49 protein-coding genes and 1 riboswitch (2 of these 50 only partly in view) are annotated in these 56,888 nt (G+C 72.3%); of the genes, 21 read left to right on the top strand and 28 right to left on the bottom strand.

What is annotated here, in order from left to right; genetic code table 11:
- Positions 1 to 543, top strand: the 3' portion of a protein-coding gene (locus ABD331_RS39905) for a hypothetical protein (protein ID WP_344487253.1). Its footprint begins 387 nt before the window's first position; the window shows 543 of its 930 coding nt (coding positions 388-930); its start codon lies beyond the left edge, outside the window; its stop codon occupies positions 541 to 543.
- 34 nt (positions 544 to 577) lie between these two features.
- Complete coding sequence (locus tag ABD331_RS39900; RefSeq protein ID WP_344487251.1) at positions 578 to 1,741, top strand: hypothetical protein; 1,164 nt, start codon at positions 578 to 580, stop codon at positions 1,739 to 1,741.
- 208 nt (positions 1,742 to 1,949) lie between these two features.
- Here the strand turns inward: ABD331_RS39900 and ABD331_RS39895 are convergent, their stop codons facing one another.
- The 4 genes from ABD331_RS39895 to ABD331_RS39880 form a co-directional block, all read right to left on the bottom strand.
- Complete coding sequence (locus ABD331_RS39895; RefSeq protein WP_344487249.1) at positions 1,950 to 4,826, bottom strand: AfsR/SARP family transcriptional regulator; 2,877 nt, start codon at positions 4,824 to 4,826, stop codon at positions 1,950 to 1,952.
- An 82-nt stretch (positions 4,827 to 4,908) separates the two neighbouring features.
- Positions 4,909 to 6,189, bottom strand: a complete 1,281-nt coding sequence (locus ABD331_RS39890) for a hemolysin family protein (protein WP_344487247.1) — start codon at positions 6,187 to 6,189, stop codon at positions 4,909 to 4,911.
- Between the two features lie 608 nt (positions 6,190 to 6,797).
- Positions 6,798 to 7,550 (bottom strand): sporulation protein, encoded by a 753-nt coding sequence (locus tag ABD331_RS39885; RefSeq protein WP_344487245.1) that lies wholly within the window; start codon positions 7,548 to 7,550, stop codon positions 6,798 to 6,800.
- A gap of 122 nt (positions 7,551 to 7,672) precedes the next feature.
- Complete coding sequence (locus tag ABD331_RS39880) at positions 7,673 to 8,662, bottom strand: LacI family DNA-binding transcriptional regulator (RefSeq protein WP_344487243.1); 990 nt, start codon at positions 8,660 to 8,662, stop codon at positions 7,673 to 7,675.
- A gap of 283 nt (positions 8,663 to 8,945) precedes the next feature.
- Between ABD331_RS39880 and ABD331_RS39875 the strand changes: the two genes are divergently transcribed.
- Genes ABD331_RS39875 through ABD331_RS39860 form a run of 4 tightly spaced genes read left to right on the top strand, consistent with a single transcriptional unit; the run spans position 8,946 to position 14,093 of the window.
- Entirely contained in the window at positions 8,946 to 11,087 is a 2,142-nt protein-coding gene (locus ABD331_RS39875; RefSeq protein ID WP_344487241.1) for a hypothetical protein, read from the top strand.
- Between the two features lie 5 nt (positions 11,088 to 11,092).
- Positions 11,093 to 12,358, top strand: a complete 1,266-nt coding sequence (locus tag ABD331_RS39870) for an ABC transporter substrate-binding protein (RefSeq protein ID WP_344487239.1) — start codon at positions 11,093 to 11,095, stop codon at positions 12,356 to 12,358.
- On the top strand, positions 12,355 to 13,284 hold the full coding sequence (locus ABD331_RS39865; RefSeq protein ID WP_344487237.1) for a carbohydrate ABC transporter permease: 930 nt from the start codon (positions 12,355 to 12,357) through the stop codon (positions 13,282 to 13,284). Before ABD331_RS39870 ends, ABD331_RS39865 begins: the two co-directional genes overlap by 4 nt.
- The gene (locus ABD331_RS39860) at positions 13,281 to 14,093 is read left to right on the top strand and encodes a carbohydrate ABC transporter permease (protein WP_344487234.1); all 813 of its coding nucleotides are present in this window, start codon (positions 13,281 to 13,283) and stop codon (positions 14,091 to 14,093) included. The genes ABD331_RS39865 and ABD331_RS39860 overlap by 4 nt, the downstream gene beginning before the upstream one ends.
- On the opposite strand, the gene ABD331_RS39855 is transcribed toward ABD331_RS39860, so the two are convergent.
- Complete coding sequence (locus ABD331_RS39855; RefSeq protein ID WP_344487232.1) at positions 14,086 to 14,703, bottom strand: TetR/AcrR family transcriptional regulator; 618 nt, start codon at positions 14,701 to 14,703, stop codon at positions 14,086 to 14,088. The genes ABD331_RS39860 and ABD331_RS39855 overlap by 8 nt on opposite strands.
- Positions 14,704 to 14,794: 91 nt before the next feature.
- Here ABD331_RS39855 and ABD331_RS39850 point away from each other — a divergent pair, with 91 nt between their 5' ends.
- Together ABD331_RS39850 and uidA are read left to right on the top strand one after the other, a co-directional pair.
- Complete coding sequence (locus ABD331_RS39850; RefSeq protein WP_344487230.1) at positions 14,795 to 15,982, top strand: family 1 glycosylhydrolase; 1,188 nt, start codon at positions 14,795 to 14,797, stop codon at positions 15,980 to 15,982.
- A complete protein-coding gene (uidA, locus tag ABD331_RS39845) occupies positions 15,982 to 17,733 on the top strand; it encodes a beta-glucuronidase (protein ID WP_344487228.1) in 1,752 nt (583 codons plus the stop codon). Before ABD331_RS39850 ends, uidA begins: the two co-directional genes overlap by 1 nt.
- Before the next feature lie 10 nt (positions 17,734 to 17,743).
- On the opposite strand, the gene ABD331_RS39840 is transcribed toward uidA, so the two are convergent.
- Genes ABD331_RS39840 through ABD331_RS39830 form a run of 3 tightly spaced genes read right to left on the bottom strand, consistent with a single transcriptional unit; the run spans position 17,744 to position 19,870 of the window.
- Complete coding sequence (locus tag ABD331_RS39840) at positions 17,744 to 18,556, bottom strand: SDR family NAD(P)-dependent oxidoreductase (RefSeq protein WP_344487226.1); 813 nt, start codon at positions 18,554 to 18,556, stop codon at positions 17,744 to 17,746.
- Positions 18,557 to 18,580: 24 nt separating this feature from the next.
- Complete coding sequence (locus ABD331_RS39835; protein WP_344487224.1) at positions 18,581 to 19,180, bottom strand: TetR/AcrR family transcriptional regulator; 600 nt, start codon at positions 19,178 to 19,180, stop codon at positions 18,581 to 18,583.
- 54 nt (positions 19,181 to 19,234) lie between these two features.
- Positions 19,235 to 19,870 carry a TetR/AcrR family transcriptional regulator gene (locus ABD331_RS39830; RefSeq protein WP_344487222.1) on the bottom strand — a complete coding sequence of 212 codons (636 nt, stop codon included), beginning with the start codon at positions 19,868 to 19,870 and terminating at the stop codon, positions 19,235 to 19,237.
- A 90-nt stretch (positions 19,871 to 19,960) separates the two neighbouring features.
- On the opposite strand from ABD331_RS39830, the gene ABD331_RS39825 reads away from it, so the two are divergent.
- From ABD331_RS39825 to ABD331_RS39815, 3 genes are all read left to right on the top strand, one after another.
- Entirely contained in the window at positions 19,961 to 21,259 is a 1,299-nt protein-coding gene (locus ABD331_RS39825; protein ID WP_344487221.1) for an MFS transporter, read from the top strand.
- 16 nt (positions 21,260 to 21,275) lie between these two features.
- On the top strand, positions 21,276 to 23,909 hold the full coding sequence (locus ABD331_RS39820; protein ID WP_344487220.1) for a family 78 glycoside hydrolase catalytic domain: 2,634 nt from the start codon (positions 21,276 to 21,278) through the stop codon (positions 23,907 to 23,909).
- Positions 23,910 to 24,173: 264 nt separating this feature from the next.
- Positions 24,174 to 24,971, top strand: a complete 798-nt coding sequence (locus ABD331_RS39815) for a hypothetical protein (protein WP_344487218.1) — start codon at positions 24,174 to 24,176, stop codon at positions 24,969 to 24,971.
- Here ABD331_RS39815 and ABD331_RS39810 read toward each other — a convergent pair.
- Complete coding sequence (locus ABD331_RS39810; protein ID WP_344487216.1) at positions 24,866 to 25,606, bottom strand: hypothetical protein; 741 nt, start codon at positions 25,604 to 25,606, stop codon at positions 24,866 to 24,868. The genes ABD331_RS39815 and ABD331_RS39810 overlap by 106 nt on opposite strands.
- Positions 25,607 to 25,728: 122 nt before the next feature.
- Positions 25,729 to 26,796, bottom strand: a complete 1,068-nt coding sequence (locus ABD331_RS39805) for a helix-turn-helix transcriptional regulator (protein WP_344487214.1) — start codon at positions 26,794 to 26,796, stop codon at positions 25,729 to 25,731.
- A gap of 168 nt (positions 26,797 to 26,964) precedes the next feature.
- Between ABD331_RS39805 and ABD331_RS39800 the strand changes: the two genes are divergently transcribed.
- Positions 26,965 to 27,687: a cytidylate kinase family protein gene (locus tag ABD331_RS39800; RefSeq protein ID WP_344487212.1), complete on the top strand. Its 723-nt coding sequence runs from the start codon at positions 26,965 to 26,967 to the stop codon at positions 27,685 to 27,687.
- Here the strand turns inward: ABD331_RS39800 and ABD331_RS39795 are convergent.
- From ABD331_RS39795 to ABD331_RS39765, 7 genes are read right to left on the bottom strand one after another with little or no spacing between them, the layout of a single operon-like run.
- The gene (locus tag ABD331_RS39795; protein WP_344487211.1) at positions 27,684 to 28,916 is read right to left on the bottom strand and encodes an amidohydrolase; all 1,233 of its coding nucleotides are present in this window, start codon (positions 28,914 to 28,916) and stop codon (positions 27,684 to 27,686) included. The two genes, ABD331_RS39800 and ABD331_RS39795, sit on opposite strands and share 4 nt — an antisense overlap.
- Positions 28,913 to 31,000 carry a hydantoinase B/oxoprolinase family protein gene (locus ABD331_RS39790; RefSeq protein WP_344487209.1) on the bottom strand — a complete coding sequence of 696 codons (2,088 nt, stop codon included), beginning with the start codon at positions 30,998 to 31,000 and terminating at the stop codon, positions 28,913 to 28,915. The genes ABD331_RS39795 and ABD331_RS39790 overlap by 4 nt, the downstream gene beginning before the upstream one ends.
- 2 nt (positions 31,001 to 31,002) lie before the next feature.
- Entirely contained in the window at positions 31,003 to 33,276 is a 2,274-nt protein-coding gene (locus ABD331_RS39785; RefSeq protein ID WP_344487207.1) for a hydantoinase/oxoprolinase family protein, read from the bottom strand.
- Entirely contained in the window at positions 33,273 to 34,073 is an 801-nt protein-coding gene (locus ABD331_RS39780; RefSeq protein WP_344487205.1) for an ABC transporter permease, read from the bottom strand. Before ABD331_RS39780 ends, ABD331_RS39785 begins: the two co-directional genes overlap by 4 nt.
- A complete protein-coding gene (locus ABD331_RS39775) occupies positions 34,066 to 34,953 on the bottom strand; it encodes an ABC transporter permease (RefSeq protein WP_344487203.1) in 888 nt (295 codons plus the stop codon). Before ABD331_RS39775 ends, ABD331_RS39780 begins: the two co-directional genes overlap by 8 nt.
- A complete protein-coding gene (locus ABD331_RS39770) occupies positions 34,950 to 36,116 on the bottom strand; it encodes an ABC transporter ATP-binding protein (RefSeq protein ID WP_344487201.1) in 1,167 nt (388 codons plus the stop codon). Before ABD331_RS39770 ends, ABD331_RS39775 begins: the two co-directional genes overlap by 4 nt.
- The gene (locus ABD331_RS39765) at positions 36,095 to 37,213 is read right to left on the bottom strand and encodes an ABC transporter substrate-binding protein (RefSeq protein ID WP_344487199.1); all 1,119 of its coding nucleotides are present in this window, start codon (positions 37,211 to 37,213) and stop codon (positions 36,095 to 36,097) included. Before ABD331_RS39765 ends, ABD331_RS39770 begins: the two co-directional genes overlap by 22 nt.
- Before the next feature lie 56 nt (positions 37,214 to 37,269).
- Positions 37,270 to 37,390: riboswitch (SAM riboswitch) on the bottom strand.
- A 230-nt stretch (positions 37,391 to 37,620) separates the two neighbouring features.
- Here ABD331_RS39765 and ABD331_RS39760 point away from each other — a divergent pair.
- Complete coding sequence (locus tag ABD331_RS39760) at positions 37,621 to 39,609, top strand: SpoIIE family protein phosphatase (protein ID WP_344487197.1); 1,989 nt, start codon at positions 37,621 to 37,623, stop codon at positions 39,607 to 39,609.
- A 5-nt stretch (positions 39,610 to 39,614) separates the two neighbouring features.
- On the opposite strand, the gene ABD331_RS39755 is transcribed toward ABD331_RS39760, so the two are convergent.
- Positions 39,615 to 40,259 carry a TetR/AcrR family transcriptional regulator gene (locus tag ABD331_RS39755; RefSeq protein WP_344487195.1) on the bottom strand — a complete coding sequence of 215 codons (645 nt, stop codon included), beginning with the start codon at positions 40,257 to 40,259 and terminating at the stop codon, positions 39,615 to 39,617.
- Between the two features lie 170 nt (positions 40,260 to 40,429).
- On the opposite strand from ABD331_RS39755, the gene ABD331_RS39750 reads away from it, so the two are divergent.
- The 4 genes from ABD331_RS39750 to ABD331_RS39735 are packed head-to-tail and all read left to right on the top strand — an operon-like array spanning position 40,430 to position 43,904.
- Positions 40,430 to 41,170 carry an acetoacetate decarboxylase family protein gene (locus ABD331_RS39750; RefSeq protein WP_344487193.1) on the top strand — a complete coding sequence of 247 codons (741 nt, stop codon included), beginning with the start codon at positions 40,430 to 40,432 and terminating at the stop codon, positions 41,168 to 41,170.
- A gap of 33 nt (positions 41,171 to 41,203) precedes the next feature.
- Positions 41,204 to 42,088 carry an ABC transporter substrate-binding protein gene (locus ABD331_RS39745; RefSeq protein WP_344487191.1) on the top strand — a complete coding sequence of 295 codons (885 nt, stop codon included), beginning with the start codon at positions 41,204 to 41,206 and terminating at the stop codon, positions 42,086 to 42,088.
- Positions 42,073 to 43,161 (top strand): amino acid ABC transporter permease, encoded by a 1,089-nt coding sequence (locus tag ABD331_RS39740; protein ID WP_344487189.1) that lies wholly within the window; start codon positions 42,073 to 42,075, stop codon positions 43,159 to 43,161. Before ABD331_RS39745 ends, ABD331_RS39740 begins: the two co-directional genes overlap by 16 nt.
- The gene (locus ABD331_RS39735; protein WP_344487187.1) at positions 43,158 to 43,904 is read left to right on the top strand and encodes an amino acid ABC transporter ATP-binding protein; all 747 of its coding nucleotides are present in this window, start codon (positions 43,158 to 43,160) and stop codon (positions 43,902 to 43,904) included. Before ABD331_RS39740 ends, ABD331_RS39735 begins: the two co-directional genes overlap by 4 nt.
- Before the next feature lie 37 nt (positions 43,905 to 43,941).
- Here the strand turns inward: ABD331_RS39735 and ABD331_RS39730 are convergent, their stop codons facing one another.
- Positions 43,942 to 44,271: a hypothetical protein gene (locus ABD331_RS39730; RefSeq protein WP_344487185.1), complete on the bottom strand. Its 330-nt coding sequence runs from the start codon at positions 44,269 to 44,271 to the stop codon at positions 43,942 to 43,944.
- A gap of 99 nt (positions 44,272 to 44,370) precedes the next feature.
- Complete coding sequence (locus ABD331_RS39725) at positions 44,371 to 45,717, bottom strand: alpha/beta hydrolase family protein (RefSeq protein ID WP_344487183.1); 1,347 nt, start codon at positions 45,715 to 45,717, stop codon at positions 44,371 to 44,373.
- 221 nt (positions 45,718 to 45,938) lie between these two features.
- Between ABD331_RS39725 and ABD331_RS39720 the strand changes: the two genes are divergently transcribed.
- Complete coding sequence (locus ABD331_RS39720; protein WP_344487181.1) at positions 45,939 to 46,694, top strand: hypothetical protein; 756 nt, start codon at positions 45,939 to 45,941, stop codon at positions 46,692 to 46,694.
- 24 nt (positions 46,695 to 46,718) lie between these two features.
- Here ABD331_RS39720 and ABD331_RS39715 read toward each other — a convergent pair whose 3' ends face one another.
- Genes ABD331_RS39715 through ABD331_RS39690 form a run of 6 tightly spaced genes read right to left on the bottom strand, consistent with a single transcriptional unit; the run spans position 46,719 to position 53,269 of the window.
- Entirely contained in the window at positions 46,719 to 48,116 is a 1,398-nt protein-coding gene (locus tag ABD331_RS39715) for a M24 family metallopeptidase (RefSeq protein ID WP_344487179.1), read from the bottom strand.
- Entirely contained in the window at positions 48,113 to 49,024 is a 912-nt protein-coding gene (locus ABD331_RS39710) for an ABC transporter ATP-binding protein (RefSeq protein ID WP_344487177.1), read from the bottom strand. Before ABD331_RS39710 ends, ABD331_RS39715 begins: the two co-directional genes overlap by 4 nt.
- Positions 49,024 to 49,797 (bottom strand): ABC transporter ATP-binding protein, encoded by a 774-nt coding sequence (locus ABD331_RS39705; RefSeq protein WP_344487175.1) that lies wholly within the window; start codon positions 49,795 to 49,797, stop codon positions 49,024 to 49,026. Before ABD331_RS39705 ends, ABD331_RS39710 begins: the two co-directional genes overlap by 1 nt.
- Positions 49,794 to 50,654, bottom strand: a complete 861-nt coding sequence (locus tag ABD331_RS39700; RefSeq protein WP_344487173.1) for an ABC transporter permease — start codon at positions 50,652 to 50,654, stop codon at positions 49,794 to 49,796. The genes ABD331_RS39705 and ABD331_RS39700 overlap by 4 nt, the downstream gene beginning before the upstream one ends.
- Complete coding sequence (locus ABD331_RS39695; RefSeq protein WP_344487171.1) at positions 50,651 to 51,673, bottom strand: ABC transporter permease; 1,023 nt, start codon at positions 51,671 to 51,673, stop codon at positions 50,651 to 50,653. The genes ABD331_RS39700 and ABD331_RS39695 overlap by 4 nt, the downstream gene beginning before the upstream one ends.
- A gap of 12 nt (positions 51,674 to 51,685) precedes the next feature.
- Complete coding sequence (locus ABD331_RS39690) at positions 51,686 to 53,269, bottom strand: ABC transporter substrate-binding protein (RefSeq protein WP_344487169.1); 1,584 nt, start codon at positions 53,267 to 53,269, stop codon at positions 51,686 to 51,688.
- Between the two features lie 110 nt (positions 53,270 to 53,379).
- Between ABD331_RS39690 and ABD331_RS39685 the strand changes: the two genes are divergently transcribed.
- Positions 53,380 to 54,027, top strand: coding sequence for an Lrp/AsnC family transcriptional regulator (locus ABD331_RS39685; protein WP_344487167.1), 648 nt, complete (start codon positions 53,380 to 53,382; stop codon positions 54,025 to 54,027).
- Positions 54,028 to 54,034: 7 nt separating this feature from the next.
- Here ABD331_RS39685 and ABD331_RS39680 read toward each other — a convergent pair whose 3' ends face one another.
- Complete coding sequence (locus ABD331_RS39680; protein ID WP_344487165.1) at positions 54,035 to 54,370, bottom strand: avidin-fold protein; 336 nt, start codon at positions 54,368 to 54,370, stop codon at positions 54,035 to 54,037.
- A gap of 364 nt (positions 54,371 to 54,734) precedes the next feature.
- Positions 54,735 to 55,745 (bottom strand): helix-turn-helix transcriptional regulator, encoded by a 1,011-nt coding sequence (locus ABD331_RS39675; RefSeq protein WP_344487163.1) that lies wholly within the window; start codon positions 55,743 to 55,745, stop codon positions 54,735 to 54,737.
- Positions 55,746 to 55,807: 62 nt separating this feature from the next.
- Between ABD331_RS39675 and ABD331_RS39670 the strand changes: the two genes are divergently transcribed.
- Together ABD331_RS39670 and ABD331_RS39665 are read left to right on the top strand one after the other, a co-directional pair.
- Positions 55,808 to 56,794 (top strand): zinc-binding dehydrogenase, encoded by a 987-nt coding sequence (locus ABD331_RS39670; protein WP_344487161.1) that lies wholly within the window; start codon positions 55,808 to 55,810, stop codon positions 56,792 to 56,794.
- On the top strand, positions 56,791 to 56,888 hold the 5' portion of the coding sequence (locus ABD331_RS39665) for a winged helix DNA-binding domain-containing protein (protein WP_344487159.1). 961 nt of this gene lie beyond the right edge of the window; only the first 98 of its 1,059 coding nucleotides appear in the window; its start codon is at positions 56,791 to 56,793; its stop codon lies off the right edge, out of view. The genes ABD331_RS39670 and ABD331_RS39665 overlap by 4 nt, the downstream gene beginning before the upstream one ends.

Below are 56,888 nucleotides of genomic sequence, written 5' to 3'. Positions count from 1 at the left end.
ATCGTCAACGACCAGTACCCCGAGTACGACATCTCCGGCGAGTTCTCCGTCGAGCCCGGCGTGGGCGTCTGGCCCGCCTTCTGGACCACCGGCGTCAGCGCCTGGCCACCGGAGACCGACATCCTGGAGTACGTGGGGCTCTCCTCCGACGAAGGGCCCGTCAACCTCTGCAACACCTGGAACAGCACCGAAACCGAGCAGCCGGGAGAGAGGAAGGACGGCGCCAACTGGGTCACGCGGACGCAGGTGCCCGTCTCCGACCCCGCCGAGTTCCGCAGATACCGGGTCTGGATGACCAAGCAGGGCAACGACGTCCTGCTCGACTACTACGTCGGTGACGGTGAGGACGGCTGGGTGGCGTCCCACAAGGCCGTGGGCTGGGTCGGCAAGCCCATGTACCTCATTCTCAACCTGCAGATGGGCTCCTACGCCAGCGGCCTGAGCGAGGAAGGAGACCCTGGATGGGAGGACCAGTTGCCCGCGCCCATGGGCGACACCCGCTTCCGCGCGCGCAACGTGTGGTTCGGCCGCACCGTCGTCTGATCGGCACGACCATCGCTCGGGGAGCCCAACGAGAATGTCCTTCCAGCACTTGTTCCGGCCACGCCGCTCGCCGGTGAGCCGCCTGATCAGATGGGGCGGCGTCTGCGCCGCCGCCGTCCTCGCCACCTCGATCCTGGCCGCCGGGCCAGGCACCCGGACGGGCCAGGCCGCCGCCGCCGACGCGGCTCCCGTCTCGGCCATTGACGCGCGGCCCAACGACGGCTCCGGCTACTGGCCGGACTTCTCCAACACCGGCTACGCCAACACCCCCGCCAACGCGGGCGGCCTCGGGCTGGGCGCCTACCCGGGGCAGCTCACCGACTATGAGGCCGGCATGAGCCCGGACAAGCCGCTACGCGTCGAGTTCCCGGACAACAGCGTGATCGCCTTCACCCGCTTCACCGCCCTGAAGACGATCATCTACGGCGACAACCTCACCTTCGTGGGCTGCCTGTTCGAGGGCACGAACCCCAACGACAACCTGGTGCAGATCTACTCGGACACGAACGTCAAGTTCCTGTACTCGACGTTCAAGCCCAGCTCGTACGAGCTGCCGCCCGGCAACGACGGCACGGTGTCGTCCTCGCCCACCGAGCCGGGCACGCCGTTCGAGGACTCCTGGCAGCTCGTGACGACGATGAAGGAAGCCGTCGCCGTCATGGACCACAACGACATCTGGGGCAACGCCGGGATGATCATGGTGACGGGGTTCCCCGATCGCCCCTCGACCTGGACGAACAACTACATCCACGACATGGCCGACACCGCACACGACGTCTATCACCACGACGGCATCGGGCCGCAGAGCGAGGGCGACGGCGGCAACATGATCGTGCACCACAACACCCTGGCCTCCCTGGGCAACACCAACGCGCTCGCCCTGCAAGGACCGGGCGTCTACAGGAACGTCTCCATCACGGACAACTACGTCTCCGGCTGGGGCTACGCCCTGCACGTCGGCGACCTCGACAACGCCGAGAACATCACCGTGACAGGGAACGTGTTCTCGGCCGAGCTCCGCCAGCTCTACGGCTTCCTGTACGGCAACCTCTGGGGCGGCAGCGCTCGCGGCTCCACCTGGCGGGGCAACCTGATCCAGGCGCGGGCCGGCGACGGCAACACCGCCTTTTCGACGGCCGACCACGGCAAGTACCTGTGGCCGTCCGGCACCACCCACACCACCGACTACACCGGCTGACCCACCCCTGCGTCCGGCGCCCGACTCACCGCTGCGTCCGGCGCCCCACCCACCGCTGCGTCCGGCGCCCGACCCGCCGACGGGGACGGCGCCGGACTCCATCGCGCCACCCGCGCCCAGGCCTCCACGGACCTGTGCAAGGAGCACCAGCGGCATGGGCAGTACGACGCTTCTACGCGCACCCGGGGTGCGGGGACCGGATCCCGGCTCACAGGACGTTGAGGATCGGGGCGGGCGTGTCGGGCACGGTCTGGGCCAGGTGCTGGTCCACCTGCTCCCGGGTGAGCAGCCCGACGTCGTGCAGGAGGTCGAGCGACCGCCGCCACCACGTCCACGCCTCGTCCTGACGCCCCAGGTCGTGGCAGGTCTGGCCGAGCCCCCATGCGGAGGTGGCCACCCCGAAGTGATGGCCGCTCTCCTGCTGGAGCGTGATGGCCTGCCGGTAGGCCGACTCCGCCTCGCCGAGCTGCCCCGCGCTGCGATGGGCGTGGGCCAGCGTGTCGTAGGCGAGCCCCTTCCTGGCCGGGTTGTCGAGCTCCTGCCAGATGGCCAGGCTGGCTCGCGCGGTCGCGATCGCCTCGTCCAGCCGGCCCAGCTTGTCGTAGATCACCGCGCGGTTGCTGAGGAAGATGGCTCGCAGGTCCGGGAGCGCGCCGGCTTCGGCGAGGGCCTGGCCGTTCTCCATGGCGGCGAGGGCGTCGTCGTATCGGCGCAACTGGGCGTAGGTGATGCCGAGGCCATTGTACGTCGACATCATGCGCCGTGGCCGGTCGGCCTGTTTCCAGCAGACCAGGGCCTGCTCCAGGTGTTCGGCCGAGACGGAGAAGCGGCCCATCGCCTGGTTGCGGTCGCCGAGGAGGTGGTGCTCCAGCCCTTGGGCGGCGAGGTCGCCGCTCGCCACGGCGATCTCCAGAGTACGGGTGTGCAGGTCGATCAGTTCCCGGTGCAGGCACCTGCGGACGAAGGGCCAGTACAGAGCGCAGGCGAGACCGATCGCGGTCCGGGGGTCGTCCTGGATGGAGGCGGCCTGGTAGGCGGCGGCGAGCAGGTTGTCGCTCTCCTGCTCCGTCCACAGGTCGGCCTCCTGCGCCGTGGCGAGCGCCACGCCGGGACGGTCGCCGTCGTAGTCGGCCAGGGCGTGGGCCGAGGAGGGGTCGAGCAGCAGGCTGGCGCTCTTGGCGCCGGCCAGGTAGTGGTGGAACGCCCGGCGGACGGCGGCGCGGCGTTCGGGCTCGGGGTGGTCGAGGACGGCCTGCTCGCGGGCGTAGAGGCGGATGAGGTCGTGCATCCGGTAGCGGTCGAGGCCGGCCGGTTCCAGGAGGCGGGCGTCCAGCAGCCGGTCCAGGGCCGCCTCCGCCCGGTGGGCGGGCCAGTCGGTCAGGGCGGCGGTGGCCGCCGTGGTGTGGGTGGGCGTGTCCAGCAGCCCGAGGAGCGTGAACAGCCGGGAGGCGTCCTGTCCGGCGGGCTCCTCCCGCAGGTGGTGGTGGCTGACGGCGATGGCGGTGCGGACCGCCAGGTCGGCGTGGCTCAGGACGTCCAGGCGGCCGGTGGCGTCCGCGAGCCGTCCGGCGAGGTAGGACAGGGTCCAGTCGGGGCGTGCGGCCAGCCGGGCGGCGGAGATGCGCAGGGCGAGCGGCAGGCCGCCGCAGAGGGCGGCGATCCGGTCGGCGTCCGCCGGTTCTGCCTGGACGCGCCGGCCGCCGGTGATGCGGGCCAGCAGCGCGGTGGCGTCGTGGTCGTCGAGGCCGGTCAGGTGGAGGTGTTCCGCGCCGTCCAGGGAGGCCAGGCGCCGGCGGCTGGTGACGATGACGGCGCAGCCGGGGCCGGCGGGGACGAGGGGGCGGACCTGGCTCGCATCCAGGGCGTTGTCGAGCAGGACCAGCACTTTCCTGGTGGCGGTGATGGAGCGGTAGTTGGCGGTCGCCTCCTCCATGGTGGAGGGGACGGCGGCGGCGTCGACGCCCAGCGACCGCAGCAGCCGTCCGAGTACCTGGAGCGGGTCCGCCGGGGGCAGGCCTGCCGTGGCGCCGTGCAGGTCTACGTAGAGCGCGCCGTCGGGGAAGCGGTCCACGGCGGCGTGCGCGGCGTGGATCGCCAGGGCGGACTTCCCGATGCCGCCTGGACCGTCGATCGCGGCGATCGCCACGGAGCCGGGCGCTGCGCCGGAAACAGGCGCGGCGTCGGAGAGGGCCCGGGAGCCGGGCGTGACGCCGGTGAGCACCTTGTCGAGCCAGGTGATCTCGGCCGTCCGCGCGGTGAAGGCGGGCGTGTCAGCGGGAAGCTCAGCAGGGACGACGCGTACGTCAGCGGGTCTGCGGCCGGAATCGGAGCCGGGGCCGAGATCGGGGGCCAGGTCGAGCGCCGGGTCCCCGGCCAGCACCGCCCGCTGCAACCGGCGCAGCTCGGCCCCCGGCTCGATGCCCAGTTCGTCGGCCATGGCCCGGCGCGTCTCCTGGTAGAGCGCCAGCGCCTCGGCGGGCCTGGCCGCCCGGTACAGCGCCAGCATGAGCTGCGCCCGGGGACGTTCACGTAAGGGATGGGCCTCCACGTGCACGGTCAGCTCGCTCAGCACGGCGTGGTGATCACCGGTGGACAGGCGCAGGTCCACGCAGTCCTCCAGAACCGTGAGCCGTTCCTGCTCCAGCCGCGCCGCCTCGATCCGCGCCCACACCTCGCCCATGCCGTGCAGCGCCTCGCCGCGCCACAGCGCCAGCGCCCGCTCGTACAGGCCGATCGCGGTGGGGGCGTCCCGGGTGGCGCGGGCGCGCCGGGTGAGCTGGGAGAAGCGGTGCACGTCCAGGCTCTCCGGCGGCAGGTCCAGCCGGTACCCGCCCGGCACGGTGGCGATGACGTGGCCCGGCAGCGCCTCACGCAGTTTGGAGATGACGATGTGCAGCTGCTTGCCCACGGTGGACACGGGGCTGCCGTCCCACACGTCGGCCGCCATCCGTTCGGAGGAGACCACCTGCCCGGCGCTCAGTGCCAGCCGGGCCAGCACCCCCACCCGCCGCGCCCCGGCCAGCCGCACCGGGGCGCCGTCCACCGTGACCTCCAGCGGCCCGAGCAGGTTGATCTCCACGCTCATGCGGAGTTGTCCCATTCCGTCGTCCTGCGAAGGGGCAGGAGTCTAACGGCCCCGTCGCCGAATGATCCAAGCGGCTGGATGATCAAAGCGTCGATGCGGCCTGCTGGATCCGGACCTGGGTGATGGCGTGGCGGTCGACCTGCACCACGCCGAAGCGCCACTCCCCCGCCGTGACGCTCTCGCCTGGGGCGGTGGGCACGTGGCCGAGCAGGGCCAGGACGAGGCCGGCGACGGTGGTGTAGTCGCCGTCGGGGCGGCTCTCCAGGTGGACGTCGAGGTCGGGCAGGTCGTGGACGGGGAAGCCGCCGGGCACGAGGATGCTGCCGTCCGCGTCGCGGGTCAGGTCGATGACGTCGCGGTCGGTCTCGTCGTAGATCTCGCCGACGACCTCTTCGAGCAGGTCCTCCAGGGTGACGATGCCGTCGGTGACGCCGTGCTCGTCGATGACGAGGGCGAACTGCTGGCGTTCGCTCTTGAAGCGGCGCAGCGCGGCGGCGACGGGCAGGCTGTCGGGCAGCAGGAGCGGCGGGCGGGCGACGTCGGCGGCGGTGACGGCGCTCGCGTCGGTGAGCAGGTCGCGCAGGTTGGCGATGCCGACGGTGTCGTCCAGCGCGTTGTCGCGGATCACCGGCGCCCTGGAGTGGCCGGAGGCGGCCAGGGCCTGGCGGGCCTGCTCGACGGGGGTGGCGGCGTCCAGGGTGAACACGTCCCTGCGGGAGACCAGCACCTCGCGCAGGACGCGCTCGCTGATCTCGACCGCGCCGGAGATGATCAGGCGCTGCTCGGCGATGAAGCCGCGGTGGGCGGCGACCAGGTCGCGGATCTCCTCGGCGCTCACCTCCTCGCGGTGCTGGTCGGGGTTGCCGCCCATGAGGCGGACGGCCAGGTCGGTGGACTTGGCCAGCGCCCACACGACGGGGCGGGAGACGGTGGCGACGAAGCTCAGCGGGCGGGCGACCAGCAGCGCCCAGGTCTCGGCGCGCTGCATGGCCACCCGCTTGGGCGCGAGCTCGCCGAAGACGAGGGTGAGGAACGTCAGCACGATGGTGACCAGCACGATCGCCACGGGGCCCGCGGCGTCGCCGAGGAAGCCGAGCAGGGGCACCAGCGGCTCGGACAGGGTGACCGCGGCCGTGGCCGAGGCCAGGAACCCGGACAGGGTGATGACGAGCTGGATGGTGGCCAGGAACTGGTTGGGGTCGCGCGCCAGGCGCGCCAGGACCTTCCCTCCTGCGCTCTGCTGCTCCAGCCGGCGTAGCTGGCCCTCCCGCAACGAGATCAGCGCCAGCTCGCTACCGGCGAAGACGGCGTTGAGTACGACGAGGATGACGACGAGGGCGAGCTGAAACCAGTAGCCGTCCACGGCAGAAGAGCTCCTTGGAACGATCCGGCCGGGCGGCCGGTGAAAGGGGAAGGGCGAGAGGACGTCGCGGGATCCCGATCGAGCCGCCGGGGGCGGATGCGCGCGCGGGCGGCTCGTGGACGTCCGGACACGTGTTGCGGGCGGTGCGCCGGGCCGGGGCCCGGCCTGGTACTGCACTCCTCCACGGGGTCCAGCACTCCGTTCTACTCCCACAACAGGTCTTATGGCGACAACGTGGGAACCTTCCCTCGCGTTCCCGAACCGCGTCACGAGTTCCTGGCCGCGGCAACGCGCTCAGGCACAGGCGGCCGAACCAGTGCCGCGGCTCAGGCGCGGACGGCCGACCCGTGTGGCGGCTCAGGCGCAGGCATCCGGCCCGTGTGGCGGCTCAGGCGCAGGCATCCGGCCCGTGTCGCGGCGCGTTCCAGGCATCGCGGGCCGGGCTGGGCGGCGGGCGCGGGGGAAAGCAGGCGCGCCGCTGTGGGAGGATCTTTTTCGCCGCACTGGTCAGCGGCGAACGGATCGCCGACGACCCCTTGGGCCGCCCGCTGATCGAGTGCTGCGGCTCGGTCAGCGGGCCCTCGGCCCCCGGTGACGCGTCCGGCCCGTCAGGAGTCGCCGCAGGTGAGGCCCGCCAGCCAGCGGTCGATCTCACCGGGCCAGTCGGTACGCAGCGCCTCGTCATGCCCGGCCGAAAAACGGCCCGCGCGCTTGCCCGCCTCCACGACGACCTCGATCCCGTAGGGCCCGGCGACGAAGGAGAGCCAGACCGCGCCGTGGCCCCGGGCGAGCTCGATCGCCTGGTGGAACGGCAGGTCCTGGCGCACCCCGTCCAGGTGGCCGGCCTGCAGATCGGCGGTCGTGAAGTGGAAGCCGAGCTGCGGGAACGCCTGAAGCACCCGTAGCTGGGACGGCAGCGGCACCACCGCGACCAGGTCAGGCTCGCCCCTGTGGACGGCGTCGGCGGCGGCCACCTCGGTGCGGACGCCGAGGGCCATGCCGGGCAGGTGCCGGCCGAAGATCTCGCTGATCGGCGTCTCCCAGGGCACCGGGATCGAGAACAGCACGCTGCGGTTCTCGCCCCGCCTGAGCACGAAAGGCCCGGCGACCTGCGTGCGGGAGAACTCCCCCGCCCCGGCGCCGCGCTCGATCTCCACCTGGGCGACCAGCTCCAGGGCGATGTGCTGGATCTCGGCGTCGAAGTCGCCGCCGGCCAGGCGCACCTCGCCGCTCAGCGTGCCGCCCGGCTGGATCCGGGGGGTGGTCAGGACGGTGTCCGCCGCAGGGCCGCCCGCGCCGAAGCCGCCCAGCATGCGTTTGAAGACCACGACGTCGTTCTCCCTGCCGAAGGTGGATGGCATGTGTCAGCCGCACCCTCGAACGATCATCGTCGGGGTCTGGTTCCGCAGGTCAGGGAATGCTGTCCGGCAGGTAGCAGGATTGATCAGCGGGGGTCGCGCCGCTCGGCCGCGAGCGTGCCGCCTCACGGGTGGGGAGCGGCGGTGGAGCCGCGGACGACCAGGCTGGGGATGACCGAGAAGTGCACGGCCGAGGTGCGGCCCGCGATGCGCTCCAGCAGCAGCCGCCCCGCCGTGCGGCCCATGACGACGCCGTCCTGGTTGACGGTGGTCAGTGCGATGCGGGGGTGGGCGGCCAGCTTGGTGTTGTCGTAACCGGCCACGGAGACGTCGCCGGGGACGGACAGCCCGGCCTCGTGCAGCGCGGCCAGGACGCCGAGTGCCGCCTCGTCGGCGCCGGCGAAGATGGCGGTGGGGCGCGGTGACCGGCTGAGCAGCTCCTGGGCGCCGCGGTAGCCGCCCTCCTCGGTGTAGGAGGTCGCGACGACGGCGACGTCGCCGTCCAGCCCGTGGTCGCGCATCACCCGCTCGTAGGTCTCGGCCCTGATGCGCGGCGTGCGGTCGGCGGCCTGGCCGTGCTCCTTGTCGAAGGTGATGTGCCCGATGCGCCGGTGGCCGAGGCCGATCAGGTGCTCCATGACGAGCTCGGAGCCGACCCTGTCGTCGTCCACGATCGAGTCGTAGGCCGGGGACCTGTCGTGCCTGCCGAGCACCAGGGTGGGGATCTCGCGGGCCACCTGCTCCAGGTGGCTGCGCCCGGCCAGGGGGGCGATCAGCAGGATGCCGTCCACCTGCCGGTCGATGAGGGCGTCGATGGCGCGTTTCTCGGTCTTGTCGCGCGTGCCGCCCTGGATCATGATCGCCTGGTAGTCGGACTCGGCGAGCTCGTCCACCAGGCCGGTCACTATCTCGGCGTAGAACGGGATGCCGATGTGCTGCATGAGCACGCCGATGGTGTACGCCCGCCCGCGCAGCGCCCGCGCGGCGGACTGGGGCCGGTAGTCCAGCTCGGTGATGGCCCGCTGGACGCGGTCGCGCATGGCGTCGCTGACCCCGTAGTCGTTCCTGATCACCTTGGAGACCGCCGCCTTGGAGACCCCGGCGTGTTTCGCCACGTCGGAAATGGTCACTCTTCGTCGCCGCTCAGGCGCGACCATGGGCATCCCCTTCTCAAGCCGAGTTCTGCCGATCCTACGCCGCCGAGATCACTCCCGCGTGTAGACCGGTCTATGGAGGATAGCCATACGTCCACAAAGCAGCCGCGTTGGCTAGTAGTAGCGTCGTAGACCGGTACACGTTTTTCCTTGACCTGCGTGCTGTGTGACGGCTACGTTAACTCGCACTCGGAGCCGCCCGCCTGGTCGGGACGCCCGCGCGAGAGCAAGAGGAAAGACGAGGATGCCCCCAGCAATCGACCGCCGACGGCTCGTACGACGACACAACCCCGTGCTGACCTCGGCGCACCCCACCGGCGTCCTCACGGTCGGCAACGGCGACATCGCGCTCACGGTCGACGTGTCAGGACTGCAGACGTTCCCGTCCTTCCACGAGCTGGTCCCCGACCCGCACCGGGTCGCCCGCGACGGGCTGTCCGGCCTGCCCGAGCAGCGCCCGCGCGACTTCGACGCCGACGACTTCCAGATCCCCCTGCGCACCCAGTCGAGCTGGGGCTGGTACGAGACGCGCCCCGACCGGGAGCTCCGGATCGAGGACACGGCCACCCTGTACGAGACGTCCCGCGGCCCGGTGCCCTACCTCGACCGCATGGGCCTGCAACGGGCCGGCGACCCGATCGCCGGGGAGTTCGTCCCTGGCGCCTGGTACCACTTCAACCCCCGCCGCGCCCACCTCGGCCGCCTGGCCCTGGTCCGCCCCGACGGGACGGAGCTGGGCGATCCAGCCGCGCTGTCGGACGTCCGCACCGAGCTGGACCTGTGGTCGGGAACGATCCACGCCACGTACGTGCTGGACGGCGAGCGGGTCAGCGTCACCACCGTCGCCGACCCGCACGAGCACCGCTTCGCGGTGCGGGTCGAGTCAGGGCTGCTGCCGCGCGGGTGGGGTGTGGCCTGGGTGTTCGACGAGCAGCCGGACGACCTGGCCGCCTTCGAGCTGCCGCTCGCGAACAAGACGGTCTGGGACGAGCGGACGCCCGGCCACTGGATCGCCCGGCGCACGGTGGAGGCGCTGGCCTACAGCGTCGGCGTCCGGACGACCGGCGGCCTGCGCGAGGAAGGGGAGTCCGCCGTCGCCCGCGCGGACGGCGCCGTCGTCGAGGTCGTGGTGACGCTGACGCCGGACCATCACGGGCCGCACGGCCAGGCCGGGTTCTCCGCCGTCCTGGAGGCCGCGCGGACCTGGTGGGCCGGGTACTGGAGCGGCGGCGGCGCCGTCAGCCTCGACGGCAGCACCGACGAGCGGGCCGCGGAGCTGGAACGGCGGCTCGTCCTGTCGCAGTACCTCACGGCCGTCAACAGCGCAGGGGCCACCCCGCCCGCGGAGTCGGGCCTGACCTACAACACCTGGTCGGGCAAGTTCCACCTGGAGATGCACTGGTGGCACGCGGCGCACTTCCCGATGTGGGGGCGGGGGCGGCTGCTGGAGCGCAGCCTGCGCTGGTACCACCGGGCGCTGGAGGCGGCGCGGGCGACCGCCCGGCGGCAGGGGTATCGCGGGGCGCGCTGGCCGAAGCAGACCGATCCGTCCGCGCGCGAGTCGCCGAGCCACATCGGCGTCTTCCTGCTGTGGCAGCAGCCGCACGTCATCCACCTGCTGGAGCTGCTGCGCGGCGAAGGACACGGGCGCGGGGAGTCGTTCCTGCGGGAGCACTACCCGCTCGTCGAGGCGACCGCCGACTTCATGGCCGACTTCGCCGAGGAGCGCGACGGCTCGTTCACGCTCCCGCCCCCGCTCATCCCCGCCCAGGAGAGCTACCTCCTCGACCGGGCGACGAACAGCGATCCCACGTTCGAGCTGGCGTACTGGTCGTGGGCGCTGGGCGTGGCGAACGAGTGGCGGGCCAGGCTCGGTCTCGAACCGGACGGGGAGTGGGACCGGGTGGCGCGGAACCTGCGCCGGCCCGCCGTGCTGCCCGACGGCACCTACGCCGCGCTCGCGACCCCGCCGCTGCTGATCCGCAAGGATCACCCGTCCATGCTCATGGCGCTGGGCTGGCTGCCCGACACGTACCTGGTGGACCCGGACACGATGTCGGCGACGCTCGACTCCGTGTGGGAGCGCTGGGACCTGCAGTCGAGCTGGGGCTGGGACTACCCCGTCATGGCGATGACCGCGGCGCGGCTCGGCGACGCCGGTCGCGCGCTCGGCGCGCTCCTGCTGCCCTCCCCCAAGAACGTCTTCCTCCCCAACGGACACAATCCGCAAATGCCGGGCTTCCTCACCATCTATCTCCCGGCCAATGGAGGACTGCTCGCCGCGATGGCGCATCTCGCCGCGGTGGTGGAGCGGGGGGCGGAGCTTCCCGGCGGCTGGGTGATCACGTCAGAAGGGCTTACCACATTGAAGGCTTCCCAGAGGTGAGGACCATGCGTACGAAACTCGCAGTACAGGCGGCATCGTTGGCGGTCGCCGGGGCTCTCGCCCTGGCGGGCTGCTCGTCGCCCGACGAATCCGCCACCGGAGGCGTCGAGCTGACGTTCATGAACCAGTCGCGCGGGCAGGAGGCCGCGCTGACGCAGCTCGCGCAGCAGTACTCCCAGAAGACCGGCGTCAAGATCACCGTCGAGACGCCTGGCCCGGTCGACTACCTGCCCAAGCTGCAGGCGAAGGCGCAGTCCAGGTCCATGCCGGACGTCTACTCGTCCTTCGACGCGACGCAGATGGCGCCGTTCTACAAGGCCGGCTGGGCGATGGACCTGTCAGCCGAGCTGAACGCCGGGTGGAGCAAGAACTTCAGCCCGGCCGTGCTCAGGATGTCGGCCTTCCAGGAGGGCAACAACCTGGGCGTCAAGCCCGGCACGTACTCGGTGCACTGGGAGACGCAGACGTACGGCTTCCTCGTCAACCCGGCGCTGACCGGCATCACGGCGGACGAGCCGCCCGCGACGACGACCGAATTCGTCGAGGCGCTGGCCGCAAAGGGCGCGAAGCTCTCCATCGCGGCCTCCCAGACGCCGACCGTCGTGCAGGGCCTGGCCTCGAACTGGCTGACGGACGCCGAGATCGAGGCCACCCTCAGCGGCAAGGCGAGCTGGAAGCAGGACGGCTGGCGCAACGCCTTGCAGTTCCTGCTCGACCTGAAGAAGGCCGGGGTGCTGGCCGACGACTCCATCCCGGGCGGGCAGGACGACCACCCGAACGTGGAGTCGGCCTTCTTCACCAAGAAGCTGGGCGCCATCTTCGACGCCGCTCCCGGCATCGCGGTCGGCCTGCGGACGAACCCGGAGTTCGACGACTACTTCTCCACCGGGCTGCCCAAGGCGCCCGGCGGCGTCCACGACCCGCGCTCGCCCGGCATCCCCGGCAAGGGCGCGGTGATCAACCCGAGGGGTGAGCACGCCAAGGAGGCGCTGGCGTTCGTGAAGTGGCTGACCGAGCCGGAGCAGCAGGCGGTGTTCGCCAAGACCGCCCGCATCCTGCCCACCAACCCGGAGCTGCTCGCCGGTGCGGACATCCCGGGGCAGCTCGCGGGCTTCGCCGCCGGGGTGAAGTCCATGCAGGTGATGTCCACGACGTTCACCCCTGACGTGCACACCGCGATCAAGGCGGAGTCGCAGCGCCTGGTGCTGGGCGAGACGACGGTGGACGAGGCGCTGGCCACGATCCAGGCGGCGCAGGACCGCACGTCATGACGACGCGGCAGCTCGCGGTTCCCGCGCGGCGCCTGTCCCGGGCGCCGCGCGGGAGGCGCACCCTCCACCGCAACCTGATCGGCTGGCTGTTCCTGGCCCCGGCCGTCGCGCTCGTCGGGATCTTCACGATCACCCCGTTCGCGCAGGCCATCCTGCTGAGCTTCCAGTCCTGGGACGGCGTCAGCCCCGACACCCCGTGGGTGGGGCTGGACAACTACGCCTTCGTCGCCTCCGACCCGATCTTCTGGGCGTCCATGCGCAACGTGCTGTTCTTCGGCGTCGTCGGGTTCGTCGCCGGCAACGGCGTCGCGCTGGGCATGGCGCTGGCCGTCAACAGCGTCGTCCGTGGCAGGACGTTCTTCCGCACCGTCTTCTACCTGCCGGGCGTGCTGTCGGTGGTCGTGGTCGGCCTGCTGTTCTCCTTCATCCTGGCCCCCGGCTCCGGCGTGCTCAACCGGCTGCTCGGCCTGGTGGGCGTGGACGGGCAGAACTGGCTGGGCGACCCGGCCGTCGCGCTGCCCGTCGTGGCGGCGGTGTTCGTCTGGTTCCACTGGGGGTTCGGCTTCCTGCTCTTCCTGGCCGGGCTGCAGGACGTGCCGAAGGAGCTGTACGAGGCCGCCGACCTGGACGGCGCGAACCGCTGGTCGAAGTTCCGCTACATCACCTGGCCGCAACTGGCCCCCGTCACCTCGATCGTCAGCCTGCTCACATTGCTGGCCGCGCTCCAGATCTTCGGCACCGTGCAGGTGCTGACCAACGGCGGCCCCGGCCACCACACGATGGTGCCGACCCTCGCCATCTACAACGAGGCGTTCGTCAACTGGCGCTACGGCAGCGCCGCGGCCATGTCGGTCGTCTTCGGCGGCGCGCTCGTGCTGCTGTCCGTGCTCCAGCTCACCATCGCCAGGCGGAGGTCCCGCGCATGAGGATGAAGGTCGGCCTGTACGGGCTGCTCGGCGTCGCCGCGCTGATCGCGCTGTTCCCCCTGCTGTGGATGCTGTCCGGGTCGTTGCAGAGCCTCACGGAGCTGCTGTCCAACGACAGCCTCCTGCCCGCCGACCCGCAGTGGCACAACTACGTGACCGCGTGGGTGCAGGGCGAGCTCGGCGTCTACCTGCGCAACAGCGTCCTCTACACCGGGTCGGCGGTGGCCGGCATCCTGCTGGTGTCCAGCCTCGCCGGGTACGCGCTCGCGCGGCTCGACTTCGCGGGCAAGGGCGCGTTCACGTTCGTCATCCTGGCCGTGATGATCATCCCGGCGCCCGCCATGTTCCTCGCCCAGTACAAGCTGCTCATCTCCCTGAACCTGACGAACAACCCGGCCGGCTACGTGCTGATCCTGATCACCTCGGGCGTCCCGATGTCGACGCTCATCATGCGCGGCTTCTTCGCCGCCCAGCCGCGCGCCCTGGAGGAGGCGGCCGCGCTGGACGGCGCCGGCCCGCTGCGCACCTTCTGGAGCGTGATCCTGCCGCTGGCGCGGCCCGGCCTCGCCGCCGTGGGGGTCATCCAGGGGCTCGGCGCGTGGAACGAGTACCTCATGGCGCTCGTCCTGTTCGAGGACAACTCCCTCATGCCGATCCAGCGCGGCCTGACCGCCTTCACCTCCGCCGAGACGCCGCAGCAGCAGATCCTCCTGGCCGCCACCACCATCTCCATCGTGCCGGTGGTGATCTTCTATCTGATGGCGCAGCGGCACATCGTGAAGGGCATCGGCGCGGGCGCGATCAAGTAGGCAGGCCGGGGATCACCGCGCGGAAGAACTGGCGGATCGCGGTCTCGACCCGCACCGTGTCGCGGTCGAACAGCCACTGCGCCTGCAGCCCGTTGATCAGCGAGACGGTCATGGTGGCCAGGATCGGCGGGTCGATCGACGGGGGCAGCCCCCGCTCGGCGAGCGCGGCGAACGTCTCGGCGTAGAAGCGGCGCAGGTTGCGGTACCGGTCGGCGTAGTACGCGTGCGCGGGGTGGTCGGCCGAGGTCGCCTCGCCGGACACGACGCAGTGCAGCTCCATGAGGCCGGGCCGCAGCTCGTTGTCCACGATGACGGCGATCATGCCGTTGAGTGTCTCGACGGGGTCGGCGGCCGGGTCCAGGACCTTGGCCGACTGCAGGAACTCGGTGCCGCGCTCGTCGCGCAGCGCCAGCACGCCGAGCAGCAGGTCCTCCTTGCGCGGGAAGTGGTGCAGCAGGCCGGTGTGGCTGATGCCGGCGCGCCTGGCGAGGTCCTTCATGGTGGCGCCGTAGAAGCCGGTCTCGCCGAAGGCGTCCACGCACGCCTCGAGGACGCGGCGCCGTACCGCCGCGGTCTTCGCGTACGGGCCGCGGTTGCCGGATGCCGTCATGGACGCCCCTTCAAATTAGTATCGCGATTCGGTTTTCATGCTAGCGTGTCGCCACGCGTCACCCCCATGGTCTCGAGCAAGGAACTCCACCATGCCCAAAGCCCCCTCCGGTTTCCTCTGGGGCGCGGCGACCGCCCCGCACCAGATCGAAGGCAACAACGTCAGCAGCGACTGGTGGGCACTCGAACAGGCGATGCCCGGCATGCAGCGCAGCGGCGACGCCATCGACAGCTACCACCGCTACGCCGAGGACATGCGCCTGCTGGCCGAGGCAGGCCTGAACGCCTACCGCTTCGGCATCGAGTGGGCGCGCGTCGAGCCGATCCCCGGCGCGTTCTCGCGGGCCGAGCTGGCCCACTACCGCCGCATGATCGACACCGCCTTCGGTCTCGGGCTCACCCCCGTCGTCACCCTGCACCACTTCACCAACCCGCGCTGGTTCGACTGGCTCGCCGACGACGCCGTCCAGCGCTTCCAGAGCTACGTGCGGCAGGCCGCGAGCATCCTGGGCGGCGTCCCGTGGGTGTGCACGATCAACGAGCCCAACATGCTCGCCCTCATGATCGGCATGGCCCGCGACGCGCGGGCCCAGCGCTCCACCGAGGAGTGGATGAGCCCCACCGTCGAGGGCGCGGCCCGGCCGGTGCTGCCCGACCCCGACCCGGAGATCGGCGACCGGCTGGCCGAGGCGCACCACGCCGCCCGCGAGGTGCTGAAGGAGCGCACGGGGGCGGCCGTCGGCTGGACGGTGGCCTGCCAGGCGCTCACCGCCACCCCCGGCAACGAGGCCAGGCTGCGCGAGGTGCGCCGGATCCGCGAGGACCTCTACCTGGAGGCCGCCCGCGACGACGACTTCATCGGCGTGCAGTCCTACTCCAGCCAGGCCGTGGACGGCAACGGCGTGGTCCCGCACCCCCAGCACCCGGACAACACGATGACCGGCAACGCCTACCGGCCCGACGCGATCGGCATCGCCGTCCGCCACGCCTGGGAGGCGACCGGCCACACGCCGATCCTCGTCACCGAGAACGGCATCGCCACCCCCGACGACACGCGCCGCGTCGCCTACACGCAAGAGGCGCTCGGCCACCTGTTCGACTGCCTGGACGAGGGCATCGACGTGCGGGGCTACCTGCACTGGAGCGCGCTGGACAACTTCGAGTGGGGCCACTGGGAGCCCACCTTCGGCCTCATCGCGGTGGACCGGGAGACGTTCGAACGGCAGCCGAAGCCCAGCCTGGCCTGGCTCGGCGAGGTCGCCAGGCGCGGGGAGGTCTGATGCTGAAGCCCCGCCCCACCCCCACCCGCGAGCTGGTCAGCCTCGACGGCCTGTGGCGCTTCGCCCTGGAGGGCGGCCCCGGCCCGCTGGACACCGCCCTGGAGGCCGCCGTCCCGGCCAGCTACAACGACCTGTTCACCGACCCCGCCGTCCGCGACCACGTCGGCTGGGTGTGGTACCAGCGCCAGGTCCGCGTGCCGCGCGGCTGGGCGGGCGAGCGGATCGTGCTGCGCCTCGACGCCGCCACGCACCACGGCCGGGTGTACGTGGGCGACGTGCTGGTGGCCGAGCACACCGGCGGCTACACGCCGTTCGAGGCCGACATCACCGAGCACGTACGCGCCGGGCAGGAGTTCCGGCTCACCGTCGCGGTCGGCAACGAGCTGACCGGCGTCACGATCCCGCCGGGCACGATCACCGTCTCCGCCGACGGCCGCAGGAGACAGACGTACCTGCACGACTTCTACAACTACGCCGGGCTGGCCCGCTCGGTCTGGCTCTGCAGCCGCCCGCCCGTGCACATCCAGGACATCACCCTCGTCACCGGCCTCGACGGGACGGTGCGGTACACGGTGGAGACCAGCGAGCCCACGCCGGTCCGGGTCCGCGTGCTCGACGCCGCCGGCACGCAGGTCGCGGTGGGCGAGGGCGCCACCGGGACCGTGCGCATCGAGGACGTCACCCTGTGGCGGCCGGGCGCGCCGTACCTGTACGAGCTGGTCGCCGAGATCGACGGCGACTCCTACCCGCAGCCGTTCGGCGTGCGGACCGTGGAGGTGCGCGGCACCGAGTTCCTCATCAACGGCGAGCCGTTCTACTTCACCGGCTTCGGCAGGCACGAGGACACGCCCGTGCGCGGCAAGGGTCACGACGACGCCTACCTCGTCCACGACTTCCAGCTCATGGACTGGACCGGCGCCAACTCCTTCCGCACCTCGCACTACCCTTACGCGGAAGAGGTCATGGACTTCGCCGACCGGCACGGCATCGTCGTCATCGACGAGACCGCCGCCGTCGGGCTCAACCTGGCCGTCGCCTCCGGGCTCTTCGGCGCGCCGCCGCGTCCCACGTTCTCGCCGGAGACGTACGGCGAGGCCACCCGCGACGCGCACGCGCAGGCCATCCGCGAGCTGGTGGCCCGCGACAAGAACCACCCCAGCGTCGTCATGTGGTGCCTCGCCAACGAGCCGGCCTCCAACGAGGAGGGCGCGCGCGAGTACTTCGAACCGCTGGTCGAGCTCACCCGCGAGCTCGACCCGACCCGCCCGGTCACCTACTCCGCCGTCATGTTCGCCACGCACGACAACGACCGCATCGCGGACCTGTTCGACGTGGTGTGCGTCAACCGCTACTACGGCTGGTACATCGCCACCGGCGACCTGGCCACGGCGGAGGCGTACCTGGAGCGCGACCTGCGCGGCTGGGCGGAGAGGTTCGGCAAACCGGTCATGATGAGCGAGTACGGCGCCGACACCCAGCCCGGCCTGCACTCGGTGTGGGACACGCCGTGGACAGAGGAGTACCAGCAGGCCTACCTGGAGATGCACCACCGCGTCTTCGACCGGATCGAGGCGTTCGTCGGCGAGCACGTGTGGAACTTCGCCGACTTCCAGACCGCGCACGGCATCCACCGGGTGGACGGCAACAAGAAGGGCGTCTTCACCCGTGACCGCCGGCCCAAGGCCGCCGCGCATGCGCTGCGGACGCGCTGGAAGGGGCTCGCCGGGCGCAAACCCGCGAACCCCCGGTAGCGCGCCCTGGTCAGGCGGTGTCGCCGCCGTCGGCCAGCAGGGTGCTGCCGGTCATGAACGCCGACAGGTCCGAAGCGCAGAACAGGGCGACCCGCGCGATGTCGTCGGGGGTGCCCACCCGCCCGATCGGGCTGTTCAGCATGAGGTCGGTCGGCAGGTCGGCCAGGTTCACGCCCGCGGCGGCGGCCATCGCCAGGTTGCCCTCCGTGGGGACGAAGCTCGGCGCGACCCCGAGCACGCGGATGCCCATGGGGGCGAGTTCGAGCGCCAGCTCGCGGGTCAGGCCGCGGGCGGCGTGCTTGGACCCGACGTAGGCGGCCAGGCCGGGAGCGCTGCCGCGGAAGCCGGCGGTGGAGACGATGTTCACGATGACGCCGCCCGCGCCGCCCGCCGACATGCGGCGGGCGGCCTCGCGCGCGCCCACGAACACGCCGCGCGCGTTCACGGCGAACACCTGGTCCCACGTCTGCTCGGTCATCTCCAGCAGCGGGACGGCCGGGAAGATGCCCGCGTTGTTCACCCACACCTCCAGACCGCCCAGCTCGGCGACCGCGCGGTCGGCGGCGGCGGAGACGGCCGCCGCGTCGGTGACGTCCATGGCGGCGCCGATCGCGCGCACCCCGTGGCTCGCGGCGATCTCCTTGGCCGCCGCCACGGCCAGCCCTTCGTCGAGGTCGCCGATCAGCAGGTCGGCCCCGGCCTCGGCCAGGCGTGCGGCGATGGCCTTGCCCAGGCCGCGACCCCCTCCTGTGACGACCGCGCGCCGCCCCTTCAGCGAGACCAGCTCGGCGAGGGACTTGCCCGACACATCAGCAGTGGACATGAGACATCTCCTTGGATTGAGAAATCAGCTCCGGCTCGCGCTGACGCGGTACTGCGCGTTCAGCAGCGGCCAGGTCAGCTCGGCCATCTCGGCGGCGGGCCGGGAGCAGCCGCGTTCCAGCCAGTCCGTGGCCACCCCGAGCAGCGCGCCGGCGGTGAACGCCGCCGTCACGTCGTGCGGGACGCGCTCCGGCCACGCGCCGGCCTCGGCCTGCCGCAGCCGCTCGTGGATGACGGCGGCGACGCGGCGGCGGATGTGCCCGGCGACGCGCGCGCTGCCCTGCGAGCCGAGCAGCGCGCGGTACAGGCCGGCGTGCCCGGCCAGGCTGTCGAAGAACGCCGTCAGCGACGCGATCGCCTCCCGCACCAGGTCCGCCGAGTCGAGGGCGGGGCCGGGCAGAGACTCGATCAGGTCGTCGACCATGGCGGTGCAGGCGTGTTCGGCCAGCTCGTGGACGTCGCGGTAGTGGTCGTAGAAGGCCGAGCGGCTCACCCCCGCGCCCTCGGCCACGTCCGAGACGCTGATCCGGGACAGATCCCGCTCCTCGGCCAGCTCGATCAGAGCCGCGGCCAGGGCGGATCGGGTGCGGCGCACGCGCCTGTCGGTGTTCTCCCTGCCTGCCACGGCGCACCCCGTCCGTCGAAAAACTACACCTGCAAGTTTTCTTGCATGTGTAGCTTAACGCGCCTCCGGAGGGTCCTCGCCTTCCGGGCTGACGACCAGCCTCATGAAGACCTCAAGCAGGCCCAGCGGCTCGCGGGACGGGTCGAGCAGGGCCTGGATGCGCAGGCCGTCCACCATGGCCAGCACCAGCGTGACCTTCTCGTCGGCCGACAGGTACGCGCTGTCCCGCGAGGTGGGCAGCGGGCTGCTGTTGAAGCGGGTGCGCATGCGCTCGCGCCGGGTGACGAAGAACGCGTGCGCGGGATGCGCGGGGTCGGTCGCCGCGATCGACAGCGCCAGCCAGTTGCGCTGGTAGCCGGGGTTCTCGAACTCCTCGCGCAGCACCGCGCTCAGCACGCTGCCGCCCGCCAGCCCCGACTCGATGATCTGCGCGGCCAGCTTCTCCTCGTCGGCCTCCCGCTGGGCCAGGGCGGTCAGGAGCAGCTCGTCCTTGCCGGAGAAGTGCCGCAGCAGCGCCGCGTGCGTCACGCCCGCGCGGGCGGCGATGTCCCGCAGCGACGACCGCTCGTAGCCGTGCTGGGCGAAGCTCTCCAGCGCCGCCCGGACGATCTGCGCGCGCCGGGCCGGGGTGGCGGCGTTCGGGCCGCGCCGGCGTCTCGCGGGTTCCTTGGGCTGTTCTGGAGCGGTCATGAGTGCAGATTCTAGTATTGCTAAAAAGTTTCCACTGTGGTTACTTTTGCGATGTGCGGGGGCACCCACCCCAACTCCAGAGGAGCCCCAGTGACCGAAGAACGACCTGACAGCGCTGTGGAGGCCGCCGAGCCGGAAGGCCTCGCGGCGCCGCCGCTGCAGCACATCGGCGCGGGCTATCTCGCGCTGCTGATGATCGCCGCCTTTGGGGCGTCGATCGCGCTCATGGTGCCGCTGACGTACGCGCTGGCCGTGCGCATCTCCGAGATCGCGCCGGGCCGCGAGGAGACGCTCGGCTATGTCACCGGCACCGCGCAGCTCGTCTACCTGGTGCTCAGCCCGCTGATCGGCATGTGGAGCGACCGCACCAGGTCGCGGTACGGGCGGCGGGCGCCCTTCCTGGTGGCCGGGGCGCTGCTGGGCCTGGCCGCGCTGGCCGTCGTGGCCGCCGCGCCGACCGTCCCGCTGATCGGCCTGGGCTGGGTGTTCGGGATGATCGGCTGGTCGGTGGCGGGTGGAGCGATCCAGACGCTGCAGGCCGACCACGTGCCCGAGGATCAGCGCGGCCGGGTGTCGGCCCTGACCGGCCTCATGACGCAGATCGCGCCGGTGATCGGCATCGGCGTCGCCTACGCGGTCTCGTCGAGCACGTTCCTGGTGTTCATGGTGCCGGGGCTGATCGGCTTCGTGCTGGTCGTGCTGCTGCCGCTGCTCAGGCCGGAGGGCAGCTCGTACGAGCTCGTCCGCTCCGCCCGGGTCAGCACGAAGGAACTGTTCGCCAGCTTCGTCTTCAATCCCCGGAAATATCCGGACTTCGGGTGGAACTGGCTCGGCCGCTTCGTCTTCTTCATGGGCCTGTACTTCAACACCACCTTCGGCACCTTCTTCTACGCCCAGCGCCTCGACCTGCCCGTCAAGGAGGTCGCCGGGGTCGTGGCCTCCATCGGGATCCTGGGCGTCGTGGCGGCGTCCGCGGGCGCCCTGGCCGGCGGGTTCCTGTCCGACAAGCTGCGGAGGCGCAAGCTGTTCACGTTCATCGGCTCGCTGCTGTTCGTCGCCGGGGCGTGCGTGGACGCGTTCGCGTACTCGCTGCCGCCGCTGATCGCGGGCGCGGTGCTGATGCAGCTCGCCATCGCCGTGTTCGCCGCCGTGGACCAGGCGATCGTCTTCGCGGTGCTGCCCGACCGGGCGCAGGCGGGCCGGTACATGGCGGTGGTGGCGTTCGCGCAGAAGATCCCCAGCGCGATCGCCCCGCTCGTCGCCCCGTTCATCATCACCGCCGGCATGACCGGCGCCGACCGGAACTACACCCTGCTCTACCTCACCGGAGCCGTGCTCGCCCTGGCCGGGGGCCTGATCGTGCTCCTCAAGGTCAAGTCCGTCCGATAGCTCGAGAAATGTGGAAATGATCAGCCCATCGCCTTACGACCTGCGGATCGACAGCGGCGGGGACCAGTTCCCCGTCTCCGGCCCCGCGCCCAGGCTGTCGTGGAAGCTGCCCCGCGAGTGGAGCGGCCAGGACGGCTACGACCTGCACCTGCGCGTGGACGGCACCGACCGGAGCGTGGAGCGCGTCACGTCGGCGCGGCACCTGTTCGTGGACTGGCCGCTGCCGCCGTTGCGCAGCCGACAGCACGTCGCCTGGCGGGTCCGCACCCACCTGGACGGCGCGTCGTCGCCGTGGTCGCCATGGCACACGTTCGAGTCGGGCCTGTTCGACGCGGACTGGTCGGCGCGCTGGATCTCCCCCCGCGAGAACTCACCGTCTGTGCTCTCCGGCAGCGTTGAGCTGCGGGACGACATCGCCGAGGCCCGGCTCTACGCCACCGCCCTCGGCCTCTACGAGGCCTTCGTCAACGGGACGCGGGCCGGCACGGCCGAGCTGACCCCGGGCTGGACCTCGTACGACGAAACGCTGTACGCCCAGGTCATGGACGTCACGGCGCTGCTGCGCGACGGCGTCAACCACCTGGAGATCGTGCTGTCGGACGGCTGGTACCGGGGCGCCGTCGGCACCTGGCGCAAGCGCGACTCCTGGGGCACGCTCACGGCGGCGCGGCTCCAGCTCCACGTCCGCCACGCCGACGGCACCGAGACGGTGGCGGTCACGGACGGAAGCTGGACCTCCCGCCGCGGCCCCGTCGTCGCGGCCGACCTCATGGACGGCCAGACCACCGACCTCACCGCCGCTCCGGGCGAGAGCCGCCCCGTCCTGGTGGACGCGGTCACCGCGCCGCCCATCGGCTGGTCGCCCGCGCCGCCCGTGCGCCGTGTCGAACGGCTCGCCCCGCGTTCGGTGACCCCGCTGGACGGCGGCGGCTGCGTCGTGGACTTCGGCCAGAACGCCGCCGGCTGGATCACCCTCGCCGACCTCGGCCCGTCAGGCACCCGCACCGTCATCGACCACGGCGAGCACCTGTCCCCCACCGGCGACCTGACCACCTCCCACCTGGACAGCGTGCGGCCGGGCGAGCAGCCCGTCCCGTTCGTCCAGCGCGACGAGGTCGTCTCCGCGGGCAGGCCGGGCGAGGTGTTCGAGCCCCGGCACACCGTGCACGGCTTCCGCTACGCCCGCCTGTCCCGCGCCGTGGACCCGGCGAGCGTCTCGATGCGGGTCGTCCACACCGACCTGCGCCCCACGGCCACCTTCACCTGCGGCGACGACGACCTCAACCGCCTGCACGAGGCCGCCCGCTGGAGCTTCCGCGGCAACGCCGTGGACCTCCCCACCGACTGCCCCACCCGCGAGCGCCTCGGCTGGACCGGCGACTACCAGATCTTCGTCCCCACCGCCGTCCGCCTGTTCGACGTGTCCGGCTTCAGCCGCAAGTGGCTGCGCTCCGTCCGCGACGACCAGCTCGCCGACGGCCGCGTGGTCAACTCCTCCCCCGACCCCAACCGGCTCAGGACCCGCGCCGACCCGATGGCGGAGGCGATCACCGGCTCCGCGGGCTGGGGCGACGCCATCGTGCACGTCCCCTGGGTGCTGTACGAGACCTACGGCGACACCGCCGTCCTCGCCGAGAACTGGCCCGCCATGCGCCGCTGGACCGACTGGGCGCTCACCACCGCCCGCACCGCCCACCACCCCTCCCGCACCGGCGCGCTCCCCCACGAGGCGCACCTGTGGGACGGCTCCTTCCACTGGGGCGAATGGGCCGAACCCAAGCGGCGGGCCGCCGACGGCTCCCTCATCGACCCCGTGACCAGCGACCCCGTCGCCTGGTACACCGCCGACAAGGGCGAGGTCGGCACCGCCTACCTCTACCGCACCACCCGCACCCTCGCCGCCGTCGCGGACGTGCTCGGCCACCCCGCCGACGCCGCCCGCTACCACGACACGGCCGAGCGGGTGCGGCACGCCTGGCAGACCGAATTCCTCGACGCCGACGGCCGCACCAGGGCGGGCACCCAGGCGAGCCACGTCCGCGCCCTCGCCTTCGACCTCGTCCCCCCGGACCTGCGCGACCAGACCGCCCGCCACCTCGTGGACCTCGTGGACGCCGCCGGCGGCCACCTCACCACCGGCTTCCTGTCCACCGCCGACCTGCTGCCCGTCCTCGCCGACACCGGCCACGCCGACGTCGCCTACCGGCTGCTGTACCAGCGCACCTCGCCGTCCTGGCTGGGCATGCTCGACCGGGGGGCCACCGCCGTCTGGGAGGACTGGGACGGCGTCTCCCCGGACGGCACCGCCACCGCCTCGCTCAACCACTACAGCAAGGGCGCGGTGGTCCGCTTCCTGCACACCCACACCCTCGGCCTGTCGCAGGCTCCCGGCTCCGTGGCCTGGGAGTCGTTCGTCGTCGAGCCGCTGCCGCACGAGTCGGTGACGTGGGCGGAGGGCACCTTCGACAGCCCGCAGGGGAGGATCGAGGTGGGGTGGCGTGTGCGGGATGGCCTGCTGAGCATCTCGGCCGAGGTTCCCGGAGGGTGCCGGGGGGAGGTGCGCTTCCCCGGCGGCGTCACCTACCGGATCGGGCCCGGCCGCTTCTCCCGGCAGCACCCTTCTCCAGCGGGGGCCGCGGCTACGGCTTGACCTCGCTGAGCCGCCCTGTCCTGACGTCGTACACGAAGCCCCTGATCGCGTCCTTGTGCGGGATGAACGGGTCCGCCCTGATCCGCCGCACGGACTGGAGCACGTCCTCCTCCAGTTCGGCGAAGGCCTCGGCGCCAGGCTGCGGCGCTCGCCCGCCGTGATGACGCCGCCCGCGTCGCGGATGACGTGGGCGGCGCCCTCCCGCAGGCCGAGCGCAACCGGCCCGTGTTCCTGACGTGATCGGAGCGCGGCATGATCACCATCATGAGGAGGCTGATCACGACTCTGGTGGCCTGCGGCGCTCTGCTGGCGGGCACCGCCTTCGCGCAAGCAGAGATCAAGGATCCGGTCCAGGCGCTGAAGGCCGTGCTGGCGTCCGGGAACGGGGTGCGCTTCACCGAGACGACCACCCTTCTGGACGGCGCCGACGAACGGGCGGAACGCCGGCGTACCGGGACCTTCGAGTTCGACGCCGGAGGCCACGTCAAGGCGCTGGACGTCACCACCACCGGCGGCGAGTACGGGCGCGAACGGGTCATCGGCTTCAACCACGACATCGGTGGCACCGCCTACCGTTCCGGCGGTCTCCTGACGCAGTGGCTGCGGAAGGGCAAGACCTGGTGGAAGGACTCTCACCAGATGCACCTCTGGCACACCGAGCTGCTCGGCTACGACGAGCAGCTCGTCAATCCGGCCGAGCCCGCGACCCTGGCCGCCCTGATGAAGAACGGCCGGCGGAGCGGGGACACCGTCACCGGCGCGATCACGTTCGAGAAGCTTGAGCAGGTCTCCCGCTGGGCGGAGCACGCGACCCATATCGGATGGGAAGAGGACGCCAGGCTCGACTACACCGTCACGCTGAGCCCGTCAGGCCTGGTCAGCAGGGTGCAGAGCACGTTCACGTTCGCCGACGCCCTCGACGAGCTGACGGGGAAGACCGTCCACGTGGAGACCCGCTACCAGCAGTGGGGCGGCAAGGTGTCGATCAAGGCGCCGGATCCTCGCCGGACGACCAGCGAGCTCTGCATCGAGGGCCGCTGCAATTGGCGCCTTCCCGGCTGACGCGCCCCGTCAGGAGCACTGCAGGCTGACGTCGTCCAGGCGGACGAACTGCTTGGCTCCGTCGTCCTTGCCGAAGATCGCCTGGATGTAGACCGTGTCCAGCCGGCGCAGGTCGATCCGGCTGGTCCTGATGCGCTGGTAGCCGGAGCCCGGGAGAAAGGCGCCGTGCTGGTCAGCTTGTGCCAGCCGTTGGGGTCCCAGATCTCGAGGGCGACCTGAGCGCCTCCGCCGCCCACCGGTTGCGCGTAGATCTCCGCCACGCAGCTCGACCGCTCCGGCCAGTCGCCGACCGGTACCGCGATGCGTTCGGCCGCCCACCCCTGACCGGCGTACAGCCAGCCGTTGTCGGCGCCGGACCTGGCGAGGCCTTGGGCGAGGTCGAAGCCGGCCCTGCCGTCCCCGCTGGTCAGCGGCTCCCAGCGCTGCGCGGGGTTGCCCTCGAAGCCGTCGGAGAACCGGGGCGCGGCGGCTTGCGCGATGGCGGTGGGCAGGCCGGTGAACACCAGCCCGACGACCGCCGTCAGGGTGAGGAACTTCTTCGCGCCCCGCTTCGAGGTCCTCCGCCGGACGCGAGGGGAGCGGCGGCGGCCGAGCAGTCCTACGAGGGAGGCCGGGCGATCTGGCTTGTTGATCATGGGGGTTCTCCTCCATGGATCGGGGGTGCCTTCGTGGTCTGCTCCGACTGTGCCGTCCGGCGGCGGGGCGGCGACATCGCTGATGTCAGGGATTGACAGCGCGGGTCACGCCGTGCAGGGGCTCAGCCCATGAGGGCGGCGGTCAGCTCCTCGCGCCCGGTCGTGGCGGTCTTGCGGTACACCGCCTTGAGGTGGGCGTTGACCGTGTGAAGTGAGACGTCCATCCGGCGGGCGATCTGGCGGAGTGCCGCGCCGGTGCACAAATGGTCGACGACCTCGCGTTCCCGGGCGGTGATGGCGTACCAGGCCGCCAGCGTCGGCAGCAGCAGGCGTGGGGGCGGGGCCTGGACCACCACCGTCACGTCGCCGGCGCCGTCCGGGCCGGTGAGCTGGGCCTGGGTGGCGACCCACCGCCCGCAGAAGGCCGACGGCACGCAGGTCAGCGCGTGCCCGCCAGGAGCGCCGCCAGGAGCGCCGCCAGGAGCGCCGCCAGGAGCGCCGCCAGGAGCGCCGGCGGCGCGGGCGGCCAGCGCGGCTTCCTGGACGAGCGCGTGCGCCGCCCAGTCAGGCGGCCGGCCGGACCTCGCGTACAGCTCCGTCAGCCAGGCGCGCGCCTGTGCGGAGATGCCGCGCACGGTGTTGTCGGCTCCGACGACGATGACTCCGGGTGGCAGGGCGGGGCGGGGTGGCTGCAGCCGTCCTGTCTGTACGTACGCGCGCAGCACGCCGATCAGGGCCGGTGTCAGACGCAGCAGCCGTTCGCCGTCCTCGGCGTCGAACGGGCGACCGCCCTCCTCGCGCAGCAGCCCGACCAGGCCCCAGGCGCCGCCCGCGTCGCGCAGCAGGATGCGCAGGTCGCTGCCCACGCCGTGGCGGACCAGGATCTCGCCCGCCTGGAGGGCCGCCCCTGCCTTTCCCTGGCCCAGCACGCCCATCGGCACCGGGCGACGGGTCAGGGAGGCCGCGCCGTGCGGGTCGTCGCCGAGGTGGATGTTGTGCACCTGCGCCCACAGCAGGTCGAGAGGATAGCGGTGGGAGAAGCCGAAGGAGCCGAGGCCGGTGGCGGGGTCGAGCCCTGCCACGCGGAAGGCGTCATGGCCCACCCAGGGTGTGAGGGTTCGTGAGAGCGCCGTGCCCAGTTCCGCCTCGGTGAGCCGCTCGCAGGACAGGCCGCGAAGCCGTCTGATCACCGATTCCATATGAGTCATCACGATGAGTAATGCTGGCGTATGGGCAGCTTCTCTCACGGCGTTTTGCCGCTGGAGGCCTGCCAGAGTGGAGGTGACCGTCCTGGAAAGGGCCTGTCAGGTCTCGGACGAACCGGCGCTCGGCAACCGGCAGCGATGGAGCAGGCAGCGATGGAGCAGGCAGGGATGGAGCAGGGCACCCGTGGCGAGCTGGTCACCCGGCTGGCCGAGACGATCAAGGCCGTCACGGCCGCGCACCCGCTGCGGGTCGCCATCGACGGCCCGCCCGCCGCAGGCAAGACCACGCTGGCCGACGAGCTCGCCGCCGTCCTGCGCGCGCAGGGCCGCGACGTCGTCCGCGCGACCATCGACGACTTCCTCGTCCCCCGCGCCCAGCGCTACCGGCGCGGCCGGTACTCGGCCGAGGGCTGCTACTTCGACGCGCACGACCGCGCCGCGCTGTGCCGGGTCCTGCTCGATCCGCTGGGCCCTGGCGGGGACCGGAGGTTCCAGGTCTCGGTGTACGACGCGGAGAGCGACACCCGGTCGTCCCCGCCGGCCGCGACCGCGTCCGCGGACGCGGTGCTGCTCTTCGACGGTGTATTTCTGCTGCGCCCTGAGCTGATCGATCGGTGGGACCTGCGGATCTTCGTGTCCGTCCCCTTCGAGCGGACGATCGAGCGGGCGCAGGTACGGGGCGCGGCGGCCCTGGACGGGTCCGCCGCCGACATCGAGCGGTCCTGGCGCGACCGCTACATCCCCGCCCAGCGGCTCTACTTCGCCACGGCCCGCCCGGCCGAGCACGCCGACGTCGTCGTGGACAACGAGCAGTTGCGGCGGCCGGCGTGGGAGGTCCGGCCGCCTGAGGGCTCACCGGGTGACCCTGATCGTTAGCCCTCCGGCGCGAGCCAGGCCAGGGCCGCCGCGACCAGGGCCTCGACCCCGGTGGGCAGGGTGGGGAAGATCACCGGGGCGAAGGCGGGTGAGTGGTTGCCCGGCATATCCTCCGCCAGGCGCCCCTCCCGCTCCGCCCGCTCGTACCGGTCCGGGTCGGCCGATCCAAGGCCCCAGAAGACGGACGGGACGCCGGCGGCCGAGCCGAACACGCCGAAGTCCTCGCTGCCCATCAGCGGCGCCATGTCGCTCACCCGGCCGGCGCCGAGGCGGGCGGTCAGGGCGCGCCGGACGCGGGCGGTGGCGTCCGGGTCGTTGGTGGTGAGCGGGAAGGAGTGCAGGGTGCGCAGCTCGGGCGGGCGCGGCGCGCCGGACGCCTGGGCCTCGGCCCGCACCACGCGCTCCACCCCGTCCAGCAGCGTGCGCCGCACCTGCGGGGAGAACGAGCGCAGGTTGATCGTGATGCGCGCCTCGTCGGCGATGACGTTCTCCTTGTGGCCGGCGTTGATCTGGGCCACGGTCAGCACCGCCCGCTCGAACGGCGACACCTCGCGCGACACGACGGTCTGCAGCCGCATGACGGTGGCGGCGGCCAGCACCACCGGGTCCACGGTGCGTTCGGGCTGGGAGCCGTGACCGCCCCGGCCGAACAGGCGGACCTCGATGCTGTCGGCGGCGGCCAGCACCTCGCCGGGGCTGATGAGCACCTGGCCGGCCGGGTTCGGGAAGACGTGCTGGCCGAGCACGACGTCCGGGCGGTCGAACAGGTCGAGCAGCCCGTCGTCCACCATGGCCCGCGCGCCGCCCGCGATCTCCTCGGCCGGCTGGAAGAGCGCCACCAGCGTCCCCCGCCATCCCTCGCGGCCGGCGGCCAGCTCCGCGGCGGCGCCCGCCAGGCAGGTGACGTGCATGTCGTGGCCGCAGGCGTGCATGACCGGCAGCTCGCGGCCCTGGTCGTCGCGGGCGGTGGCGGTGCTGGCGTACGGCAGGCCGGTCGCCTCGGCCACCGGCAGCGCGTCCATGTCGGCGCGCAGCGCCACGGTCGGGCCGTCGCCGTTGCGCAGGACGCCTGCCACGCCCGTGCCGCCGATCCCGGTGTGCACCTCGAACCCGGCCGCGCGCAGCCGGTCGGCGGCCAGGCCCGCCGTCCGCGTCTCCTGAAAGGGCAGCTCAGGGTGACGGTGCAGGTCGCGGTAGAGGTCGGCGAGGTCTTCTGTACCAGTGGTCATGAGGGTGCCCGTTCCAGTGCGGTGATCTCTGCGGCGAGTGTACGGCGAGCGGTCTCGGCCTGCTCGGACGTGGGGGCCGTGCGCGGGAAACCCGTGGGCAGGTGGGCGAGCACGGACGCGTAGAGCGCTCTGCGGCGTGGGGTCCTGGCCGGGAACGGGAGCTTGAACAGGGCGGCCACCAGGCGGTCCACGGCGGCGGTGCCGAAGACCGACTCCCACGCCTGCCGTTCAGGGCCGACGCCCGTCTCGCTGTCGTTTCGGGTGGCGCGGGCCGCCCGCGTGGCCGCCTCATCGACGACCAGCGTCTCCCCGTGCGCGATCCGGTCGCCGACCTGGGCCCCGCCCGCGCTCTGGTCGCCGACCGGGGGCTCGCCCGCGATCTGGTCGCTGGCCTGGGGCTCGCTCGCGACGAGCACCACGCCGTACGCGCGGGCCGCCGCCTCCACCGTCACCACGCCGCGTTCCACGTCGCGCAGCACCGCGTCGGGATCCCGGGTGAACGGGTCGCCGTAGCCGCCCGCGCCCGAGGTCAGCAGCGTGACGACGTCGCCCGGCTCCAGCGGCAGCACGTCGATCTTGTCGTGGCGGCGCTCACGCGGCGTGCCCGCGTTGACGATCAGCTCGGTGGGCGCGCCAGGCCCGCCGCCGCGTACGCCCCAGGGCCGGAAGCACATCCGTTCCAGCCCTCTGGCCAGCAGCTTCGAGCCCGAGCCGCGCACCATGAAGGTGAGTTCGAGCCCGCAGCCGCCCCGCCAGCGGCCCGCGCCGCCCGAGTCGGGGCGCAGGGCGTAGGTGAGGATCTCGACCCCGATCTCGGTCTCCACGGTCTCGACCGGGTTGTTCGACAGGTTCGAGATGCCGCTGTCGCGGCCGTCCACGCCGTCCGCCCCCTCGCGGGCGCCCGTCCCGCCCACCATCGGCTCCAGCACCTGGACGTTCTGGCGCACGCCGTTCTGCTCGGCGAGCACGACCGGCACCACCAGGCCGCTGGAGGCGGCCGGCAGGACGTGCGGGGCGGCCAGCCCGAGCGCGCCGCCGACGGCGTCGTTGACCCGGTTGGCCGAGGCGTGCCGCACGCCCACCGCCGCCGGTGGAACGGGGTTGACCAGCGAACCCTCCGGCGTGGTGACGCTGATCGGCGCCACCAGCCCGGCGTTCAGCGCGATGCCGGGGTCGAGGGTGCAGATGAGCGCGAGCACGCGGGTGGTGATCCAGGCGTGCGGCCGGCCCAGGGTGGCGATGTTGAACGCCGCCGCCACCTGCGGGTCCGTACCCGTGAAGTCCAGATGCAGGTCGCCACCGGACAGGGTCGCGGTGACGGACAGCCGGACGGGGAGGCCGGTGACCGCGTCGTCGTCCAGGTAGTCCACGAAGCGGTGGGTGCCGTCGCCCAGGCTCGCCAGCGCCGCCCGCGCCTTGCCCGCCGTGTAGGCGACGAGGTCGCGCTGCGCGGACAGCACCGTCCGCACGCCGTGCTGGGCGATCACCCCCGCCAGCCGCTCCCCGCCGGTACGCAGGGCGGCGCGCATGGCCCGGATGTCGCCCAGATTGGCCTCAGGGGTGCGGCTGTTCGCGCTGATCAGCGCCTCCACGTCGCGGGCGGTCTCGCCCGCGCGGACCAGCTTCACCGGCGGGATCTGCAGGCCCTCCTGGAAGATCTCCTCGTTGACCGGCGACAGGCTGCTCGGCACCCGGCCGCCGATGTCGGAGCAGTGGATGAACGCCCAGCCGTAGCCGATCAGCTCGCCCTCGTGGAAGTACGGCTCGATGAGCTGGATGTCGGTCAGGTGCGTGGCCAGGCCGCCCGACCGGTACGGGTCGTTGGTGATGATCACGTCGCCCGGCTCCAGCGGCCCGGCGGCCTCGACGGCGGCCAGCACGTTCAGCCCGACGAACCCGCTGACGCCGATGCCGCGCGGGTAGGCGGCGAAACCGCCGTCGAGGCCGGCGAAGGCGCAGCAGAAGTCCGCGGTCTCCTTGACGTACAGGGACCGGCTCGTGCGCTGCAGGGTCAGGCACATCTCCTCGGTCATGGCCGTCAGCCGGTTGCCGACGATCTCCAAGGTGACAGGGTCCAGCCGCACGGTCAGGCCTTTCTGAGGTGGAGGTTGCCGGCCTGGTCTACCTCGCCGGACCAGCCGGGGGGCACGACCACGGTGGTGTCGTCCTGCTCGACGATCGCCGGGCCGGTGAGCGTGTCGCCGACGCCGAGCCTCGCGCGCTGGTGGACGGCGGCGTCGTGCCAGGCGCCCGCCAGCAGGACGCGGCGGCTTCCGTCCGGGGTGGGTGTGCCCGTGCCTGGGGGGACGGAGGCGGGCGGCAGCTCGGTCACCGGGCCTACGACGCCGAGGCGGGCGGTGCCCAGTTCGATGGGGGCCTGCTGGTCGCGGAAGCCGTACAGGCGCTCGTGCTCGGCGTGGAACGCCTCGGCGACGGTGGCGGCGTCCAGGTGGTCCGGGGAGAGGGGGACGCGCAGTTCGTACGCCTGGCCCGCGTAACGCATGTCGGCCGCCGCCGACAGCCGCGGCTCGCGGGCGGCGTCCGGCGACCGCGGCTCCGCAGGCTGCTGAGGCGTCTGGGTCTGCGCCGACCGCTGAAGCTTCAGGCCGTCCGCAGGCGGCGGCGGGGCCGCGTGGTGCTGGGCGGTGAGCCAGGCGCGGGCCTGGTCCGCCAGCTCGGCCACCACCTCCGACAGGCGGGACGCGCTGGAGTCGTCCAGGGTGCGGCGCAGGCTGCGGGCGAAGTCGCGCCGCAGGTCCGCGCCCGCCGCGCCCAGGGCACAGAACGTGGCCGCCGTCGGGGGCACCACGATGTGCGTGATGCCGACCTCCCCGGCCAGCATGGCGGCGTGGGTGGGACCGGCGCCGCCGAACGGGACGAGCGTGAAGCGCCGCGGGTCGAGGCCGCGCTGCGCCATGATCTTCTGCAGCTCGGTCGCCATCCCGGCGGTCGCCACCCGCAGCGCACCCGCGGCCACCTCCTCGGCGCCGTGACCGGAACGCGAGCTCGCACGCGAGCCGGCACCATCGCCTGGGCCTGCTTGATCGCCCGGCCCGCGCAGGGCGATCGCCGACAGCGCCTTGGCCGCGGCGTCCGCGTCCAGCCGCATCCGGCCGCCCAGGAACGTCGCCGGGTCGATCAGCCCCGTCACCAGGTAGCAGTCGGTGACGGTGGGCCGCTCCCCGCCCCGCCCGTACGCCACCGGCCCCGGATCCGCGCCCGCGCTGGCAGGCCCGACCTTGAGCACCCCCTGCCCGTCGGCCCACACGACCGATCCCCCGCCCGCGCCGATCGCGTTCACCGCGACGACGGGCAGGATGAGGGGCAGCCCGCCCACGGTCGTGTGGGTGGCCAGCTCGGGCGCGCCGCCGACGGTCACCGCGATGTCACTGCTGGTGCCGCCCATGTCGAAGGTCACGATGCCCCCGCCGCCACCGACGTCAGAGAGGCCACCGACGCCAGTCATGTCCCCGACGCCAGAGAAGCCGCCGACGCCGGAGACGCCACTGGCGCCACCGACGCCTGGCTCGCGGGCCAGCCGGGCCGCCGCCGCCACCCCGGCCGCGGGCCCCGACAGCACGGTCTCGATGGGCCGGTCGGCCGCCGACCGCAGGCTCATCGACCCGCCGTTGGACGCGCTGATGAAGATCGGCGCAGTGACGCCGAGCGCCCGCACCCGCTGCTCCAGCCGGGCGAAGTAGGCGTCCATGAGCGGCTGGATGTAGGCGTTGAGGCAGGCCACGAGGGCGCGCTCGTACTCGCGCACCTCCGGCCAGACGGTGGCCGAGGCGGTCACGGGCAGGCCGGGCAGCCGCTCGCGAAGGCGCGCGGCGACGCTCTCCTCGAAGGCCGGGCTGGTGTAGCCGTGCAGGATGACGACGGCGGCGGCGTCCGCGCCGATGGCGCGCAGCCGCGCGGCGACGCCGTCGAGGGCGGCGTCGTCCGGCTCGGTGACGGGCTCGCCGCGGGGGCCGAGCCTGGCCGGGATCTCGACGATGCGGTTGCGGGGGACGAGCGGCTCCTCCTTGCCCGCGTACAGGTCGAAGGAGGACGGCATGCGGCTGCGGCCGATCTCCAGCAGGTCCCGGTAGCCCTCGGTCACGATGAGCGCGATGCGGGCGCCGCGGCGCTGGATGATGGCGTTCAGGCCGATGGTGGTGCCGTGTGTGACGCCCGCGAGGTCGGCGGGGGCGAGGCGGGCCTGGCCGAGGATGGCCGCCAGCCCGTCGGCGACCGCGAGGGAGGGGTCGGCGGGGGTGCTGGGCTCCTTGTGGTGGACGACGAGGCCGCGTTCCGGCACGACGGCGACGAGGTCGGTGAACGTGCCTCCCACGTCGATGCCGATCCTGGCGGTTCTCACAATGCCTCCGAGATGCGGGCGAAGCGGTCGGCCACCACCATGACGACCACGCTGGCGGCCATGAGCAGGGTGGAGACCGCGGCCATGGACGGGTCGAGCTGGTACTGCACGGCCGAGAAGATGCGCAGCGGCACGGTCGTGGTGTTGGCGCCCGCGACGAGCGCCGTCACGGCCACCTCTCCCAGGGACGTGACGGCGGCGAGGATCGCGCCGGCCAGGATGCCGGGCCGCAGCAGCGGCAGCGTCACGGTGCAGAACACCCTGGCCCGGCCGGCGCCGAGGCTGGTGGCCGCCCGTTCGAGCACCGGGTCGAGCTGGGCCGCGCTCACCGTGACCGCGCGCACCACGAACGGCAGCGCCACGAGTGAGTGCGCCAGCCACAGGCCGGGCAGCGAGTTGATCAGGCCGACGCCGTGGAAGTAGTACAGCAGGCCGAGCGCGATGATGATCTCCGGGACCATCAGCGGCGACAGCGCCAGCCCGGTGAGCAGCTTGCGGCCGGGGAAGGAGCCCTGCGTCAGGCCGTACGCGGCGAGCGTCCCGATCACCACGGTCGTCGGCACGACCAGGAGCACCAGCAGCCCGCTCAGCCGGAACGAGACCTGCCAGTCGGGCGAGCCGAGCACCTCGGCGTACCAGCGCAGGGAGAACCCCGACGGCGGGAACGCCATCGACCCCGACGGGCTGAACGAGCTGACCACCAGCACCACGAGCGGCGCGATCAGGAACAGGAAGACGAGGGCCGCCAGCGCGACGCCGATCAGGCGCACGGTCCTGTCGTAAGCACGCTCACCCATGCAGCCGCCTCTCCCAGATCCGGAACACGCCCGCCAGCAGCCCCGTGGACACGACGGTCAGGGCGAGCAGCGCGAAGCTCAGCGCCGCGGCCACCGGGTAGTCGAACACCGTCGACACCTGCTCGTAGACGCGGATGCCGGTGAGCGGCTGGGTCACCCCGCCGACCAGCAGCGGCGTGATGTAGATGCCCATGGCCAGCGCGAACACGATCAGCGCGCCGGTCACCACGCCGGGCAGGCTCAGCGGAACGGTGACCCGCAGGAACGTCCTGACGGGGCCGGCGCCGAGCGTCTGTGAGGCGCGGTGCAGGTTGCGGTCCATGCCGCCGAGCGCCGTCGTGAGCGGGATGATCGCGAACGGCAGCAGCACGTGCGTGACCGCGACCACCACCGCCGGGTAGCTGGTGAGGAGCTGGGCCGGCTGGTCCCGCAGCCCGGCCGCGATCAGCGCCTTGTTGACCACGCCGTTGCCCGACAGCAGCACGACCCAGCCGTACGTGCGCACGACCACGCTGGTCAGCAGCGGCGAGATGACGATGACGAACAGCAGCGTCCGCAGCACTCCGGCGCGCCGCCGGGCTAGCGCGTACGCGGCCGGGTAGGCCAGCAGCACGCACAGCGCGGCGACCAGCAGCGCGGTGGCCGCGGTCTGGAGGAGGGAGCCGTAGAAGTACGGCTCGGTGAGGACGCGGCCGTACTGGGAAAGGGTCCAGCCGGGCAGCGCGGCGCCGAAACCGTCCACCGGGCTGAAGCTCAGGCGGAGCAGGCGGACGAGGGGCACCAGGAACAGGGCCGCCAGGAACACGGCCAGCGGCAGGACGTACACCCAGCCGCGCCTGACCCGCCGACGGGCGGACGCCCCGGTGACGGCGGACGTCATCGCGCCTCCGTCCGCTCGCCGGACCCCGTACGCTCGCCGGACTCCGGCCGCTCGCCGTGCTCAGGCTCGGCCGGCGCGGCGCCCGTCTCCAGGACGATCACGTCGGCCGGGTCCCAGGCCGCCACGACCGGCGTGCCAGCTCCCGGCGGGTCGGCCGAGCCCACGCCGGTGTCGGCGATCTGGACGCTCAGCGTACGACCGTCCGCCAGGCGCACCTCGACGTGCCAGGCGTCACCGGCGAAGGCCCGGTACCCCACGGTTCCCGCCAGGCCGGCCCCGCCGGCGGCGAGCCGGATCCGTTCGGGACGGATCGCGACCACCGCCCGCTCACCCTCGGGCAGGTCAGGCAGACCGCCGGCGAGCAGGCCGTCGCCGAGGCGGAGCCCGCCCGCGCCGTCCGCCGTGCCCTCCAGCACGTTGGCCGCGCCGATGAACTGCGCCACGAACCGCGTCGCCGGCCGCCGGTACACCTCGTCGGGCGTCCCGAGCTGCTCGATCCGCCCGCCGTTCATCACGGCGATCCGGTCGGACAGCGCCAGCGCCTCCTCCTGGTCGTGGGTGACGAACACCATCGTGGTCCCGATGCGCCGCTGGATGGCGCGCAGCTCGACCCGCATCTCCCGCCGAAGCTTGGCGTCCAGGTTGGACAGGGGTTCGTCGAGCAGCAGCACGGCGGGCCTAATGGCCAGGGCGCGGGCCAGCGCGACGCGCTGCTGCTGCCCGCCGGACAGTTGTCCGGGCCGCCGTTCCGCGTAGCCCTCCAGGCCGACGAGGCGCAGCGCCTCGGCGACCCGCTCCGCCCGCTCGGCCTTGCCCAGCCGCCGCACGCGCAGCCCGTACGCCACGTTCGCGGCGACCGTCAGGTGCGGGAACAGCGCGTAGTTCTGGAACACCATGCCCAGCCCGCGCCGGTACGGCGGCCGGCCGGTGACGTCGTCGCCGTCGATCACGATGCGTCCCGCCGAGGGCCGGACGAAGCCCGCGACGGAGTTGAGCAGCGTCGTCTTGCCGCAGCCGCTGGGCCCCAGGATGGACAGGAACTCGCCCTTGCGGATGGACAGCCGGTCGAGGTCGAGCACCCGGTGGCCGTCGTAGCCAGCGGCCAGGCCCTCGATCTCGACGTGCCCGCCCGCCTCGTGGCTCAGCCGAAGATCTGGTTCCATCGCTGCTGCCATTCGTTGAGCTTGGGGGTGGCGACCGCGTAGTCGACCCACGTGAACTTCTCGAAGACCTCGGCCCCGTGCTCCACCTTCTGCTCGAAGGGCTCGCTGTAGTCGATGGAGTCGTTGCCGGCCGCGTACCAGGTGCCCTCGGCGAACGGCTTCTGGTTCTGCGCGGCCGTCAGGTAGTCGAGGAACTTGGTGGCCAGCTCGCCGTTCTGGCTGCCGCTGGCGACGAAGTACGAGGTCAGCGCCCCCACCGGGCCCGACTTGGGGTACGTGAACCCGATCGGGGAGCCCGCCTCGGCCAGGGCGAAGGCGCGGCCGTCCCAGAAGGGCATGATCCAGGCGTCGCCGTTCTCGATGACGGTGGCGGCGTTGCCGGCGTTGGCGGGGAAGGCCGACACGCAGCCCTTGAGCGTCTCCAGCTTGGCGAACGCCTTGTCCACGGCGGCCGGGTCGGACAGCTTGCCGCCCTCGCTGGTGACCAGGGCGGAGAAGAACTCCAGGCCGGGGTTGTAGGTCAGCGGGGGCAGGGCGACGTGGCCGCAGTACTCCTTGTCGAAGAGATCCGACCAGTCCTGCGGGGCGGTCTTGATGTGGTCGGTGCGGTAGAGCAGGCCGGTGGAGCCGGTGGTCAGCGGCACCCCGTACTGCTTGCCGTCGTAGGCGGACTTGCCGCTGAGCACGGGGTCCAGCTCTTTCCAGTGCGTCAGCTTGGCCGTGTCGAGGGGCTGGAGCAGGCCGGCGGAGGCGGCGGGCAGCGAGGCGTCGGGGGTGAAGGCGATGACGTCGAACGGCGGGTTCTCGCCGCCGGCGGCGCGCAGCTTGGTCAGCCACTCGGCGTTGGCGCCGTAGACGAGGTTGACCTTGGCGCCGGTGTCGCGCTCGAACGGCTCCACGAACGACTTCTTGAACAGCTCGCCCCACGCGCCCGCGAACGCGGTCACCGTGATCTGCTGCTGCGCGGCCGATCCGCCGCCAGTGCTGGTGCCGGCGTCGGTGCCCGCCTGGCCGCCCGTGTCCACGCCGCCGCAGGCCGTGAGCGCCAGCATCAGGGCCGCGCCGGCTCCCGTCAGGCGAGTGAGTCCGCCCTTCATCATTTCCTTCCCATCGGAGACAGCCGGTCAAGGGCGCGGGGCAGGGCACAGCCGGCAGGCCGCGCTTGCCGCCGGAGCACCGTTGAGCTCGACGACCATGTCATCACCCGGGGCACCCCGCCGCGGTAGGGAGGGTTGCCGTCCAGCAAGCCGGGGCTTAGCACTGAACTCGTGACAAAAGCGACTATACCAGTAGGGTTTGTCTGAAGGGAAATTTGGGGCTGTTTGCGCCTCTAGTCCGAATATACGGGCGGGCTCTCCCTCCTCCTGACAGCGTGGCCCGCGACGGCAAAAAGGCCCCAAGCGGCTGGCAAAATCAGCCCCCACCCGGCTGGACGCCCCTCTTGACCTCGTGTGATGCTGGGGATGATCTCCGGTCGTGACGTGAACCGATGGAGAGGCAGGCCATGGCTGCAGCGGACGACTCCCTTGCCGGCCTCGCGCTCGTCCTGCGTCGGTGCGACCTGCGAGAGGCGCCGCCCGAGTTGCTCGGCGGCCTGCTGCTCTCCCCTGACAGCGACCGGGCGGTGGTGCTCACGGCCGAGGAGGCCCGGGAGGTCGAGGAGCGGCTGAAGGAGGCCCTCGCCAGGGGCGAGGCGCTCGCCGGTGGGCGATTGGCGCTGCACCGGCGGCAGTGCCCCGGCCAGGAGTGGGAGATCTCCGTGTCGGCTCTGGAGCGGGCCGGCGGACGGCCGGCGGCCGTGCTGATCGACCTGGCCGAGCGGAAGCCCGCGCGCCGGCGGCTGGACCTGCTCTACCGGGCGGCGGCGAACATCGGCGCCTCCCTGGACATCACGCGCACGGCGCAGGATCTCGTGGACGTGGTCGTCCCGGCGTTCGCCGACTACGCGACCGTGAACCTCTCCGACGCGGTGATGGCCGGCGACGAGCCGCAGCCGGCCGTCCGCGCGGACTACCGGCGGGTCGCGGTCAGCGAACCGTGGCCGGCCGGGCTGATGCAGGTGGGTCACCTGCTCCCGTTGCCGTCCGACCACCCGTCGAAACGCGTTCTCGAACGCGGTGAGCCGCTGCTCATGACGAGCCGCGACCAGATCCTCCAGGGGCTGGCCGGTCACACGCGGCTCATGGTGCCCGCGGACGCCCAATCGCTGCTGGTCGCGCCGCTGTCCGCGCGCGGCCTGCTGCTCGGCGCGGTCGAGGCGTGGCGCACCGGCCGGTCGGAGGCCTTCGACGCCGAGGACGTCCGGTTCCTCCAGGAGATCGTCTCCCGCGCGGCCCTGAGCGTGGACAACGCCCGCCGCTACACGCGCGAGCACACCGCGGCCGTGACCCTGCAGCGCAGCCTCCTCCCGCAGGCGCCGGTGGATCTCACCGCCGCGCAGACGGCCGGGATGTACCAGCCCGCCGGCGACCGCGCCGAGGTGGGCGGCGACTGGTTCGACGTCATCCCGCTGTCGTCGCTGCGCGTGGCGTTCGTCGTCGGCGACGTCACCGGGCACGGCCTCCAGGCCACCGCCACGATGGGCCGGATGCGCACCGCCATCCAGACCCTCGCCGACCTGGACCTGCCGCCGGACGAGCTGCTGACGCATCTGGACGATCTCGTGCTGCGGCTGGCCGAGGAGTCCGGCGGGTCCGGGGACGGCATCGGGGCGACCTGCCTGTACGTGACCTACGACCCGGTGACGCGCCGGTGCGTCATGGCCAGCGCGGGCCATCCGCCCCCGGCCCTGGTGCGGCCGGGCTCCGCCGCCGCCTTCGTGGACCTCTCCCCCGGCCCGCCGCTCGGGGTGGGGAACATGCCGTTCGAGCCGGTCGAGATCGTCCTGCCGGAGGGCAGCGTCCTCGCCCTCTACACCGACGGGCTGGTGGAGCGGGACGACCGCGACCTCGCCGACGGCATGGACCGGCTGCGCCGGCGCCTGGACGTCCTGTGCCGCCCCGGCCGCGCGCTGCCCGAGATCGGCCGCCAGTTGGTGGCGGAGCTGCCCGCCACGCCGCCGGTCGACGACATCGCCCTGCTGCTGGCCCGTACCTTCGCCATGCCCGCGACCGACACCGTCGAGTGGGAGTTCCCCGCCGACCCGGCCGTCGTCGGCGACGCGCGCAAGCTGACCAGCGGCCAGCTCGCCGCCTGGCGGCTGGAGGAGATGGCCCTGGTGACCGAGCTGGTGGTCAGCGAGCTGGTGACCAACGCGATCCGCTACGGCGGCGCGCCCGTGGGGCTTCGGCTCATCCGCGACCGCCACGTGCTCATCTGCGAGGTGTCCGACTCCAGCAGCACCCAGCCCCGGCTGCGCCGGGCTCGCGAGACCGACGAGGGCGGGCGGGGCCTGTTCCTGGTCGCCCAGCTCACCAGCCGCTGGGGCAGCCGGTACACGCAGGCGGGCAAGACCATCTGGACCGAGCAGCCCATCGGGGGCCTCGCCGCGTAAGGGACTCAGGGGCGGTCGGGGCCGCCGAGGAAGGTCCGGCAGTAGCTGCGCATGGCGATCTTGACCTCGGCGATCATCTCGGCGCGGGCGGGCTCCGCCTCGTCCTCGACCAGGCGCAGAAGCTGGTCGCCGATGCTGTTGGTGATGCGGGCGCCCATCGGGGTCAGCCTCAGCGTGCCGCCCGAGGTGCGTTCCAGCAGGTCGGTGATGGTGCGGTAGATGTAGTCGTTGACCTCGCGGCCGGCCTCCTTGGCCACGGCGGTCAGCCGGTTGTTCAGCCACAGCTCGCGCACGGACGGGCGGCCGTAGAAGCCGGCGTAGGTGTCGACGACGGCGTCCACCACCGATTCCCAGCCGGGGTAGGAGCGGCTCGCCAGGGCGTCGACCAGCTCCCCCGCGCTCTCGAAGTAACGCAGCCCGAGGGCCTCCAGGACCGCTTCGCCGCCTTCGAAGTAGTGGTAGAAGACGCCGACCGTGACGCCCGCGCGCTCGACGATCGGCCACGGGGTGGCCACGAGCGTGTCGTACCCGAGCTCGCCGAGCAGCTCGTCGGCGGCGTCCAGGATGGCGCGGACCTTGGCCTTGCTGCGCTCCTGGGTCGGGGCGCGGCGCATCGCCGACGCCAGGTCGATCAAGGGGCTGCGGGTCACGTCTTGTCCTCCGAGGTCCGGACCACCTTAGCGGTCGGGATGGCGGGCCGGGCACGTCGCGATCTTGGGTGTCGGGTCACCTGCGAAGACGACTCTTGACGGCCGGAGCGGTCATGCCACAGACTAGCCGAAATCAAAATAGAGTCCATTTCGATTTCGGAGTCGTTTCCATGTCCGCACCCACCGCCATCACCATCCCCGACTGGTCGACGCCGCTCTACCATCCGGCGCCCCACCACTTCCGCGACTGCACCCGCGTGATGCTGCTCTGCGGTGTGGACGAGGGCGTCACCCGGCGCCTGCTGCCCGAGCCGCTGGAGCCCATCGGCGACTTCGTCGTGGTGAGCTGGCTGCTCATCGGCGACGTGGACGGCTACCAGGGCTCCCACAACGTCGCGTTCAACGTGCCGTGCCGCTTCGAGGAGCACGTCGGCAAGTTCTGCTCGCTGGAGTACATCGACATCGACATGGGCCTGGCAGCCGGGCGCGAGATGTGGCCGTGGCCCAAGAAGGGCGGCGAGTTCACCTGGGAGCAGACCCCCGGCGGCCTCAGCCTCGCCTGCCGCCGCCACGGCGACGTCCTCGTCCGCTCGGAGATCACCGTGACCGGCGAGCCGGCCGGCGCCTGGCCCGCCGAGCTGAACGTCCCAGACATGGGCCAGTGCAACCTCCAGGTGCGGCTCCTGGCCCGGGACCACGCCTCCGAGCCGGAGATCGCCCAGGTCATCCGGGTCGACTACCCCAACAGCGTGCTGCACGCCAGCGTCCGCGCCGAAGGCACCCTCACGCTCACGGACGGCCCCCGCGACCCCTTCGGCCCGCTCGGCGACATCCGCGTGCTCGCCGCCCGTCTGGACACCCAGGAGTTCGACTTCGACCTCGGCCAGGTCGTCGGCTCCCGGCGGATCTGAACCCCTCCCCCCCTCAGCCACAGGAGAACAACCATGCCGGCCATCACCTCCCGGGCCGCGGGCCTGCTCGGCGTCACGGCCCTGGGCCTCGGCCTGCTCACCGCGTGCGGCGGCTCGGACGGCGGGACGGCCGCCGACGGCTCGCCGTCCTACGGCGAGTGCAAGGTCAGCGGCGCCTACGGCGCCCACAAGCTGACGACCGTCGAATCCGGCGTCCTCACCATCCAGGCCGCGCTGCCCGCCCCGGGCGACTACAACGGCGACACCCCGCAGAACGTCCGGAGCGGCTACTCCTACTGCCTGGCCGCCGAGATCGCCCACCGGGCCGGCATCCCGCGGCTGGAGCTGACGAACGTCTCGTTCGACGCCCTGGTCAGCGGCCGGACCAAGGACTACGACCTGACGATCTACCAGCTCTACAGGACGCCCGAGCGCGAGAAGGTCGCCGACTTCACCGACCCGTACCTCAACGTCAAGAGCGGCGTGCTCGTGCGGTCCGACAGCACCCTGGACGCCACCACGATCAAGGACGCCAGGATCGGCATCCTGCTCGGCTCCGTCCAGGACAAATTCGTCAGCGAGCAGCTCAAACCAGCCCAGCAGGCCAAGCAGTACCAGTCGATCAACGACATGATCACCGCGCTGCGGGCCCGCCAGATCGACGCCGTCATCCTCGACACCACCCTGGTCATGCTGAACGCCCGGCAGATCGGCGACGCGGTCAAGGTGATCGGCCAGTACCCCGTCGGCGGTGACGCGGCGATCATGCTGCCCAAGGGCTCGGCGAACACCGCCGGGGTCAACACGATCGTCGGCGAGATGAAGGCCGACGGCACCCTGGACCGGGTCTTCAAGGAGCAGTTCCAGTCGTTCCTCGGCGGGGACCCCGACGACCTGCCCGAGTGGCCGGTGTCGTGACCGCCGCCGTCGAGGCGCCGACCGGCGCCAGGAAGCCCGTGCCGCCACCGCGCTCACGGCCGCTGAACGTCGCGGCCTGGACCGGCGTGGCACTGACGGTCGCGGTCACGGCCGCGGTGGTGGCCAACGCCGTCCACCGGTTGCCCGCCGGATCCGTGATCGTCCTGGCGGTCGCCGTGGTGGCGGCCGTCCTCGTCGGGATCCCCGCCTGGAAGGGGCTGCGCGGCTCCGCCGCGTCCGCCCGGGCGCTCTCGCGCGGGGCGATCACCGACGCGCGCCGCGACGCCGCGGCCTCCCGCGAGTCGTCCTGGACGGCGCTGGGCGTCGCCGGGTTCTGCCTGTGTCTCATGGCGCTGGTCTTCTTCCTCACCGTCAGCGACGGGATCGTCCGCGAGACGTTCCTGCGCTGGGACCTGATGAGGACGAGCTTCGCCGAGACCGGCAAGGCGCTGTGGCACAACGTGCTCATCGCCCTCGTCACCCAGGCGCTGGTGCTGGTCATCGGCCTGCTGCTGGCGCTCGCCCGGCTCGCGCCCGGCCGGGGCGGGCGCCCGCTGCGCCTGCTGGCCATCGCCTACATCGACCTGTTCCGCGGCCTGCCCGCCATCGTGGTGATCTACCTCGTCGGCTTCGGCGTCCCGCTGGCCGGCATCCCGGTGATCAGCGACGCTCCCCCGGTCGTCTACGCCGTCGTGGCGCTGACCCTCACCTACAGCGCCTACAACGCCGAGCTGTACCGCTCGGCGATCGAGTCGATCCACCCCAGCCAGGAGTCGGCCGCGCTGTCGCTCGGCCTGTCCCGCGCGCACACCCTGCGGTACGTGATCCTGCCGCAGGCGGTGCGGCGGATCGTCCCGCCGCTGCTCGGCGCGTTCGTCGCGCTGCAGAAGGACACCGCCCTGGTGAACGTCGTCGGCATCATCGACGCGTTCGCCCAGGCCAAGATCTACTCCGCCAACTACTACAACCTGTCCTCGGTCACCGTCGTCTGCCTGCTGTTCGTGGTCATCACCGTCCCGCAGACCCGGCTCGTGGACTACCTGCTGGCCCGCGGCGAGAGGAAGCCCTCATGAGCCCGTTCATCGAGCTGCGCGGCGTCACCAAGTCCTATGGCGACCACCCGGTGCTGCGCGGCATCGACCTGGACGTCGCGGCGCACGAGGTGATCAGCCTGATCGGCGCGTCCGGATGCGGCAAGTCCACGCTGCTGCGGTGCGTCAACGGCCTGGAGCGCATCGACGGCGGCGAGATCGCCGTGGACGGCGACGTGGTGTCCGGGCCCGGCGTCGACCTCGTGCGGCTGCGGCGGCAGGTCGGCATGGTCTTCCAGTCCTACAACCTCTTCCCGCACATGACCGTCCTGCAGAACGCCGTCCTCGCGCCGGTGAAGACCGGTCTGTGCAGCAAGGAAGAGGCCGAGGAGCGGGCCATGGCCATGCTCGGCAGGGTCGGGCTGGCCGGCAAGGCCGGCTCCTACCCTGACCAGATGTCCGGCGGCCAGCAGCAGCGTGCGGCGATCGCCCGCACGATGCTGATGAGCCCCCGCATCCTCCTGCTGGACGAGATCACCTCCGCGCTCGACCCCGAGCTGGTCATCGAGGTGCTCAACATCGTCCAGGACCTCGCGGAGAGCGGGATGACCATGCTGCTCACCACCCACGAGATGGGGTTCGCCCGCGAGATCTCCGGGCGGGTGTGCTTCCTGCACGGCGGGGGCATCCTGGAGCAGGGGCCGCCGGCCCAGATCTTCGACGACCCCGCCGAAGAGCGCACCCGCGACTTCCTGCGCAAGGTGTCGCAAGCCGGACGCCTGTGACGACTCGAAGCCGGAGCCTGGGAGTCGTGCGGGGAACCTACCCTCGCTTGGTGAACAGCCCCCGTACCCACAGGTAGCCGACCGCCGAGAGCGCCGCGCACCCGGCGATCGCCATGATGACAGGGCCCGCCGACGGCGGGCCGGTCAGCAGGCCGCGCAGGGTCTCGATGAGCGGGGTGAGCGACTGGTTCCGCGTCAGCTGCCGCACCTCCGGGCCCTTCCGGCCCGCCGGCACGAGCCCGACGACGAGGCCGATGGCGAACAGGCTGCCGAGCAGGACGTTGAACTGGGCCAGCGCGCTCCGCATCGGGTGGCGGAGGTCGATGCCTTCCAGGACGATCTCGTCCGCGATCACTGGTCCGTTCATGGTCGTTACGATCGCGGACCGCTCTGATGCCCGGCCCATGCCGGGCTGACGCGGCCACTGACACGGCCACTGACACGGCCGCGGGCCTCCGGGATCCGGCTAGTCGATGAAGTCGATGTCCGGGTGCCGCGGGGACTCGCCGTCGAACAGGTGCCGGTCCCGGCCGCGCAGGTGCAGGTCGAAGAACGCGCCCAGGTAGTCCCGCTGCGCGGCCAGTGAGCGGCGGGGGTCGATGGTGCCGATGAGCGCCGCACGCTTGTCCGCCGCCACGCGCGCGCCGAGTTGCGGCACGATGATCTGCAGGTCGCTGTAGGCCAGGTGGGTGCTGCCGCCGCGCAGGAACAGATCCCGCTTCCAGCCTCGCTGGACGGCCCAGAAGTCCGCCCAGCTACGGTCGAACGCGGGATAGCGGTGCGTGTGTTCGAGCGGTTGCCCGTTCTCGTCCACGGCTTCGGCGCCCATCAGGAGGAACGGCCTGTCCAGGCCGCGTTTCGTGACCTCGCCCGGGACGTAGGGGGTGCCCGGCGGGTAGCCGATCGCGGTCGCCATCGCGCCGTCCAGGTTGACCCCGGCGTCGATGCGGCGGTCGTGCACCATCGTCTCGCCCGCGGTGAACCCGCCGTAAGAGTGCCCGTAGGCGCCCACCCTGGACAGGTCGAGCGAACGGCCGAGCCCGCGGGGCAGCGGGCGCTGCTCCGCGTCCGGGTTCTCTCCCCTGGTCAGCTTCGTGAGCTCGTCGAGGACGAACCGGGTGTCGGCGACCCGGGCGTCGAGCGCCTTCACCAGTTCGGGGCCTTCGGACACCGGGAGTTCGAGCCGCCCGCCGGGGAACTCGACCGCCGCGCTCTCGTAGGTGTGCGAGAGCGAGACGACCACGTAGCCGTGGCTCGCCAGGTCGTCGATGATCGCCGTGTACGTCTCGCGTGGGAAGCCGAAGCCGGGAGAGAAGAGCGCGACCGGCTTCGGCGCGCCGTGCGCCACGGGGACGCCGGCCTCGGCCCTGCGCTTCGCCGACGCCCAGTCGATGGAGCCGGGCGGGAGGGCGAGGTAGTCGTCGCCGGCCAGCGCCTGGTCGACGACGGTGGCCAGGCCTGGTGTGAGCCACGGCGCCCGAGGGCCTTGCGCGGACCGGCCGGCCGGGTAGGTGACGGTGACCATGAGTTCCCTGCGCCGTTCCGGTTTCCATGGGTCGGGGCGGGATCGGTCGATGAGGTGGAGGTCGGTGGTGCCGACGTCGTACTGGCCGGTCAGGGGTGGCGCGGTGAGCTTGGCCTGATCCGCCGCCACGGCGGTGCGAGTGTGCTCGGCCCGCTCCGCCGCCACGGCGGAGGCGGTCGCGGCGGAGGCGGTCGCGGCGGAGGCGGTCGCGGTGAGCCCGCTTGCGAGCGCGAGCCCCGCGATCACCGCCGACCCCCGCACCACCACCCTGCTGTGTCTCGATGACACTGCTGGAGTCCTTCCGGATCGGGGCGGTCCGGCGACCGCCTGCCCCCGAATCTGACAGCGGCCCGCCACCGCGCGCATCACCCTCCGGTTGGAGCCGCGCACTCGTCCTTGAGGGGTACGGCAGGCCGCGAGGTGATCAGCCGCGCTCCGGGGAGGGTTGCGGCCCGGGCGGCAGGAAGGGGACGATGTCGCCACGCCCCCGCCCCACCCCGGAGCCCACGATGCCTCCTCTGCCCGGTACGCGCCCCCGGCCGGCGTCGCGCCGGAGCGGGACAGCCGCCGTCCTGGTGGCGGTGGCCGGGGTCACGGCCGTCCTGGTCGCCGGCGTGGCCGCCCTGGCCCTCGTGCTCGCCCCCGCCGCGCCGCCCCACGCGGGTCCCACGTCGCCTTACACAGGTCCCGCGTCCCCCTCCCCCGGCGTGCGGTTCTCCACCGGGTGGGCGCCGTTCGCCCCATTAAGGACGCATCAGGGCCAGGGCCCCGGCGTGCTGACCCTGACCGGGGTCAGCGGTGAGGGGCTGATCACGCTCACCCACGACGGCGCCGGAGCGTTCGTCGTGACCGCCGCCGCCTCGGACGGCGGCGAGCGACTTCTCGTGGACTCCACCGGCCGATACACGGGCACCCGCCTGATCGGCTCGCGCGACGGCGGCCCGCGCGACCTCACCGTACGCGTCCAGGCGGACGGCGCGTGGACCGCCATTACCAAGCCGCTCACCCAGGCCCAGGTCTGGCAGGGCAGCACCGTCCAGAGCCAGGGCGACCAGGTGCTGCGCATGGACCGCCCCGTAGGCAGGCACACCACGGCCCGGGCCACGCACCCGGGCGCGGGGATCTTCGTCCTCGACGTGCTCGGCGACCGGACCGAACAGCAGGTGAACGCCACCGGCGCGTACTCCGGCGAGTTCCTGCTGCGGACGGGCACCACGTTCGTCGACGTCCGCGCGCAGGGGGCGTGGACGCTCACCCGCCCGTAGCCGCGCGGGAGGTGACGCGATCGCTCAGCGGTCGAGGACGTGCAGGGTGTGCGGGAACGTGCCGAGCGGCAGCGCGCCGTCGTCCGCGCACACCACGACGTCCGCCACCCTGGCCCCGAACAGGTCCGGCACGTGGATGGCCGGCTCCAGGCAGAACGTCATCCCGGGCTCCAGCAGCGTGTCCTCGCCCGGCCGCGGCCCTTCGTCCGGCCCGAGGCCGACGCCCCGGCCGGTGTGCGCAGCGGCGAACCGCCCGTACCCGCTACCGTCGATCACCTCGGCCACCGCCCTGGCGACCTCCCCGGCCGCGACGCTGGGCCGCAGTGCCGCCAGGCCCGCCCGGTGGGCGGCGAGCACCACCGAGTACATCGCCTCGAAGTCCTCCGGCGGCTCGGCCACCACGAAGACGCGGGCCGCCTCCGCGCAGTAGCCGTCCCACCGGCCGCACACCGACACGCCCAGCGCGTCCCCCGGGTTGATCACGCGGCGCGTGGGCAGGTGCGCGGGCCGCGCGGTGTGCTCGCCGGCGGCCACCCGCAGCGACAGCAGCTCCTCGCACCCGGACTCCAGCAGCAGCGGGCGCAGCCGCGCGGCCATCGCCCGCTCGCTCTCCCCGAACCAGGCCAGCTCCGGCACCCGCTCCAGCACGCCTTCCGCCGCCGCGACGGCGCGCCGCAGCGCCTCGATCTCGTACGGCTCCTTGCGCAGGCGCAGCGGCGCGAGCACCGGGGTGGCGGGGACCAGCTCGGCCTCGATCGCCAGCCCGAACAGCTCGCGCACCCGCATCTCCGGGTCCACCCCGACCCGCCGCGCCCCCTGCGGCACCAGCGCTCCCGGGTCTGCGGTCTCGGCCATCCCGTCCTGTGTGAGGACGAGGAACGGCCCCTGCGCGCCGCCGAGGAAGCGGAAGTCGGGCGACGGGCGCAGCACGAGCGCGTCGATCCCGGCCTCCGCCATGGCCGCCCGCGCCCCGGCGACCCGCCCCGCGACCACCGCCTCAGGCACGACCACCACCTCGGGCGCGACCGCCGACCCACGCGCGACCGCCTCCTCAAGCCCAACCACCAGGCCGGACGCAACCGCCGCCTCGGACGTGGCCGCCTCCGCAGACGTGGCCGCCGCATCCGGGGTAGTCGCCGGGGCAGGCGTGATCGCCGCACCCCGCGTAGTCGCCGCATCGCCCGTGGCCGCCGCGTCGCGCATGGCCGCCTCCCCAGGCGTGACCGCCGCATCCGGGGTAGTCGCCGGGGCAGGCGTGATCGCCGCACCCCGCGTAGTCGCCGCATCGCCCGTGGCCGCCGCGTCGCGCATGGCCGCCTCCTCAGGCGTGACCGCCAGGTCGGGGGTGGCCGCCTCCTCAGGCGTGACCGCCGGATCGGGGGTGGCCGCCGGGTCGGGGGTGGCGGGAGGCCGGGGGGTCATTTCGGCTCGTGCAGCCAGCAGGCGACCGGCCCGAAGTCCGGTTCCTTGTCGCGGCACACGTCCATCACCAGCGGACACCGCGGGTTGAACCGGCAGCCGGACGGCGGGCTGGCCGGGTCCGGGACGTCGCCGGGCAGTTCCTCCGGCAGCACCCCGAGCCCGTCCGGTTGCGGGATGGCCGCGAGCAGCGCCCTGGTGTAGGGGTGCCGGGGGTTCGCCCACACCTCCGCCGTGTCGCCCACTTCGACGATCTTGCCGAGGTACATGACCGCGATCCGGTCCGCGATCAGCCGCACCACGGACAGGTCGTGGCTGATGAACAGCAGCCCGGCCCCCGACTCGACCGCGAGGTCCCGCATCAGCCGGGCCACCTGCGCCTGCGCGGAGGCGTCCAGCGCGGAGATCGGCTCGTCGCCGATCAGCAGCCGGGGCCGCGCCGCCAGCGCCCGCGCGATGGCGATGCGCTGCCGCTGCCCGCCGGAGAACTCGTGCGGGTGCCGCCCGGCGAAGTCGCGCGGCAGTCCGACGCGTTCCAGCAGGTCGGCGGGGGACGCGGCGGTGTCGCGGGCGGTGCGCAGGCCGTCGGCGATCTGGTCGCCCACGCGCCGTCGCGGGTTCAGCGACGCGTACGGGTCCTGGAACACCATCTGGATCCCGGTGAGCCTGCGGCGGCGCAGCCCGAGCGGCGTGACGGGCTGCCCGTCGAAGTCGATGGAGCCGCCGGTGATCGGGTTCAGCCCGCAGACGGCGCGGGCCAGCGTCGACTTGCCGCACCCGGACTCGCCGACGAGCCCGACGACCTCGCCGGGCCGCACGCTGAGGCTGGCTCCGGCCACGGCCCGCACGACGGGACGGCCGGGTGAGCGGTGCTCGACGACCAGGTCGTCGATGGTGAGCAGGTCGTTCATCAGGAGATCTCCGCATCGGGCAGGGAGTCGAGCAGGGCGCGCGTGTAGGCGTGCTCGGGCTCGCGCAGCACCTGGCCGCGCGGCCCCGACTCGACCACCAGGCCGTCCTTCATCACGCTCACCTCGTCGGCCACCGCCGACATGACGCCCAGGTCGTGCGTGACCAGCAGCACCGCGAGCCCCAGCTCGTCGCACAGGCCGCGCAGCAGCCGCAGCACGCCGGCCTGCACGGTCACGTCCAGCGCCGTGGTGGGTTCGTCGGCGATGAGCACCTTCGGCGAGCAGGCCAGCGCGATGGCGATCGCGATCCGCTGCCGCATGCCGCCGGAGAACTGGTGTGGGTAGCGCCCGTAAGCCTCTTCCGGCCCGGGGATGCGGACCTTGGCCAGCAGTTCCACGGCCCGCGCCTTGGCCTCGGCCTTGCCCAGCCCGAGGTGGTGGCGCATGTGCTCGGTGAGCTGTTTGCCGATGGTCAGCATGGGGTGCAGGCTGGTGGCCGGGTCCTGGAAGACCATGGCGATCTCGCCGCCGCGCACCCGGTTCAGCTCCTTGGGCGGCAGCGTCAGCAGCTCGCGCTCGCCGAGCCGGATCGAGCCGGTCACGCGGGCGCCGTGCGGCAGCAGCCCGAGCGCGGCCAGGCCGGTCATCGTCTTGCCCGACCCGCTCTCCCCGGCAAGACCGTGCACGCGGCCGGCCTCCAGCCGCAGGTCCACGCCGCGCAGGATGTCCTTGCCGCCGATGGAGACGCGCAGGCCGGTGATGTCCAGCGTCACAGGGCACGCTCCTTGATCGCGCGGGCCGTGCGGGGGTCGAGGGCGTCGCGCAGCGTGTCGCCCAGGAAGTTGAACGCCAGCACGACCGTCAGGATGGCCAGCCCAGGGAACGTCGCCACCCACCAGCTGTCGAAGACCTCCACGCCGGAGGCGACCATCGCCCCCCACTCTGGGGACGGCGGCTTGGCGCCCAGGCCGAGGAACGACAGCCCGGACAGCAGCAGCAGGGCGGTGCCGATGTCGAGCGTGGCCAGCACCAGGACGGGGCCGGTGATGTTCGGCAGCACGTCCACGCGCAGCGAGCGCCACACGGAGAAGCCGAGCAGCCGTCCGCTCAGCACGAACTCCCGCTCGCGCACCCCCAGCACCAGGCCGCGCGTGACGCGGGCGTAGGCGGGCCAGGCCACCACCAGCACGGCCAGCACCGCGTTGGTCAGGCTGGCGCCGAGCGCGGCGGCCACCACCATGGCGAGGATCACGGTCGGGAACGCGAACACCAGGTCCGCCACCCGCATGATCGTCTCGTCCACCCAGCGGCCGAAGTACCCGGCGCACGCGCCGAGCAGGCCGCCGATCAGCACCGACAGGACCACCAGCAGCAGCGTCAGCGGGATCGACACCCGCGCCCCGTACATGACGCGGCTCAGGATGTCGCGGCCGAGCTGGTCGGTGCCGAACCAGTGGCCGGGGCCGGGCGGCGCGAGGCGGGGCAGCTCCTGGGCGAGCGGGTCGTGCGGGGCGAGCCAGGGCGCGGCCAGCGCCACGACCAGCCACAGCAGCGCGAGCACGGCGCCGGCGACGGCCAGCGGCTGCCGCCACGCCTCGGGCAGCCGCCCCAGGAGACTCACGCGGGTCATTGCAGCCTCACTCGGGGGTCGATGACGCCGTACAGGACGTCCACGACCAGGTTGATGACGAGGTAGACGATGCCCACCACCAGGCCGACGCCCATGACGGCGGGCAGGTCGAGGGTGGTGGCGCTCTTGTAGGCGTACTGGCCGACGCCGGGCCAGGCGAAGATCGCCTCGACCAGGACGGTGCCGGACAGCAGGCTGCCGAACGCCAGGCCCGCCACGGTGATGATGGGCACCAGCGCGGAGCGCAGCACGTACCGGAACAGGACGGTCCTGCCGGGCAGGCCCTTGGCGCGGGCGGCGCGCACGTAGTCCTGCCCGAGCACCTCCAGCACCGCCGAGCGGGTGAAGCGGGTGAGCAGGCCGATCGTGTAGAGGGCCAGCACCAGCGCGGGCGTGATGAGGTGGCCGACGGCCGAGGAGAAGATGTCCCAGCGGCCGGCCAGCACGGCGTCCACCGTCTGCAGCCCGGTGACGGCGGGGGCGCCGCCGAGGGCGGCGTCCACCCGGCCGCTGCCGGGGGTGATCTGCAGGCGGTAGAAGAACACGTAGAACGCGACCAGCGCCAGCCAGAACGTCGGCACCGAGATGCCGACCAGGCTCAGCACCCGCAGCGCGTGGTCGGAGAGCCGGTCGCGGCGCAGCGCGGCCACGACGCCGAACGCCACGCCCAGCACCAGCGAGACCAGGATCGCCGCGCCCGCCAGCTCCAGCGTCGCCGGCACGAACTCGGCCAGGTCCTGGCTGACCGGGCGGTGGCTCTGCTGGCTCATGCCCAGGTCGCCCTGGACCAGGCCCTGGAGGTGGATCAGGTACTGCTGCCAGAGCGGCTTGTCCAGGCCGTGCTCGGCCCGCCACTGGGCGACGATGGCCGGGTCGCCCAGTGCCCGCTGGCCGAGGTTGGCGGCGACGGGGTCGCCGGGGACGAGGTTCGTCAGGACGAACGTCACCAGCGTGATGCCCCACGCCATCAGGACGGCCAGCAGGACGCGGCGGACAAGGAACCGCGCGAGCGGAGGCACCTCGGACCGCCCCTACTTCGCGCCGAGGTCGGCGACGTCCACGGTCCAGACCGGGTGGTACTCCAGGCCGGTGACGGAGGCGGCCGTCACGATGTTCTGGCTCGGCTGGATCAGCGGGATGAACGGGCCGGAGGCGTTGAGCTTGGTCTGGACGTCGGCGTAGGCGGTCTTGCGCGCGTCGTCGCCGATCGTCTCGGCGGCCTTGGCGCCCGCCTCCTCGATCTCCTTGGCCGCGCCCTCCTTCCAGCCGGCCCGCAGGCCGACGGTCTTACCGGGCAGGAAGGCGAGGTAGTCGCTCGGGTCCGGGTAGTCGGGGCCCCAGTACCACAGGCCCATCTCCTCCTTGCCGTTGCGGTAGTTGTCCAGCGCCGTGGTGACGGGCGCGGGCTGCAGGTCCACCGTGATGCCGACCTCCTTGAGGTTGGCCTGGATGCGCTCGGCGAGCGGCTGGAACGACAGGCCGTTCACGGTCAGCTCGCTCGGGTACTCCAGCTTCACGGTCGGGTTGGCCAGGCCGCTGGCGGCCAGCGCCGCCTTGGCGCCCTCGACGTCCCGCTTGGCGCCCTGGTCGGCGGGCAGCGCGCCGAGGATCTGGGACGGGATCACGCCCGGCGCCTGGGTCGAGCCCTCGCCGGCCAGCTCCAGCAGCCCCGCGTAGTCCACGCCCTTGCGCACGGCCTCGACGAACTTGGCGTTCGGCGTGGTCTTGCTGATCGCGGAGTCCTGGTTGGCCAGCAGGAAGATGACGTTCGCCGAGGCGGTCTTCTTGACCTGCATGGTGGCGGGCATGCCGGTCACCTGGTCGCCCGACAGGTTCAGCGCCACCTGGCTGTCGCCGCGCTGGACGTTCAGCTTCTGGGTGGCGGCCTCGACGTTGCGGATGACGACCTTGTCGTAGGCGGGCTTGGTCCCGTAGTACTTCGGGTTCGCCTTGAGCGTGACCTGGCTGCTCACGTTGAACGACTCGATGGTGTACGGCCCCGAGCCGGCGGAGTTGGCGTTCAGGTACTGCTCGGCCTTGTCCTGGGCGTCGGCGGTCGCGCCGTTCTGCTTGGCGACCTTGCTGTTGAGGATGCCCAGCGCCGGGTTCGGCAGGATGAACGGCAGCGCCGGGTTGGCCGTCTTCGACGTCAGCGTGATCGTCGTGTCGTCGGTCTTGGCCACCTCGACGCCGTCCAGCAGGAACGACGGCGTGCCCTTCATGTCGCGCACGCGGGTCAGCGAGAACACCACGTCGTCGGCCGTCACCGGTGCGCCGTCGGCGAACGTCGCGCCCTGCTTGAGCTTGAGGGTGAGCGTCTTGCCGTCCTCGGACAGCTCGTACGACTCGGCCAGCGCCGGCACGGGCTTGGTCACGTCGGCCCCGTCGAACGTGAGCAGCGTCTCGTACACCGCCTTGCCGACGATGAGCCCGGTCGGCTCGTACGTGCGGCCGGGGTCGGCGGTCTTGAGGTCGAAGGACGTGTCGATGACGAGGGTCTTCCCGCCGCCACCGGAGGCCGCGGGGGTTTGTGAGGTGCCGCCGCCGCTGCCGCAGGCGGCCAGGGCGAGTGCACCGGCGAGCAGCACGGCCGCCGTCTGCGAGCGGGTCGCCATGAGAGTCCTCCAAGATTGGACGTTCAGCAGAAGGATGTCGAGGATTGTGCGGCAGATCGTCCAGGGACTGTGCGGTCGGCTGGACGTATATAAAGGTGGATGAGGTAATGATGAGTGAAATTTCCAGAAATGGTGTCAGCGGTGGCGGTCAGCCTGGACGGATCGGCATCGGTCTCGAACTGGACGACATCCACCTGAAGATCCTTGAGGTCCTGCGCGAGAACGGCAGGATCTCCGTCGCCGCGCTGGCCGAACGGGTGGGCATCTCCCGCGCGAACGCCTACACCCGCTTCGAGGCGCTGCGCGCCGACGGCGCGATCAAACGCTTCACCGCCGAGATCGACCACCTCAGGGCGGGGCTCGGCATCACGGCGCTGATCTTCGTGACCGTGCGCCAGCAGATGTGGAAGCAGTTCAGGGCCGAACTGGCCAGGATGCCGGAGGTGGAGTACTGCGCGATCACCACCGGGCAGCACGACGCGATGATCCAGGTGCGGGTCTCCGACGTGGCCGCCGTGCACTCCATGGTGACCGACCGGCTGGCCAACATCCCGGCCGTCAAGGCGACCGAGACCGTGTTCATCCTGGACGAGGTGCTCAGGCGGCCGTACGTGCTGCCCAGCGACCGTGACGCCGCCCGCGACCGGTCCCGCCAGCAGCGGCGGCCAGCCCAGGAGGCGCAGGGCGACGTGCCGCTCGGCAAGATGCGCTTCGTCGGCGCCGCCGAGGGCCGGGCCGCCCTGCGCAAGGACGACTGAGCCTCGCCTATGCGACCTCGGTGCACACGCTGACGTGCAGCGTGTCGTCCCCGTCGAAGCTGAACTCCTCCACCAGGCGCAGCAGCCCGTCGTCACCCGTCTCGATGCGGCTGCTGCTCTGCCCGCCCGCCTTGCCGCCGGCCACCAGGGCGTGCGCGTAGGCGATCGAGACCTGGTCGCCGTCGCGGGTGCCGACGAAGCGTCCGTGGGTCACCGTGTCGCCGGTGTACTCGCCCCAGACGACCTCGTCGGCCTCCCAGTAGTGGAAACGGGTGGGGCTGTCGGGGTTCACCGCGCTCGCCGTGGAGCTGACCATCACGAAGGTACGACCGTTGAGATTCACGCCGTCTATGGTCCCTACATTTCCGAAATATCAGCATGCGGCTGGACATATGGTGAGGGCGTCCTGTCAGTGCGGGAAATCCGTCCAGCGCGGCAGTCGCCGGAGGCGGCGCGGGCGCGGCTCAGTCCACCAACGCGCCCTTCATCACACGCGCGCCCCTCATGACACGTGCGCCCCTCAGGGCACGCCCACCCTCACAGCACGCGTCCTCACGACACGCCCACCCTCACAGCACGCGTCCGCACGCCACGCCCCTTCCAGCGACGGCCGCTCGCGCCGCGCCTTGTGCACCTCGACGGGTGGCTGCGGATCGCTGGCCCGGCTCGATCCGCCGGGTTACGCCGTTCAGCGCCGAACGTCAGCGTCAGAGCTCAGCAGCCTTTGACCGCACCTGAGGAGATGTCTCATCTCCCGCCAGGCCTGCCGATCTGCCGACGGCATGGAGAAAGCGTGTGCCCCAGTCCCGCAGGTGATCGACGAACTCCGGCGGTTGCACCACCTCGAACTCCGCGCCGAGGTTGCCCAGCGCCTGCGTGGGCCAATCCAGGCTGGTGGAGACCATCGTCAGCCGGCAGCGGCGGTCGTCGACCGGTTCGATCTCGCCCCATTGGCCGACCATCCGGCGCACCCGCTCCGCGGGTGCGTCGACCAGCACGACGACGGTGTGCGCGGTCGGGGCCTGGGTGGCGGTGCGGACGAACGCGGCGGCGTCCCCGCCCGGCAGTGGCCGTGGCAGGAAGGGAGAGCCGGTGTTGCGCGGCTGGGTCAGCCGGTCGAGGCGGAAGCTGCGCCAGTCGTGCCTGGTCAGGTCGTAGGCCACCAGGTACCAGCGGCCCCCGAGCGCGACGAGGCGATGGGGCTCCACCTCGCGTTCCGTCTGCGCGCCGCCGCGGGTGGTGTAGTGGAAGCGCAGCCGTTCCTGGTCGCGGCACACCTGGGCGATCATGGCCAGCACCTCCGCCGGGATGACCGGCCCGGCGGAGGACGCGGAGACGGTCATCGCGCGCAGCGCGTTCACTCTGGCCCGCAGCCGGGGCGGCAGGACCTGCACCACCTTGGTCAGCGCGCGCATCGCGGCCTCGTCCAGCCCGGCGATGCCGCTCTGCGCCGTGTCCCCCATGCCGACCGCCAGGGCGACTCCTTCCTCGTCGTCCAGCAGCAACGGGGGCAGCACGGCCCCGGGCTCCAACTGGTAGCCGCCGTCGGTGCCGCGGGAGGCGTGTACCGGGTATCCCAGCTCGCGCAGGCGGTCGACGTCCCGGCGCAGGGTGCGTTCCGACACCCCGAGGCGAGCGGCCAGATCGGCGCCCGGCCAGTGGCGGTGGGTCTGCAGCAACGACAGCAGCGTGAGCGTCCGGGAACTCGTGTTGGCCATATCCGGAATTATCCCTGTACTTCCGGTCAGAAACTGGCCGGAAGCCTCGCTAGCGTGAGCGCATGATGACGCACGAGATCCAGTTGACCTCCCAGATCGACGCCTCCCCCGCCCCCGAGCACTTCGCCGTCGTCCAGGCGGAGATCGAGGGCGAGGTCGTGGTCCGCACCGACTACCTGGGCCTGGCCGCCACCTACCTCGAACTGATGCGCCCCGACTGCCACCTCCCGATCCCTGCCTGGCAGCCGGGCCAGCGGGTGGGCGTCATGGCGATCGGCACCGTGCTCAGCTCGGACAGCCCCGACCTGCGAGAGGGCGACCTGGTGCAGTCGATGACCGGCTGGAGCGCCCATTCGGCGGGACCGGCCGCCTCCTACTTCAAGCTGGACCCGGACGCCTACCCCGACCCCAGCTACCACCTGGGCCAGGGCCCGACCGCCTACTACGGCATGGCCGACGTGGCCAAGGCCGGCGAGGGCGACGTCGTGTTCGTCTCCGGCGCGGCCGGCGGTGTCGGCTCACTGGCCGGGCAGATCGCCCGCAACCTGGGCGCGAAGAAGGTGATCGGCAGCGCGGGCAGCCAGGCCAAGGCCGACTACCTCGTGCAGGAACTCGGCTTCGACGCCGCCTTCGACTACCACCACGACCCGGTCGCCGCGCTCAAGGAGCTCGCCCCCGAGGGCATCACCGTCTTCTTCGACACCGTGGGCGGCGCGCTGTACGACGCCGCGCTCGAAGCCGCCGTGCCTGGCGCCAGGTTCGCCCTGTGCGGCTCGCTGTCCACCCAGCTCGGCGCAGCCGCGGACCGCTTCCCCTCGCCCGACCGCGACGCCGCCCTGGCCAGGGGGGTCGAGCTGATGCCGTTCTCCTGCCACCACACCCCCGGCCAGGTCGCCGCCTGGCACCACCACTTCCGCACGGCACTCGGCCAGGGCCGCTTCGTCTACCCGCGCACCGTGGTCGAGACCGGCATCGACGGCGTGCCCGGCGCGTTCCTGGCCATGCTGCGCGGCGACTACCGGGGCAACGTCTCGGTGCGGCTGGCATGACCGCCCTGTCCCGCCGGGCGCTGAACCGAGCCCTGCTCCAGCGGCAGTTCCTGCTGGAGCGGACCGGCCTGGCGGCTCTGGAGGTGATCGGCCA

It is taken from the genome of Nonomuraea monospora (genome assembly GCF_039531895.1).
In the GTDB taxonomy this organism is placed as follows: domain Bacteria; phylum Actinomycetota; class Actinomycetes; order Streptosporangiales; family Streptosporangiaceae; genus Nonomuraea; species Nonomuraea monospora.
Note: the sequence above shows the minus strand (reverse complement) of the source record. Positions and strands in the feature narration are given on the sequence as shown.

Coding starts and splice junctions, on each gene's coding strand:
- ABD331_RS39800 (WP_344487212.1), top strand. CDS start 26,965: ATGGAGCAGGCAGGGATGGAGCAGGGCACCCGTGGCGAGCTGGTCACC.
- uidA (WP_344487228.1), top strand. CDS start 15,982: ATGCTGAAGCCCCGCCCCACCCCCACCCGCGAGCTGGTCAGCCTCGAC.
- ABD331_RS39760 (WP_344487197.1), top strand. CDS start 37,621: ATGGCTGCAGCGGACGACTCCCTTGCCGGCCTCGCGCTCGTCCTGCGT.
- ABD331_RS39780 (WP_344487205.1), bottom strand. CDS start 34,073: ATGGGTGAGCGTGCTTACGACAGGACCGTGCGCCTGATCGGCGTCGCG.
- ABD331_RS39850 (WP_344487230.1), top strand. CDS start 14,795: ATGCCCAAAGCCCCCTCCGGTTTCCTCTGGGGCGCGGCGACCGCCCCG.
- ABD331_RS39690 (WP_344487169.1), bottom strand. CDS start 53,269: ATGGCGACCCGCTCGCAGACGGCGGCCGTGCTGCTCGCCGGTGCACTC.
- ABD331_RS39750 (WP_344487193.1), top strand. CDS start 40,430: ATGTCCGCACCCACCGCCATCACCATCCCCGACTGGTCGACGCCGCTC.
- ABD331_RS39775 (WP_344487203.1), bottom strand. CDS start 34,953: ATGACGTCCGCCGTCACCGGGGCGTCCGCCCGTCGGCGGGTCAGGCGC.
- ABD331_RS39765 (WP_344487199.1), bottom strand. CDS start 37,213: ATGAAGGGCGGACTCACTCGCCTGACGGGAGCCGGCGCGGCCCTGATG.
- ABD331_RS39810 (WP_344487216.1), bottom strand. CDS start 25,606: ATGATCAACAAGCCAGATCGCCCGGCCTCCCTCGTAGGACTGCTCGGC.
- ABD331_RS39720 (WP_344487181.1), top strand. CDS start 45,939: ATGCCTCCTCTGCCCGGTACGCGCCCCCGGCCGGCGTCGCGCCGGAGC.
- ABD331_RS39770 (WP_344487201.1), bottom strand. CDS start 36,116: ATGGAACCAGATCTTCGGCTGAGCCACGAGGCGGGCGGGCACGTCGAG.
- ABD331_RS39875 (WP_344487241.1), top strand. CDS start 8,946: ATGCCCCCAGCAATCGACCGCCGACGGCTCGTACGACGACACAACCCC.
- ABD331_RS39820 (WP_344487220.1), top strand. CDS start 21,276: ATGATCAGCCCATCGCCTTACGACCTGCGGATCGACAGCGGCGGGGAC.
- ABD331_RS39860 (WP_344487234.1), top strand. CDS start 13,281: ATGAGGATGAAGGTCGGCCTGTACGGGCTGCTCGGCGTCGCCGCGCTG.
- ABD331_RS39710 (WP_344487177.1), bottom strand. CDS start 49,024: ATGAACGACCTGCTCACCATCGACGACCTGGTCGTCGAGCACCGCTCA.
- ABD331_RS39700 (WP_344487173.1), bottom strand. CDS start 50,654: ATGACCCGCGTGAGTCTCCTGGGGCGGCTGCCCGAGGCGTGGCGGCAG.
- ABD331_RS39745 (WP_344487191.1), top strand. CDS start 41,204: ATGCCGGCCATCACCTCCCGGGCCGCGGGCCTGCTCGGCGTCACGGCC.
- ABD331_RS39735 (WP_344487187.1), top strand. CDS start 43,158: ATGAGCCCGTTCATCGAGCTGCGCGGCGTCACCAAGTCCTATGGCGAC.
- ABD331_RS39675 (WP_344487163.1), bottom strand. CDS start 55,745: ATGGCCAACACGAGTTCCCGGACGCTCACGCTGCTGTCGTTGCTGCAG.
- ABD331_RS39715 (WP_344487179.1), bottom strand. CDS start 48,116: ATGACCCCCCGGCCTCCCGCCACCCCCGACCCGGCGGCCACCCCCGAT.
- ABD331_RS39795 (WP_344487211.1), bottom strand. CDS start 28,916: ATGACCACTGGTACAGAAGACCTCGCCGACCTCTACCGCGACCTGCAC.
- ABD331_RS39685 (WP_344487167.1), top strand. CDS start 53,380: ATGAGTGAAATTTCCAGAAATGGTGTCAGCGGTGGCGGTCAGCCTGGA.
- ABD331_RS39815 (WP_344487218.1), top strand. CDS start 24,174: ATGAGGAGGCTGATCACGACTCTGGTGGCCTGCGGCGCTCTGCTGGCG.
- ABD331_RS39670 (WP_344487161.1), top strand. CDS start 55,808: ATGATGACGCACGAGATCCAGTTGACCTCCCAGATCGACGCCTCCCCC.
- ABD331_RS39840 (WP_344487226.1), bottom strand. CDS start 18,556: ATGTCCACTGCTGATGTGTCGGGCAAGTCCCTCGCCGAGCTGGTCTCG.
- ABD331_RS39885 (WP_344487245.1), bottom strand. CDS start 7,550: ATGCCATCCACCTTCGGCAGGGAGAACGACGTCGTGGTCTTCAAACGC.
- ABD331_RS39830 (WP_344487222.1), bottom strand. CDS start 19,870: ATGACCGCTCCAGAACAGCCCAAGGAACCCGCGAGACGCCGGCGCGGC.
- ABD331_RS39895 (WP_344487249.1), bottom strand. CDS start 4,826: ATGAGCGTGGAGATCAACCTGCTCGGGCCGCTGGAGGTCACGGTGGAC.
- ABD331_RS39900 (WP_344487251.1), top strand. CDS start 578: ATGTCCTTCCAGCACTTGTTCCGGCCACGCCGCTCGCCGGTGAGCCGC.
- ABD331_RS39855 (WP_344487232.1), bottom strand. CDS start 14,703: ATGACGGCATCCGGCAACCGCGGCCCGTACGCGAAGACCGCGGCGGTA.
- ABD331_RS39730 (WP_344487185.1), bottom strand. CDS start 44,271: ATGAACGGACCAGTGATCGCGGACGAGATCGTCCTGGAAGGCATCGAC.
- ABD331_RS39870 (WP_344487239.1), top strand. CDS start 11,093: ATGCGTACGAAACTCGCAGTACAGGCGGCATCGTTGGCGGTCGCCGGG.
- ABD331_RS39865 (WP_344487237.1), top strand. CDS start 12,355: ATGACGACGCGGCAGCTCGCGGTTCCCGCGCGGCGCCTGTCCCGGGCG.